Here is a 57,671-nt window from a genome sequence, read left to right on the forward strand (position 1 = left end):
TTCTTTCAATAAGTCTTCCGGTCATATCATAAACCACGATACCTACTTTCGCCTCACTTGCAGTTGTTAAACTCAAATTGAAGGTTTCACTGTATGGATTCGGATACGCAACTACATTAAATGAAGCCGTAATTCCTGCATCTGAAGTTGCTGCTTTAGCTGAACAATCTTTATACCATAGCGTTACTGCTATACCATTTGCCACAGCTCCACAACTATTGGTAAATACTGCTCTGTAGTAGTTTACTCCTACTGAAGCTTCATTTATCGTATAGCTTTGTGAAGTTGCTCCTAAAATATTGGCAAAACCTGTGGTGCTAGTAGTAGTAGATCGTTGCCATTGGATAGCACCGTTATAACCAGCTCCTATAGTCAGTGTTTTAGCAACATTAAAGCTTCTGCATAATGCCAAAACTGAACTCGCTCCTGATGGTGTAGTTGCATTGCTTGTAACTGTTTTTGATAATGGAGCAGCAACAATTGAAACGGTTACCTCATTGCTTGTAACTGTTGAACATGATCCAATAGTTACCGAAGCTCTATACATTGTTGTTACTGTCAGGTTACCTGTAGAAATACTTGGAACATTTGAATTGGCTATGTTTGTCCATGTAGTAGCTATAGGGGTTTTCTTTTGCCATGTAATAACCCCTACAGTAGTACCTGCCAAACTTAGTGTAGTACCTGTTGCTGTACATATTGGCCCCGTAGCTGCAGCGGATGCTGTACCAACAAAGGCGGATGTGCCAATAGTAAATTGAACCGGACTTGCATAAAGGGCTGAACATGCGCCACTCATTACTCGTGCTCTGAAATATACATTCTGAGTAATATTGGTAACTACATAACTTGCTCCTGTAGTACTGGTTGAAGTCGTACTAAATGGATTATCAAGTGGAACTGATGCTGCTTTTGGAGCATTTACATAAGTAACACCATCAAATGAATACTCCCATTGTAAAGTACCAACATTACCTACAAGTTTTACAGTACCCGAACCTGAAGAACAAACTGTTCCTCCTCCTGTAATACTTCCTGCAACTGTTGTTGGACTAACTGTAATAGTTTTTATAGCAGTAGTAGCGGTAGTAGTCGTTCCACAATTACTGGTAACTACGGCGCGGTAAGATTTATTCATCCCTGCTGTAGCTCCCGTAAGAGTCAATACATCACTTGTAGCTCCGGCAATATTAGTAAATGTTGATGTACTGTTTAAAGCTGATTGCCACTGAAGTGACGTTCCTGCATAGCCACTTAAAGTAAAGGTAATACTACCTCCTAAACATACTGAAGTTGGAGAGGTAATTGTACCTGCTTTTACGCTTAAGATAACGGTAAGTGCTACTGCGTTTGAAGTTAAAACTCCGCATGCTCCTGTTACTAAAACTCTATACTGAGTACCTGCAACAAATGCACTGGCTCCTCTGGTAATTCCCAAAGTGGCAGTGTCTACTCCTGAATAGATCGTATTATTAACCACATTACCCCAAACAGGGTTTAGAGCAGCTGTAGTAACTACTCTCATTTGCCATTGATAACCACTAACAGCTGCATTGGTAGAAACACTTACACTGGTAGTTGAACCTACTGTATTACAAATAAATGGCGGCAATGGTTGCGAAGTTATTGACTCATTAACAATGGTCAAATTCAAGGTCTCTGTGTGTGTACAACCCGAAGCGTTAGTAGAAGTATTGGTAATACCAGTTTGACTTGTTGCATAGGTATTTCCATTTCCTAATGGTGCCGACCACGTATAACTGCCACAAGCTGACACTGTGGTAGTATGTGAGCTACTGTTGTTAATTGTTAACACCAAATACTCTGTGTTACATCCTGTAGTTACTGAAAAATTACCGGAAGCTGTGTAGGTCTGACCATTTGCACTCCAGGTATAACTATCACACGCCGTGGCTGTTGTAGTGTTGTTAACTATTGGGTTAATTGTCAATACCAAGGTTTTGGTATCTGGACAACCAGCAGCATTGGTACTTGTTGAAGTATAAGTACCACTTGTTGTATAAGTAGTTGCGTTTACTGACCATGTATAAGTATCACAAGCGGTAACTGATTGTGAGCTTGATGTACTGTTGTTGATAGTCAATACTAATGTTTGGGTATGACTACAACCTGAGGCATTGGTACTTCCGTGAGTGTATGTTCCACTTGTTGTATAAGTAGTGCCGTTTACTGACCAGGTATAACTATCACAAGCCGTAACTGATTCCGAGCTTGAAGTACTGTTGTTGATTGTTAAGTTCAACGTTTTAGTATCCGTACAACCTGCAGCATTGGTACCTGTTGCCGTATACGTTCCACTTGTTGTATACGTTTGTCCGGTTACTGACCAGGTATAACTATTACAAGCGGTGGCTGATTGTGAACTTGAAGTACTGTTGTTGATAGTTAATACCAAAGTTTTTGTATCTGTACAACCTGCAGCATTAGTGCTTGTTGCCGTATACGTTCCACTTGCTGTATAAGTAGTCCCGTTTACTGACCAGGTGTAACTATCACAAGCGATGGCTGATTGTGAACTTGAAGTACTGTTGTTGATTGTTAAGTTCAACGTTTTAGTATCCGTACAACCTGCAGCATTGGTACCTGTTGCCGTATACATTCCACTTGTTGTATACGTTTGTCCGGTTACTGACCAGGTATATGTATCACAAGCCGTAGCTGATTGTGAACTTGAAGTACTGTTATTGATTGTTAAGTTCAAAGTTTTAGTATCCGTACAACCTGCAGCATTGGTACCTGTTACCGTATACGTTCCACTTGTTGTATAAGTAGTCCCGTTTACTGACCATGTATAAGTATCACAAGCTGTTACTGATTGTGAACTTGAAGTACTGTTGTTGATAGTCAATAATAGCGTTTCTGTAACACATCCATTAGTTGCTGAATACTCATCAGAATCAGTATAAGTTAGACCTGTAACTGACCAAGTATAACTATCACAAGCCGTTACTTCGACTGTATGTGTTGAACTAGGTGTAACAGTTAAATGCAATACATCAGTATGACATCCACTTACAAGGGAATAATCACCACTTGTAGTATAAGTTTGCCCGTTTATTGACCATGTATATGTATCACAAGCTGATTGTGTGTATTCTGTTGTAGTACTTGGCGTAATAGTCAGGTTTAATTTTTCAGTTACACAATTTGTTGTAGTTCCTGTGTATAATCCTGATGTTGTATAAGTAGCACCATTAACTGACCAGGTATAAGTATCACAAACCGAAACTGTAGTGGTATGTATTGAACTTGGTGTAATTGTTAAATGCAATATATCTGTATGGCATCCGGTTACAAAGTTATAATTACCACTAGCTGAATATGTTTGTCCGTTTAATGACCATGTATATGAATCACAAGCTGATTGTGTGTATTCTGTTGTAGAACTTGGCGTAATAGTCAAGTCTAATTTTTCAGTTACACAATTAGCTGTAGGACCTGTATATATTCCTGATTCTGTATAGGTAACACTATTCCAAGTATAACTGTCACAAGCTGTATGTGTAGTAGTATGAATTGAGCTTGGTGTAATTGTTAACACTAGAGTTTTAGTATCTGTACATCCTGCTGCGTTAGTACCGGTTACAGTATGAGTTCCACTTTCTGTATAAGTAGTTCCATTAACTGACCAGGTATAGGTGTCACAAGCCGAAATGGTAGTTGTGTTTGTAGTGCTTGAATTAATTGTTAAATCCAATACTTCTGTATGACATCCTGTTACTACCGAACGTATTCCAGTTGTTGTATACGCTTGTCCGTTGACAGACCAAGTATAAGTATCACATGCTGTTGCAGTAGTGGTATTTGATGTTGCAGCATTATAAACCACAGTTACATCTGCAGTATTAGTCGTAGCACAACCATTAGTGATTGACCAACGGTAAACATAAGTTCCGACTACAGTGGCTGTTACTGTAGAAGTACCGCTATTTACTGCACTATAAGTAGACGTTCCAGGACCTGATACTTGCGACCAAGTACCTGTTCCTACTCCTGGAGTATTTCCGCCCAATGCATTACTTGTTAAGCCACAAACACTTTGATTACCCCCAACTGTCGAAGCAGAAGGAGCATTTGAAGTTGATATTGATAACGCTAAATCATCAATTCTCCAGTTAACAGTATTTAAACCAGCCGTTGTGGTTCCACCATATCCATAAATACGGAATGTAACAGGATTAGCATTTCCATTTCCTGTAACTGATACCGTATTAGTTTTTAAAGCATAAACCGAATTATTTACCAAAGTACCTGTAGCAATATCAGTAGCATAATTATCTAAACTACTTCTTACAGCGTAAGCTTGCGGAGCTGAACTAGTACTTCTTGAACCAAAACTAATTCCGGTCAAAGTAAAATTATATCCGGATGCCGGTGTTACGGTAAAAGCGAAATAAGCAGAGGCAGTAAGAGAAAATGCTCCATTAACCGCAGCAATTCCAGCATTACCTGTACCGGAAGCACCTGTATATCCCGTGGATGGAGAAGTAGCCGACAAGAGCGTGGATGCGCCATTACTATTCCCTTGTGTTACCGCACTGGCAGTAACGTTTGATTGAGTAGACGTTGGTGATGCAGTAAATGGTGTTGAAGCGCCAAAGTTATATGAAGTAGTACCTGCAACAGATGCGCAAGCAGGTAGTGTTACCGTTAATATTTGTTGCACTTGTGCTGCATTATAATTTGAATTACCTGCTTGATCAGCTGTAATTGTAGTTTGTCCTACACCAACAATAGTTACAGTAGAACCACTAATAGTAGCCACAGCAGTATTTGAACTAGTATAAACAATTGTTCCTCCAGGAGCAGTGGCAGTTAAATTATACGGTGCAATACCTGTTGTTTTACTATCCGTTGTTGCTAATCCTGTAATGGTTTGCTCTGCTTTACCTATTGTAAAGTTAAAATCTGCTGAGCTAGCTGATGCATAGTTTGCATCGCTGACTACAGTAGCATTTACTTTATAACTTCCAGCATTTGTTGGTCTGGTAGTGCTAGGTCCATAAACCGTTGGTGAAACACCATTATAGCTATAACTTATTGCTCCTGTAGAACCAGTAACACTTGAGGTATTTGGTCCTTGAGCCGTTCCGTTATAAATAAATGAAGAAGAACCCGTAACTGAGATTGAAGAAGCTGCTTTAGTAATATTAGCTGTAATACCAGTTGGCTGTGCCACGGTATAATTACCAGCTGCTGTACCATTTAATGAGAAACCTAAAGCCGTAATTGGTTTATTAGTTCCAGTTGTAGCAGTAGCAAAATTATAAGTAACTGTACTACTATTTACAGTAACATCATCAGTACCTACAATACCGTTTAAAGTAGCCGTTCCGCTTACTGTAGCCGTTGTAGTTGTATCATACGTTTTATCCACTCCGGTAAGACCGGAAATTGTTAATCCTTTTGGAGCAACTATACTACTTGCGGTAGCTATAGTAACTTCGGTAGCACCAGTACTGTTTAAAGTAATATTCCCTGAATACGTTCCGGCTCCTGTAGTAGCGGCTAAACGAACATATATAGGAGTACTTGATACATTACCGGCACCTCCTAAAGTAATACTTGTAGCATAACCACTTCCACTTGATAAAGAAACCTCAAATCCTGAAGGAGCTGCAACTGTAATGACATCAGTTAAAGATTGAGCACTTACATTGAAAGAAGTTGGTGTAGTACTTGCCGAGCCATAAGTAGTGTTTACTGCTGCTAAAGTTCCACTGGTAAATAGTGTTGGCGTATTGGCAATAATATCTGCACTTAGGGTTGGTTGTGTTAAAGTATAATTCCCAGCGGATGTACCATTAAGGGAATATCCTGTTACAGTTACAGCTATACCCGTTCCTACTGCCGAAGAAGCAAAAGTACCTACTGCTGTTCCCAATAAAGAAACATCATCACTACCGACAACTCCAACTAAGGAAGGGATTCCGGTTACTGTAGCATCCGTATTACCATCATAGTTTTTACTGCTTGCCGATAGTCCGGAGATAGTTAATCCTTTTGCCGAAACTGTTAATGTCTGAGTGGCTGAAGTAGCTGCATTATAATTAGCATCGCCAGCCTGAGCCGCGGTTACAACTGCTATACCTACTCCAACGATATGGATGTTTCCTGAAACAATAGTAGCTACTGTAGTTCCGTTGGTAGAATAAGTTAAGGCATTTGTACCCGATGTTGCTGATGTAGCTCCGGGAGCATAATCTGCTGCACCGTAAACTTTTGAATCGGTTCCAGCAAATGTAATCGACTGATTCGCTTTGTTTACTGTAATATCACCACTTATATAAGAAGGTGCATTATAATTGTTTGAGTTATAAGTAGCCCCTGAACCTGCTGTTAAGGAAGAAGGAACCGCAGTACCTGAATAAACCGCAGGAGAAACTGTACTTAAGGTAGCCGAATCAGTAGCTGCACCACCTGTTCCGTAAGTCACAGTAACGGTTGGACTAGTACCTAAACTATCGGTATATTGTAAACCGGAAACACCAAAAGCAGTAGAAGAACCATTGCTTAAAGTAGCACCATACGTTTTAGAAACACCGTTAGCCGTAATGGTTAAACCTGTAGCCTTATTTACCGTTAGCGTAGCTGTTATGCTTCCCGAAGTAAATGTTGAAGTTGCAGTTTGGTTAGCCGTAATTACAGTAGAACCAAAACCTTTAATGGTTACATTTCCACTATTGTCAATAGTAGCAACAGTTGTAGTCCCGCTAGTATAAGTAATAGCACCACTACTATCAGAAGAAGCAATCATTGTGAAACCTACATCTCCATATGTTTTTGTTGCATTTGCCAATGTTATTGTTGGCGTTGCTAATTGATTAACAAAACCACTGATTGCCAAACCATTTGTTCCTGATGCTGTTGATGTGAATCCCCATCCACCTGTAGTAGTTTGTCCTGATGCATAATAACGTAATGTAATTGTTGTTCCTGCAGCTACATTTTGCAATGCAGAAATGCCGGAAACATCAATTGATAAGGAAGCTGGCGTTCCTATTGTAACAGTTGGTGAACCAATTAAAGTAAATGTTGTTCCATCAGTACTATAAGCAAATTGAGAGCTAACTCCTGGAGAAACTGTATAAGTTGCAGTACCGGAAAAATTAGCATTAATTGCAGACAAACTAATAGATTTACTAGTAGTAGCCGTTAAAGTAGTTTGGAAATAATCTGTATTTGTAGTGGCAATTCCATTGTTTTGGAATCCTGCAGTTCTAAAAGAATTATTAGCTCCACTATAAGCAGCTGTTGCTCCGCGGGTAATATTATTGGCACCGCTAGTTGACACTAAACCTGCATTGAAAGTTGTAGCTGTATAAGTAGTAAGTGTAGTTCCACTTAATACACCAAATAAATCCCAACCTGCTAAAACAATAGGTGCTTGTATAACTGTCAACGTTTGTGTAGCTGTTGTAGCTGCATTAAAATTCCCATCACCCGCTTGTGTAGCGGTAATCGTTGTTGTACCAGCACCAACAATAGTTACGGTATTACCACTGATAGTAACAACGCCACTATTTGAACTAGTATAAGTTATTGCTAAACCAGCACTTGAATTAAGTGTTAATGTATATGTTGTTGTAGCTGTAGTTCTGGAATCTGTTGAAGCTAGAGTAATCGTTTGGTTTGCTTTTGCAATAGTAAAACTAAAATTAGCCGAAGTGGCTGTTTCATAGTTCGTATCTGCGGCCACAGTAGACGCTGCAGTATAACTTCCTGCATTAGTTGGTCTGGTAGCACTAGGTCCATAAACCGTTGGTGAAACACCGTTATAGCTATAACTTATTGCTCCTGTAGAACCAGTAACACTTGAGGTATTTGGTCCTTGAGCTGCTGCGTTATAGGTAAATGAAGAAGAACCTGTAACTGAAATAGTTGAAGCTGCTTTGCCGATTGTTGCGATTAAACCTGTTGGTTGTGAAACCGAATAATTACCGGCAGCCGTACCGTTTAAAGTATATCCTAAAACAGTTATTGGTTTATTTACACCTGCATCAGCATTAGCAAAAGCAAAAGAAGGTGTTCCTGATAAGGAAACATTATCTGAACCTACAACTCCCACTAAAGAAGCTGTTCCTGTAACTGAAGCCACAGCGGAACCATCGTATGTCTTACCAACACCGGTAAGTCCCGTGATTGTTAATGGTTTTTGCGAAACGGCACTACTAACAGTAGCAACGGTTAAACTTGTAGCACCAGAACTTGCCAAAGTCACATTCCCTGAATAGGTTCCAACAGCAGTTGCTGCCGCTAAACGAACATAAATTGGTGTACTTGCTAAGTTTCCGGTTGTTCCAACCGTTACTGCAGTAGCAAAAGTACTATTATCTGATGACACTTCAAATCCGGCAGGAGGTGTGATTAGCACTCCTTCAGTAAGTGACTGAGCACTTACATTAAAAGTAGTTGCTGAACTGGCAGTTCCATAAGTTGTATTAACTGCTGACAAAGTACCACTGGTAAAAATAGTTGGCGTTGTAGCAATAATATCCGCAGCTAATGTTGGTTGAGTCAAAGTATAGTATGAAGAAGCTGTTCCATTTAAGGAATAGCCAATTACATTTACTTGGATACCTGTCCCAACAGCTGAACTAACAAAAGTAGCTGTAGACGTACCTAATAATGAAACATTCGCTTCATCTCCTGAAACAACTCCTACTAAAGAAGCTGTGCCGATTACTGTAGCATCAGTATTACCATCATATACTTTATTATTTGCCGTAAGTCCGGTAATCGTTAAATTTTTAGGATTTACTGTAAGAGCTTGTGTAACATTGGTAGCTGCAGTATAATTTGTATCCCCTCCTTGTGCGGCTGATAAGGTAGCCGTACCTGGTAGGTGTATAGTTACTGTTCCTTCCGATGCAACAGATGCAACAGTAGAATTTGAACTTGAATAGGTTACCACAAGTCCTGAAGAAGCTGTAGTAGCTATACTGTATGTAGCACCTCCGTATGTTTTTGTAACAGGTGTGGTTAATGCAGTTATAGTCTGGCTTGCTTGTGTTATAGTTAATACACCATCAACATAACTAATAGTATAATTACTTGCTGTAAAAGTACCTCCGGTAGCAGCAGTTGCAGTTATAGGATAAGTACCTACAGGTGTTGTAGCTGTCGAAGCAGCTCCACTGGCGCTTAATGTAACAGCACCTACTGTTTCACTGTTTGCCAAACCATTTGTACTAAATGCTAAAGTTCCTAAGACTAATGAAGTATTGTATGCTTTAGTTCTGTTATCAGCTGTAATGGTTAACGCTTTCGCTGTAACTGTATTACCTGAAGCCGCTGTCGTAATATTTACTGAAGTGGCCCCGGTAGAACTTAAAACTATATTTAATGAATTATAAGAACCTGTTACGGCTGCAGTAGCTTTCAAACGAATGCTTAATGTACCACTTGCACTTCCAGTGGTTTGTGTGAAAGTAGCTGTTGCACCATAAGTGATTCCGTCCGAAGAAACCTCAAAACCGGTTGGCGCTGTTGCCACAAGATTTGCTGTCAGACCAGAGCCGGAAACCGAAAATGATTGCGAAGCCGAAGCCGTTCCATAAGTTGTTGTAAATGCTGCCGCTGTAGCAGTGCCTGTGATAGATGCCGCAGCCGGACCTGTAATACCTATAGTAAATGCATCTCCGTTAGCCGAACCAAAATCAATGGCTCGAATATAATAAGTAGTACCAAATGTAAATGTATTGGATACCGTTTCTGTTGTACCTGTTCCATGTGCTGTAAAGTTTGCCACACCAGTAGTTGGACAGCTTGCACTAGTAAATACATCAAAATCAATATCTCTATTGGTTGCTGCCGTAAACGTAAGTGTAATGACATGGCTACCCGTGTTAAGCGGAGTAAACTTATACCAAACATCATTGGATGTCGAAGAATAAGTTAAGGAGTTTGCTGTATTTGTAGAAAGCACCATAGTTCCTGCACTAGTTACTGCATTAACAGTAAGAGTAGTAGCATTGGCGCACAAATCATTTGCCGGTGGTGTAGTAGTTGTAAAAGTAGTTACCGCACCATAAGTATAAGTAGTACCATTATAAACATAAGATTTAAAACTATAACCGGTGCCCTGAGTTAATCCTGTTAAGGCAAGTGTAAAGGCTCCTGTTGATAAACCAGAAACTGCAGTTTTGGTAACCCCTGTTCCTGCTACTAACGGATCGCTATTTGCACTCGTAAGAGAATAAACAAACCCTTTTTCAGTAGTTGAAGGACAAACACCCAAAGCAGTTACGTTTCCATTAATGGATGCTGTAGTTCCTGCCACTAAAGTTGCCGCCGTAGATGTTACTGTTTGTGTTACCGCTGTAGTACCTGTACCAGTTAAAGAACTCGTTGGAGAATTACTGCCTGAGGTTGTACTGGCAACGGTTATGGTAGCTGTTTTTGCACCAGCACTGGTAGGCGTAAAAGTAACAACATAAGTTGCTGTACCTCCTGAACCCGCAATACTAGTGGAAGATAAACCACTAACCACAAACTGAGCATCGCTTGAAGTAACGGTAACACCTGATGCGGCAGTACCCGAATTGGTTATTGTATAAGTAATAGGAGTAGCTGATGTACTAGGACAAACCGATCCATGACCTGTGGTACCAGTAATAGCTAAAGATGGTGTAGTTGGTGCGGTTCCTATCGTAGCCGGCACCGCATTATACACAGTCACATCATCTAAAAATATATTTGCAACATTAGATGTACTGCTAACTCCTGTTAAAGTTGTTGCATTGATTGAGGTATTTGCTGCCAAAGTTCCTTTAGTTAAATCATTTCCAACTAAAGTTCCATTAATATACAAATCAAATTTTTGAACAGCCACTGTTTGTGCTCCCCCATTATAGGTATAACTAATTGTTCCACTAGTTTTATTATTACCCACAATTTCAATTGTATAAACCGTACCCTGTGTAAAAGCCGAAGTAGTTAAACTTGTAGAATTATAGGTTCCGTTATTATTGTAAGTTAAGCTTAATGCACCTGAAGCACCATATGTAAATCTTAATCCTGTAAACACTTGTGTGGTCCCTGCATCACTATTATCAGAATAATTAACACCTGCACCTTGATAAAAAGTCCAAACACCACTTGTTGCAGTAGTACCTGCAGAAACATCCCCAAACAATACTTTCATTGAAGTATAGAACTCTAAACCAGTTGTATAACTAACAATAGGTGAAACTTTAGTAACAGATGCTGTTGAAGAAGCTACTGCTCTAACAAAGGAACCAGTTGTTCCTAACGGATTAGAAGTGTTAGCAAGATTTACCGGCGCATTTGGAGCTGTTGCTCCAGCCCTTGCATAGGTTGTCCCTGATGTTGGATTAGGAAGCAAAGCGGTTGAGCCCGTTTGACTGGTATTAGACCCCGTGCCTGTTCCAAAATTTTGAACAGATGTCTGCCCAAAACTACGCTGCTGCCCTCCTATTAAAAACAAAAAAGCTATGACAAAAAATGCCAAAGCCGGTTTTTTAAAATAGGTGTTTTCAGGTTTAGCAAAAAAAGAAACTAAATCCCTTTTTTTGTTTGATACCTTCTTTTGTCCAAGGTTTTTACCCGAGATAAAAGAAACTAACAAATTTAAACTGCAAAACAAAAGCGAAAATGATTTTCTGGTAAGTAAAAATTTTTTCATAAATTATACGATTAATTAGGAGGTAAAAATAAAAATAAAAATCTTTTTTACAAGAAAAAGATATTAACTAATTGTTATACAATCGTTAATAAACATTTAGTCGGATTTATCAACACTTAAACGTTATAGTTGGCTTTATAAAAAAATAATATTAAGGTAATTACTTACAAAATAAGAAAAACTATCACAAATCTATGAAAAAGCAGTTGCATAGTAAGTTTAGGTTTAAGAATTATATTTGTATAGCTATAGCAGGATTTATTTATTAACCTGTATAGTTATTTTAGGACGAGTCAACTCCATAGATAAAGCATAGATAATGCATGGTAGAGCGTTAGTCAGCACAAGCTAGCTCAGATTGACATTTATGTTCTAATTGAGTTTAATTTTAGCTTGAAAAATTAATTTTTTTACACAATTTATTAATTGCACCCAACAGGTATTAATATATTATTTTACTTACTTTAGCAAAATTAAACAAATGTTATGGCTGAGTATATAATCCAAACAGAAGGACTGAATTTTCAATATTCCAAGAATAAAAAAGTATTAAACAACATTTCCATCCATGTTCCCAAAGGTTCTATTTATGGCTTTTTAGGTCCAAATGGCGCGGGGAAATCCACCACAATGCGTTTACTTACCGGAATTATCACTGAACAAGGCGACGCAATAAAACTCTTTGGAAATCCGTTGCAAGAGCAACTCCCGTTAGTTTTTAATAGAATTGGTTCCTTAGTAGAATCGCCTGCTCTGTATTTGCATTTAAGTGGTGTCGACAATTTGAAATACATTGCCAAACTCCGCAACATTCCCGAAGAAAAAATACATGAAACACTGGAGTTAGTTGATTTGTCTCGTGACGGCAAGCGAACAGCCAAACAATATTCACTGGGAATGAAACAACGTCTTGCTATAGCCATGGCGCTATTGAGTGATCCCGAATTGTTATTACTTGATGAACCCGTTAATGGCTTGGATCCTAACGGAATTATTGATATTCGAAAGCTGCTGATCAAACTCAACCAGGAAAAAGGAGTGACGATTTTTGTCTCCAGCCATTTGCTTAGCGAAATTGAAAAAATGTGTACGCATGTGGGTATCATCAGCAAAGGAAAATTGCGCTTTGAAGGTACCATGCAGGAATTGTCAAAAGCTGCCGGGCTTTGTAAAATTCAGGTTACTTTGGATGACGCTTCTAAATGGCAACACGAATTGGAAAACCACTATGAGAATGTCAATTTGGTGGCACAAAACCAACTCACTTTAGACATTGGCAACAAAGACAGCATTCCTGATTTTATCAAAAAACTGATTGCCAAAAACGCTGCTGTCTATGAGGTGAAAATCCTTGACGGCCTTGAAGAATGGTTCATGACAATAACTAATGAAAATCGTACCGATGAAAAATAATATCACCAATTTTATCACCTCACTAAAAGCCGAAAATATCAAAAAAAGAGGCACCGGTTTTTATTGGACCAGTGCCATATTGGGAACCATTTCACCAATCTTGTTTTTTATTGTTTTAATAGTGACGAGTACCGATGAAATTAAAACAGAAATTCCAGCCAACTATTTTCAAACCTTTATCAATCAAACGGTCAATCCGTTTGCTTATTTCTTCTTTCCGTTGTTGATTATCATAATCGTAAGTCGCATTACACAATTAGATCATAAAAACGGAGGCTGGCAATTGATGGAAACCCAACCATCAAATAAATTCTCTATCTATTTCTCCAAATTCTGCACCGTTCTTATTGCCAATTTGATTTCGATTGTTTCTTTCATAGTGGTGTCCTTGTTTTTAGCCTGGATATTATCTTTTATCATTTCCATTCCTAAAACGGCCATTATGACACTGCCTTTGGGCTTTATTTTTCATCTGATACTCAGATTGTTCTTAGCATCCATATTGATAACCACGCTTCAATATATCATTTCTGTTTTGATTCCGAGTTTTATTTGGTCTATTGTGATTGGCTTTTTCGGTTTATTGCTAACCGTTTTCCTTGAACCTTTTAATTTGACGCCAGTTTGGTACCCTTATAAAATCTTGTCCAAAATTGCAGCAAATCCTGATGGCAGTGATGTGGGACATTGGTTTACCTTTACCGAATATGTTGGCATTACATTAAGCATCATTTTATTGTACATTGGTTTCAATTGGTACCGAAATAAAACCCTGAAGCTGACTTTCAATACCACCTCAAAGCTCATAAGTTTATTGGTCGTACTGGTTGTTTTCGGAGGATTGACCTACTGGTTATTGCGTCCAAATCAAATGCCAGATTATGGTAAAACTGTTTTTTGCGGAAAGATAGATAGTAAGGATAAGTTCAAAACACTTTATATTAAAGACAATACCGTTCAGGACACTATAGCCATAATCCCTATCAAAGACAATGAATTTCATTTTTCTTTTGACAAAAAAGTAATTCCTGATAACTACACTTTTGTAATTGATGGAAAATATGTGGGGAATTTCTTTTTTGGTGAACATGACAGCATTTATTTAGACGGCCAAATCTTTAACCAAAAATCTAAATTCAAAATAAAAGGTACTCGCTTGGCAGAGAATCAAATAAATACTGTATCCAACGAAGAATGGAGCACGGTATCCTTCTACTTAGAAGAAAATAAAAATCTGGAAAAACCTGATATAATAATCAATGCCTTATACAAAGAATGGAAAGAAGCTATGGAAGCTTCCGTCAAGTTTAAAACGGTGGACAATTATATTCCTAAAAATGATTTTACAGAGCGCAATCGTAAATTGATTACCACCAAATACCTAAATATGTGGAATGACTTAGTAAAAAAACGAGCAGCTTTGTATCCGAATCAAAAAACCAAAGGCGGAACTCAAATTGCTGAAATTCAAAAAAACTTATCGCTTACTGATGAAAGTTTGTTAAGTAGCAAGGAATATTTTGCTTTTCTGACCAACGAATTAATCGCCAAAAATCATAACGATATTGATGATGATGCCAAATCCATTTTAGCCATATCCCAAATGAAAAGCGGTTCGTTTAAAGACAAGATGCTGTATTGGCAAATAAGTAAAAGTATTGAAGAAGCTTCTACCGCTAAAGAAAGAAACGACTTTGTTGCCAAATACATTACCGAGTTCAGTAACCCAAATTACCAACGAAAAATAACTTACGTTAATAAATTGGCTGAAAGTTTAGGCAAAGGCAATCCAGCTCCTGCTATGGAGGCAGTTACCATCGCAGGGAAACCAACAACTTTGTCTACTTTAAAAGGTAAATTTATAGTGCTTGATGTTTGGGCCACTTGGTGTGGTCCCTGCAAACAAGAATCTCCTTATTTTGAAAAATTTGCTATCAAATACAAAAAACAAAAAGTTCAGTTTGCTGCAGTTAGCACTGATGAGAACATTCAAAAATGGTATATCGCAGCCAAAACCAAATCAAAATCTGTATTGCAGTTGCATGCTTTTGATTTAACAAAATTTAGCAAAGATTACGATGTGGTTTCCATACCAAGATTTATTCTGATTGATCCCAACGGGAATTTTGTAAATGCTAAAATGCCAAGTCCAAGCGACCCGGCGTTTGAAATGATCTTGCGAAAAGCCATGCAGTTACCCGATGAAGAATAGCTGCATCCTTTTATAGATTTAGTATCTTTGCCAACAAATGCTGAAAAAATGATTTCGCAAGAAACTATTGTTGCCTTAGCGTCGCCTTCTGGTGCCGGTGCCATTGCTGTTATCCGACTTTCGGGTAAGGAAGCATTGACTATCGCGGAACAAGTTTTCCAATCGGTTTCAGGGAAATCTTTATCTAAACAAAAAACACACACCATTCATCTTGGACATATTGTAGATGAGGGGAAAGTCTTTGACCAGGTATTGGTTTCCATATTCAAAAATCCACATTCCTATACCGGCGAAGATGTCATTGAAATTTCCTGTCACGGCTCGACCTATATTCAGCAGCAAATTATTCAATTGCTATTGCGAAAAGGATGCCGAATGGCACAAGCAGGTGAATTTACTTTAAGGGCTTTTTTAAACGGAAAACTAGACTTATCTCAAGCTGAAGCGGTTGCCGATTTGATTTCCTCTGACAATGAAGCGAGTCATCAGATTGCGATGCAGCAGATGCGTGGCGGCTTCTCTAACGAAATAGCAAAATTAAGGGAAGAACTGCTGAATTTCGCCTCACTTATCGAACTCGAGCTCGACTTTGCGGAAGAAGATGTGGAGTTTGCAGACAGAACACAGTTTAATGAGTTACTGACAAGAATTGAATTTGTCTTAAAACGATTAATCGATTCATTTGCTGTTGGCAATGTTATTAAAAATGGAATTCCCGTAGCGATTGTGGGCGAACCTAATGTGGGGAAATCAACACTTTTGAATGCTTTATTAAATGAAGAACGCGCCATTGTTTCTGAAATTGCGGGAACTACGCGTGATACGATTGAAGACGAATTGGTTATTGATGGTATCGGATTCCGATTTATTGATACGGCAGGAATTAGGGAAACAAAGGATGTCGTTGAAAGCATTGGTATCAAAAAAACATTTGAAAAAATAGAGCAGGCTCAGGTTGTCATTTTTTTGGTTGACAGTTATCGGTTGTCAGTTGTCGGTTTAGAGCAATTAAAAATTGAAATCGAAAAAATCAAAAATCAGTTTCCACAAAAACCACTAATTATCGTTTTAAATAAAATTGATACTCTGTCAAAGGACGAATTAAATTCGATTATAAAACAACTGAAAACCGAAAACAGAGAACAAACACCCGATAACCGACAACTGATAACCATTTCCGCCAAAAATAAAGAAGGTATCGAAGACCTGAAGAATCAATTAATGTCGTTTGTAAATACCGGAGCGTTACGCAATAATGAAACCATTGTGACTAATACACGCCATTATGATTCGCTTTTAAAAGCGTTGGAAGAAATCCAAAAAGTGACCTTTGGCCTGCAATCGAATTTGCCTTCTGATTTAATGGCAATTGACATCAAACAAGCATTGTATTATTTTGGTGAAATTACCGGCGAAGTCACGAATGATGAACTTTTAGGAAATATTTTTGCTAACTTCTGTATCGGAAAGTAACTGCGTATTTCAAACATCCATACTTCTACATTCCAAGCGCCATAAACAAAGGGATTGAAACAGTTCAATGCTTACTTTTGTTTACCCTTATTTACTATATTTTTGTTGTTAATTTTGTTACTCCGTTGCTTCATCGGACTCTTTTTTGTGAATTTTAGGTTACTCTTATGAGTTTTTAACTGCTATTTAATGGTAAATACTGCTAAATACAGCCAAATACAGGGAGAGATTATTAGTAGTAACAAAAAAAGTAATTAAAAATGAGCAGTAACATTAGGATTCAGAGAGTTTGTCAGTTTTGTAAACAAACTTTTGTTGCAAAAACTTTTAGCACAAAATATTGTTCCCACAATTGTAATTCAAAGGATTATAAACGAAAATTAAAAGAGGAAAGAATTAGTGCAGTTAATAAAGAAGTAAAAATCGAAAAGACTATTAAAAAATCTTCAAAAGCAGAATTCAGTGTTGAATTGTTAAACCAAAAACCTTATCTAAATATTGCGGAAGTCTGCATCTTACTGAATATTTCTGATTCCACTATTAGAAAATATTTAAAAAATGGACTAATCCCAAGTTTACGAATTGGTAAAAAGCATATAGTTAAAAAGGTAGATTTAGAAAGTATTTTAAAGCTAACAATTTAGATTGGTCCCAATATATCAGATTTGTAATCATCAACACTCTTTGATTTTTTGGAATTGCTAATAACATCATTATCAAAAACATTGTCTAATTCATCAACAGGCTTTTCTCTTTTAAATTTAATAGTTCGTACAAATTTTTGTTTTCCGTAGTATTCCGATTTTACTTCGTATTCTTCCAAAAATCCGTATGTAAATAATTGTTTTGTCCAATTGGTAATACTCCCAATACTTATATTCATTTTTTCTGAAGTAGTTGTTCTTTTTTTAAAATATCCCTTTTGGGAATTACTCATTGTATTGTATTCTCCCCATAGTAATTTAGAACCTGTTGTTAAATTAGTATGGTTATAGATTTCAAAGGGAATAATGCATAAGCTAATAACTGCTTCTTCATCAATTTTTGGGATTTCAAATTTTTTTAATTTATCTGTTAAATAATATATTCGTTTATCCTTATTATCTTTAATTAAATATCCTTTTGCAATTAAACTTTTTCTGCAAAGCCCCACAATATTGGGGTGTAATGAGAATAACTCTCCAACATCTATATGAGTCATTACATTAAATTTTTTTTTCGAATTAAAAGTATAATCTAACGACAAAATTAATTTTTCGTTTTCAGACAACTCTTTATTGGATAATATTTCAAACGGAACTTTTATGTTAAATCCTTTATTTAACTTTTTTTGTTCTTTCATAAACTATTTTTAATACTTATTGAGCAAATTTATAACAACATAACCAATTTTGTACTTTAACATCACTAATTTTAATTTTCAATAACACCAATTTTAAACTTCAATACCACCAATTTTAATTTTCTATATCACTAAATTTGGATTTGTATATATAATAATTCATTCAAAGAGCTTAGATAATCATTCTATAATAATAGATAAATAGCAAACAACTAACGTTGTTGCGCCTTTCTTTTAGAATTACTCTTGGTTCTATGAATGATTATCTAAGCTCTTTGAATGAATTACTATGTTGTACATTAGAAAAATATATTTTGGTATAAAGTATCAAACGGTAAATTAAAATTGTTGTAACTTATTAAAAAGCATATTGTGGATTGAATTAGAAATAAATTTAAAACGAATTTTAAAATCGTAAACTAAAGCAATAAAAATTTGTGGTTGTAATTATAGAATAAAAACACTTAAAAAGTCGGTTACTTTCGTAGAGAGAAAGTAACTAAACCTATTGAAAAATATAAATTAGGTAGATTTTACACGCTTTCTGTTGTCTCCTATATAATTTTAGGCTGAATGTCGCATAAAATTAGTAACACTAAAGCGACAAACTATGAAGATTTACCTAATGGTTCGTGAAGGACAACTTTCTAAAAAATCTATTGAAAAAGGAAAAACAAAAATGAATAGTCTTTACTTAATGTATCATGATTCAGATACACAAAAGAGGAACTATGACTTTTTAAAATTGTATTTGTATGATAAACCCAAAAACTTCCTTGAAAAGGAGCATAATAAAGAAACTAAACTACTTGCTGAATCGATTAAAGCACAGAAGACTTTGGATTTACAAAGTAGAAAACATGGTTTTGTTAGTAGTGTAAGTGGAAAAATTGGTTTTTTAGAATACTTTAAGCAAATGACCGATAAAAAGTATGAAGTTAATGGTACTTATGGAACTTGGTCGAGTACATTAAAACATTTAACTGCCTTTTGTAAAGGTAAAGATATTCCAATAGCGAAAGTCGATGATTTCTTCATTGAAAACTTTAAAGCATATTTACTGACTGCTAAAATATCTACAAATGGTAGTCGCCTTTCTCAGAACTCAGCCCTCTCCTATTTTAATAAAATTAGGACTGCATTAAAAGAGGCGTTCCAAACAAAAATGATAGTTGAAAATCCAATGATGAGAGTAAAAGGAATTAAGGAAAAAGAAACTAACAGACAGTATTTGACTTTAGAGGAACTCCAACTATTAGCAAAAACAGATTGCGAATATCCAACAATGAAAGATGCCTTTATTTTTAGCGCTTTAACAGGATTGAGATTTTCAGATATAAAAGCATTAAAATGGAAAAACTTATTTTATAGCAACCAAAATGGTTGGATGATAAAGTTTACCCAACAAAAAACTAAAGGAGCTGAACATCTTCCTATAAGCGATCACTCTATTAAAATTATTGGAAATAGAAAAGAAGACGACAATTTAGTTTTTGATAATTTAATTTATAGCGCATATCATAATTTAAAACTAAGAAAATGGATTGAGGATGCGGGGATTGATAAACATATAACATTCCATTGCGCTCGACATAGCTTTGCTACTTTACAACTAACAATGAATACTGATATTTATACAGTAAGTAAGCTATTAGGACATCGTCATTTGAAAACAACTGAAATCTATGCAAAAGTCATAGATAAAAAGAAAATAGATGCTGTTTCTAATATGCCTGATTTGTATCGATAAACCAAAATTAAAAACAATTGCCATATAATTCCAATTAAAAATGCATTAGCAGAACTATTGAATTATAAGATTAATCGAAGAATAGAAATTGAATTGATTAAAATTAAAAATTTGATAGTTATGACTGCAAATAGTATTTCATTGACTGATATGATTCATATCATTAAGGCACGAGGTTTTGCAAACACGGAAGAAGCCGCAAAATATTTAGGACTAAGTATTCATTACATTAGGAGATTATCCAGAAATAACATTCTGAACTCATATAAACCAAGTGGTAAGTGTATTTACTTTAAAGTAGAAGATTTAGACAATTACTTATTGAATAATCAACGATTAGGAAAAGATATATTATCCTTAAAATCTGCTAAATATTTATTTAATAAAAAATGATTGATTAAGTATAATTCCGCTCTGTTCTAATAAAAATTCGAAAAAAGTAATTGAATAGTGCTTTACGGTGCTTTTTTAAATATAGAAGTTCTCCTTCCTATTCATCGGCTAATGAACTATTGGGAAGGAAATCTTTGGGAGAGCATCCAAAGTATTCAGCTAATTTATTGATATGTGAAAGATTATATTTTGCTCTTAACTTGGAACTTTCAACACTACCAATAAAACCTATTGAAAGATTTAGAGAATAAGCTAATTCCTTTTGTGAAATTTTCTTCTCTATTCTCATTCTTCTAACAGTATCTATAACATACTGCTCTATTGGATCTATAGTTGAATTGTCCATAAACTTACGTTTGGACAAAGTGAGTTAATGCTTAAAAAATATTCACTTATACAGGTATAAGTATTTGATAATTTATGATATTTGTTTAAAAAAAATTATGATAAAATTGAAAACAAATTTTTTGGGATTAATAACGATAATGATATTAAACTCATGCAGTAGTAGTAATGATAATCCTATTAACATTGAACAACCAACAATAATAAATAAATGGAAATTGAGTGATTGGAAACTAAACAATGTTGAACAAACACTTACCACTTGTGATAGGGAAAGTTATATACAATTTAATAGTAATGGAACATTTGATAGAATTGATTACTCATTACAAACTGGAAACTGTATTGAAGAAGGACATGATAATGGAAACTACAACTATAATACATCAACAAATAAAATTACTTTAAACTTTACTGATGTTGTAAGTGGAACACAAATTGAAGTTTTAAATAATGTTCAGTTAACTTCAACAAAAATAGTATACACTTGGGATGAAGATGGTGATGGAAATGATGAACACAAATTAGAATATCTAAAAAATTAAAAATTATGAAGATTAAAGTATTTAATATTTTCTGTATTGTTATTTTATTTTCAACAATTTGTTATGGACAGGAATTTAGTAATTTTAGTAATGTTGAGGATTTCTTCAATTTACAAAAAAATAAAGTAGAAGAAATATTAATTAAAGAAAACGGTTATAAATTAAAATCAAAAGATTTAAAATCTGGAATTCTAACTTATACTAAACAAAACTCGGTTTATACATTTGTTGTTAATCTTAAATTTAAAGGAGATCAACTTAGAATGATTGGTTGGAATGATATGATTAATAGAAGTCTATTTATCGTAAATGATATTGGTAATGATGTCAGTTATAGAATTGATGAAACAAAAACTAATGATTATTTGGGAGTTTTTACCTCTAAATCTATTGAAAAAGGATTTGTAGTATCTATTTTTAAAACACAACCGAATTTACAAAAAGGAATGATTTCATTTACTTTGAGTAATGTAGGGAGTAGTAAGACAAAAAGTGTAACTACTAAAGGACTGTCAATAACGAAAGAAACCAAAGAAAATGAACCAGCTTTGATAAAGGATATTTTTAGAAAAAATGGAAAAATCTATATTTCTTTGGATATTGTACAAATTGAATATACCAAAATAAACGATTATAAAGTAATTAACCAAAATTCTAAAATTAGAACTTTTGAAGTTTCGGAGAATGTAAAAATTAAGGATAATAATTGTAGAACAATAGTAGAGAACGATTATCTTATAAAAAATAGAGAAATACACATCTCAAAAAAGAACAATGAAATTTGTATGTTCTCCTCCGTAGATGGAATTATAACAGAAATTAATTTTGGGTGTTGGAATTAGTGAAATATTTACATTTTAAAATAGAGATTTTTACTAAATGGGGTACGGCTTCGTAAATTCTCCGTTATTTTAGTGTAAAGTTATTTATTGTATCGGAAAGTAACTATTGAATTATTACTTTCCTAGTCACAACTTTAGAATCAGAAGTTATTTTTGCCAAATAAATTCCCGAAACTAAATCGGTGTGTAACGTAATTTCTCCATTAAAATTTTGCTCAAAAACTTTTTGCCCTAGCGCAGAAAACACTTCAATTTTTGCATCAGTTGTGATTCCAAAAATGCTAATGTTATCTTTTGCCGGATTTGGATATAGAACAACTTTCGCAGCATCAAAATGAGTAGTTGATAAAGATGCAAACCAGGTCTGCCCAAAGTTCGCGCCAAAAACATAATCCGCTAAGTCAGGATAATCAATAAACGGATTTCTATTCATTTGCCACGTATAGATATAGTTGTTTCTGTTCAATTCAAAATCATCTTTTGGGTCAGAATGATTCCATGCTAACAACGTCATTAAATCCCCTATTTGCCCAATAATATTTTCATTCGGATTTCCATTTACAACGTTCAATCCGTTGTATCGAACTGCCATATAAAAACAGGCACGAGCTACATCACCCTTCCAACTGCTGGTTGGTGTAGCTGTTGGCCCATTATAATCAACACCATAATTTCTGTTATTTCGGGAAGAATTTTCCTGGCCGTCAACAGCTCTTAAATGATGCGCATCAGATAGTCCTGCACCAATATCATCGGGCCCGGTCGAAGACCAAACATTGATTCCGTCAGGAGGCGCATTATATAAATCGCCATAATTCCCTCTTGACTGACAATAGATGTGTTCCCTATTCCATTTCCCAATAATACTGCTGCCGGTTTGATAATCAATTTTAGAACGAGGCTGTTCTGTATAAATTAACCAAACTTGATTACTATTCAAAGGATTCTGATCTGCTGTTTTTAATATGTTTATAATGTCGCCATAAGTATGCGCACGAACTACAGCCGGATTGGCAATAATATCCTGAAGAGCCTGCTTTAAAGCATTACCTGATTTTCCTTCTAAAGAGGCATAGTAACCCGCAGGTGCAGTACTTGAAATATTTCCGTAGGTAGGATTTGCCGGAGTACCAAAAGGTAATGTGAAAAAGTTGACATCATTAACCCTGATTATACTATTATTATTGAGCACAATGTAATTAGATGGTACAGTTCCGATGCTCACTTTCATTTCTTCATCACCATCATTTGTGCCATCATTCAAAATTTGAATTACCGTTGAAGCTGTTGCTGCTCCGGATGGAATAGTAATGTTTAGATTTCCTGTAAAATCAGATGAATTAAACGAACCATTGCTTAGTGTTATCGAGAAATTTAAATTAGAAGTTACAGCAACATCGGTCGTAAAGGTAAGCGTTATACTTTGCCCTTCTGAAATAGGGCTAATAGGGTTAGAAGTCGTTGTGATGCCGTTGTAAATAATTCCGGAACCATCATTGTTGGCTCTTGGAGTTGGTGCTTTTACTTCATAGGTTCCATCCGTTTTTCTTTGAATGGATTGTGTGGATGCTAATCCGTTGGCATTTTCATTATAACTAGTAGTTTCGCCCAAGGCAGTCATTAAAGCCGTTGCCGAAGTTGTCCCACTATTGCTGTACACTAAAGCATCAATCAAATTTGAAGAAGTTCCGGCCGTATTGGTTGGAAAATCAGCCGCATCTCCCAAATAAATTGCTACGCCATCAGGACCATTTTGAATAGTAGCCTGCGGTATAGCATAGGATGCTGCCGGATTCACTAATGGATTTCCTAAAAGAATATTTCCATTACCATCAGTAACTAAACCATCTAAATCAACAGCATAATAACTAAGATTTGTCAATCCCGAAGCGCTTCCATTAAAGAAAACCAATACGTAACCATCTAATGCAAAAAAGGGTGATGCCGATTTTAATTCTATAAATTCTTTGGTATCCGTAGATGGCGTATCAGGATCGATTTCATTAATAACAATTTGGGCATTACTTACTGAAAAAACAGCAAGCGCCATAAGGAGCAGTAATTTTTTAAACATCATTCTTAAATTGTGGTTCGCAAATATATCTATTAGAAAAAGCAAAACATAATTCCACCTTTTAATTAACAATAAAAAGGCGCCAAACCTGTTTACTAAGAAAAAATCTTTAAATATTTGTAGCTATAAACTTGGTGTAAAAATTAAACCGTGCATTTTCAATTCAATTACACTATTTTTACAAAATCAATCTTTAGTAGTGTTAGAACTTTTAGGTTATATCGGGGCTTTATTTATTGGAATAGTATTAGGAATTACCGGCGGTGGCGGTTCGATACTAACGGTTCCCATATTGGTTTTTATTCTAAATTATAATCCGATAATCGCTACTGCTTATTCATTATTTATCGTTGGAACAACGTCTGGATTTGGTACCATCCAGAATTTAAAAAAAGGACTTGTCGTTCCAAAAACGGCGATACAATTTGCTATTCCTTCGGTGATTGGCGTTTACTTAACCCGTAAATTTATTGTGCCAAGAATACCGGAAACAATATTTTATTTTGGTTCTATCCAATTATCAAAAGCCACTTTTCTGATGTTGATTTTTGCCATCGTTATGTTTATGGCTGCCTATTCGATGCTGAAAACAAAACAAGAAAGTGACGTTGTCGATTTTAAAACCAAATCTTTGTCAGTTGTTATTATCCAGCTGTTCTTTGTGGGGATTTTAATTGGATTGATTGGTGCCGGCGGTGGTTTTTTAATTATTCCTGCTTTGTTGAAATTTGCCAAATTACCAATGAAAAAAGCCATTGGCACTTCGTTGTTGATTATTACTATTAACTCGCTGATTGGCTTTACAGGTGATGTTCAAAATATGGAAATCGATTGGGCATTCCTCATTTCGTTTACCACTTTTTCTGTGATTGGAATTTTTATTGGTCTTTATATTCAACATTATATTAATGACAAACACTTGAAAAAAATATTTGGCTTTTTTGTTTTAATAATGTCATTCTTGATTCTTTTCAAGGAGCTTCTATCATAAATATGCTAAATTCATCACTTATCTTTGTAGTTATTATTTAATTTTGCAACCCGAGACCTTTGGGTCGAAGTGTACGAAAAAAATTTTTGGTTATGAAAATCGAACAAATATATACCGGATGCATTGCTCAAGCCGCTTATTATCTTGAAAGCAATGGCGAAGCAGCAATCTTTGATCCACTGCGTGAAGTGCAACCTTATCTTGACAGAGCCAAAAAGGATAATGCCAAAATTAAATACATCTTTGAAACTCATTTTCATGCCGATTTTGTCTCCGGACATCTAGACTTGGCAGATAAAAGCGGTGGAGAAATTGTGTACGGTCCAACGGCTAATCCGGAATTTAAAGCCATAATCGCTACCGATAACCAAGAGTTTAAAGTTGGCAATTATACTGTTAAAGCATTGCACACACCGGGACATACTCTAGAAAGTACTTGTTATTTACTAATTGATGAAAACGGAAAGCAACACGGAATCATTTCTGGCGACACCTTGTTTATTGGTGACGTTGGCCGACCTGATTTGGCTCAGGCCATGACAGATGATTTAACTCAGGAAAAGTTGGCAGGCTATCTTTTTGATTCATTACGAAATAAAATCATGCCTTTATCTGATGATTTGATGGTTTATCCCAGTCATGGTGCAGGAAGCGCCTGCGGAAAAAACATGAGCAAAGAAACCACGGATACTTTGGGCAACCAGAAAAGAACAAATTATGCATTGCGGACTGATATGACCAAAGAAGAATTTACCAAAGAATTACTTGATGGTTTGGGGCTTCCGCCAGCGTACTTCCCTCAAAACGTTATGATGAATATCAAAGGATATGACAGTTTGGACAGTATTATTCTTAAGAGCAATATTGGACTTTCGCCAAGAGAATTTGAAGCGGTTGCCAATCAGGGCGATGTTATAGTTTTGGATGTAAGACATGAAGATGACTTTGTAAAAGCGCATATTCCGAATTCGATATTTATTGGTATTCAGGGAAATTTTGCGCCATGGGTTGGTTCAATGTTGCGTGATATTAACCAAAAACTATTGTTAGTTATTCCTCAAGGAAGAGAAGAAGAAACGATTACAAGATTATCGCGTGTTGGTTTTGACCATGTCCTGGGATTTCTGAAAGATGGCATCGATGCATGGAAAAAAGCCGATTTTGAAACGGATAGCATTCATTCTATTTCACCCGAAAAATTTGCCATCGAATTAAATTCAAAAAGTATAGTAGTTGACGCCAGAAAACCAAGCGAATATGAAGCCGAACATGTGGAGAAAGCCTTGAATATTCCTTTAGATACAATCAATGAAAACTTTCAAAGTGTTCCGAAGGGAAATGATTTCTTTTTGCATTGTGCAGGCGGCTACCGTTCTGTTGTTATGGCATCTATCCTAAAATCGAGAGGAATCCATAATCTTATCAATATTGAAAAAGGAATGAGTGGTATTAAACAAACAAGCGTGAGTTGTACAAAATTTGATTGCCCATCAACAAAAAAATAAATCAAAAAAAAGTTAATTAACTAATTATTCAAAAGGCAAATTAGATACATTTGCATTCGTTAAAAATTTAAAACAAAAAAATGAAAAAAATACTTCTTTTAGTAGCTGTTGCCGTAGTTCTGTTTTCATGCAAGAAATTAGGTGAAGGCGAATATGAAATTACTGGAACTGTGAAAGGAATGAAAACCGGATTAGTTTTCTTAGAAAAACAAGGTCAAATGGGTATGGGTCCACAAGCCATCGATACGGTAAAAATCGTTGATGGAAAATTTGAAATCAAAGGAAAAACGGCAGAACCGGAAATTCATTTTCTTCAAATTGATAAAGTAAACGGTAAAATTCCTTTTATTCTTGAAGGGGGTGAGATTGCAATTACCGTTGATAAAGACAGTGTATTCAAATCGAAATTAGCAGGTACTTACAGTAATGAAGAGTTTACGAAATTCAATGATGAATCTACTAAAATTCAAAAAAATCTGCAAAAAAGTGTGATGGCTTTTCAGATGAAAAACATGGCTGTGATGAATGAGGCGCAGAAAAACAATGATACGGTGACAATGAACAACCTGAGAAACGAATATGATTTAGTTCAAAAGCCAATAACAGATTACACTTTTGGTTATCCAAAAACGCATCCAAAATCATTTATCAGTGTTTTGATTATTCAAATGATGTCTAACAATCCTAAGTATACAAAAGATATCGATGGGCTTTATAATTCAATTGATGAATCATTGAAAAAGACAAAACCTGGAAAAGCAATTAAGCTAAACATAGACAGTTTAAAAAAAAAGCCAGCGGTAAAGTAATTAGTGTTGGTCAACCAGCACCTGACTTCAAAGCACCTACTCCGGAAGGAAAATTAGGTTCTTTAAAAGAAAGCTTGGGGAAAGCAACTTTAATTGATTTTTGGGCATCATGGTGTGCCCCTTGCAGACAAGAAAATCCAAATGTTGTAGCGCTTTACAATGATTTTCACGGTAAAGGATTGAATATTATTAGTGTTTCTCTGGATGAAGATGCTGCAAAATGGAAAGACGCTATTGCTAAAGACAAGCTAATCTGGACACAGGTTTCTAATTTGAAAGAGATGCAGGATCCCATTGCTTTGCAATATGGAGTCACTCAAATCCCTACAACTTTTTTGTTGGATGCCTCCGGAAAAGTTGTTGCTGTAGATTTAAGAGGTGATAATTTGAAAGTAAAAATAAAAGAACTCTTAAGGTAAAATAATACTGAAACAGTACCATATAGAAAAAATCTCCCGAAGGAGATTTTTTTATTTTACTTATAACCAAAACGTTGGGAAAAGCCAGTTAAATTCGCTGTTTTTTATTTGCGAAGCTGAAAAGTGTTTTTATATTTGCAACCGAAACAAGCAAATGGGGAGATACTCAAGCGGCCAACGAGGGCAGACTGTAAATCTGCTGTGAGAACTTCGCAGGTTCGAATCCTGCTCTCCCCACGAATAAATAGAACAAGAAAGGAAAACGCCAAGCTAACTTGAGCGTTTTTTTGTTTGAATAAAACCGTCTTGAGTCGTAACTGCTTGGTATGACTAGTTCGGTCGACGTCATATTAGCTTCGGTCAATGTCAAATTGGTTTCGGTCGATGTCATATTAGCTTCGGTCGATGTCATACTACCTTCGGTCGACGTCATATTAGCTTCGGTCGATGTCAAATTGGTTTCGGTCGACGTCAAATTAACTTCGGTCGACGTCAAATTAGCTTCGGTTGACGTGATATTGGTTTCGGTTGATTACTTTTTTTCTAATGTTTAATTCACTGGGTAATGTTAATTAACTGTATAAAGTCTCCCTCGCGGAAGGCAAAAGAAAATTGTTTTGAGTTTTAGCCGGAAAATATCGAACAAAAAAACTCTTCAAGAAAATTGAAGAGTTTTTTTGTTTAGTAGCATGCCGAACTTTTTATTCCAACGCAAAAGTTACGCTTACATTCGTATTTATTTCTAATTCGCCAACAGCTAACGTTTCTCTTGGCGCTCCGGCGTCTTCAGCCATCGCCATCATATTTCCTTTATACATTGGTTGTGGAGTATAACTTTGCGAGTTGTCAGTAATTAGCAATGCTTTTCCAACTTTCTGACCCAAAACGGAAACATAATCCTGTGCTTTTTGTTTGGCATTCAAAATGGCTTTTTTTCGGGCGTCTCTTTCGTACTCATCCATTTTAGACGATTTGAATTCAACTCCACTGATAGAGTTTACTCCTGCATCATTCAAGCCCATCATTACATGATCATATTTTGATAAATCCTTAAGTGTGATACTTAATGTCTGACTGGCCTGAAAATTATATTTCTTTTTTTCGTAATCATAGCTTTTATACAAGCTAACATTGTTTGTTTTATAATCGGTAGCAGGAATACCGCTTTTCTTTAAAAACTTAATCACTTTATCCACTACTTCATCATTCAGTGTTTTTACTTCCTTGGCGTCCTTACCCGAATTTTGAAAACCAACTGTTACCACTGCTTGATCCGGCACTATTTTTACTTTTCCTTCTCCGGTAACCGAAATTTGTGGCACTTGGTTTCTTTGTTCTTGTGCTTGTAATGCTATAGCGAAAAAGGTTGCTATAATTAAAAATGATTTCTTCATAATACTTATTTTTATTGGTTGTTGTTCCTGCTTTTCAAAAGTTGTGCCAATTATAATTTTCCCATTTTGGCCATTATAAAAAGGATGATAATTGGGATTGCTAAAAGAATAACCATGAAAGTGCTTTGTTCAAAAAGCATCGGGTCTTTTAACAAGGTGATAGCATAACCGCCAATGGCTCCACCAAAATGCGCTGTGTGTCCAATATTATCTCTTTTTGATTTCATTCCATAAATAGAATACAATAAATACCCAATTCCGAATATATATGCAGGCATTGGTATAACTCCAAAAATGCCAATCGTCATGTCGGGATATAATAAAATTGCGGAATATATAATTCCGGTCACCGCACCCGAAGCACCCACCGCCCGATAATTATATTCATTACCATGAAAAACCATTGTGAGCAAACTACCAAAAATCAAACTTCCCGCATAGATTAACAGAAAACTGAGATTCCCTAGGGTTTCCGTTACTACTGGGGCAAACGAATACAAAGCAATCATATTGAACAACAAGTGCACAGCATCCGCATGCAGAAAAGCAGAAGAAACCATTCTTATTTGTTCACCGGCACGAATGCTTCCCACATGAAATTGATACTTTCTAAAAAAAGATTCATCGTTGAATCCTTTCATGCTTATGAGCACATTAGTCGCTATTATGGATAATAAAAAAATGTTGACCATTTGAAATATTTTCAGTAAAAATAATACTTCTTTAGCAATTGATAAATAGAACACGTTAAAATCACTTTAAACTTTATATTTGCATAAAATTAGAGTGCATGCAATTACTTCTTTTCATTATTGTTTACCCAATTATTTGGCTGATTTCTATTCTTCCATTCCGATTGCTTTATATTTTTTCTGATTGTGTTTGCTTTTTGGTGTATACTATTTTTGGTTACCGAAAAAAAGTGGTTCGGGAAAACATTGCTATGGCTTTGCCTAATTTATCTCAAAAAGAACGGTTAAACATCGAGAAAAAATTTTATCATCACTTGTGTGATATGTTTCTCGAAATGATAAAAACAATGTCTATTTCCCAAAAGGAAATGGAAAAAAGATTTGTTTTCACCAATTTAGATCTCTATTTGGATTTAGAGAAAAAAGGGAAAAGCATTGCTTTGCTCTGCGCCCATTATGCTTCATACGAATGGGCAGTTTCAATGAATTACCATATAACGTTTACAGGTTATGGGGTGTATAAAAAAATAAGCAATAAGTATTTTGACAGATTGATAAAAAAGATTCGCGGCAGGTTTAAAGCACCTTTGATTACTACAAGAGAGACAATTCCAACAATAGACCGAAACAACAGGACAAATAATTTGGCTGTTTATGGTTTAGCAAGTGATCAATCGCCACAGGCAAGTAAGGCTTTTCATTGGGCACCTTTCATGGGAATAGAAACGCCCGTTCATACGGGAGCCGAAATGCTTGCCAAACGTTTTGACATGAACGTCATTTTTTTAAGAAACAAGAAAATAAAGCGTGGTTACTATGAAGCTACCTTCGAACTTATGGCTGATAATCCTAAAGAAGTTCCAAATTATGAAATCTCAGAAGATTTTTTGAGAAGAGTGGAAAAGCAAATTCATGAAGCTCCTGAATTTTATTTATGGACACACAAACGGTGGAAACACAAAAAACCGGCTAAAACTTAAACCATCCTTTTACCATTTCTTCTTCCTGATGCTTGGCATTTTTATGTGCAAATTCGTTTGTTTTGAAATTGTATTCGTAATCCGCAGCCCATTCCTTATGGTTTTCTGACAACGCTTTAATACTTTCACAAACCATTTGAATTTCCTCTGTAGTTGTTGTTGGATGAATAGACATTCGGATCCACCCTGGTTTTTTAATTAGATCTCCGGAAGCAATTTGGCAAACCAAATCATGCGACGTTTCCTGATCAACATGCAACAAATAATGCCCATAAGTTCCCGCACAACTGCATCCGCCCCGAGTTTGGATTCCGAATTTATCGTTCAATAATTTAACTCCAAGATTAAAATGCAAGTCATCGATATAGAAAGAAATTACGCCTAACCTTTCCTGATGCTGATTGGCCAAAATATGAATATTGTCAATGTTATTCAATTCCGAAAAAACATATCCAACGATTTCATGTTCTCTATCAAGGATATTTTTCACACCCATTTGCTCTTTTAATTGAATGGCCAAAGCCGTTTTTATTACCTGAAGAAATCCTGGAGTTCCGCCATCTTCCCTATCCTCAATATTGTCAATATATTTGTGATCGCCCCAAGGATTTGTCCAACTCACAGTGCCGCCACCGGGACAATCGGGTACATTATTATGATATAAATTTTTATTGAAAATCAAAACTCCCGAAGTACCTGGCCCGCCTAGAAACTTATGTGGTGAAAAGAAAATAGCATCTAAATAACTTTCGTCATCCGGATGCATATCAATGTCCACATAGGGTCCGGAACAGGCAAAATCTACAAAGCAAACGCCATTATTTTGATGCATAATTTTGGCTACTTCATGATACGGCGTTCTGATTCCGGTAACATTGGAACAAGAAGTAATTGAGGCAATTTTAAAACTCCGGTCTTTGTATTTTTGAAGTGATTCCTTAAATTCTTCAAGACAAAATAATCCTTCTTCGTTTGCTGGCAGAATAACTACATCGGCAATTGTTTCTAACCACGAAGTTTGATTAGAATGATGCTCCATGTGGGAAATAAACACAACCGGTTTTAATTCGTTTGGAATAGCTATAAATTCTTTAAGATTTTCTGGTATTTTTAGTCCAAGGATACGTTGAAATTTATTTACAACTCCCGTCATTCCTGTTCCCGTATTAATTAAAACATCATTCTCATTAGCGTTCACATGACGTTTTATGATGTGCTTTGCTTGGTGATATGCCAACGTCATGGTTGTTCCGGAAACGGTTGTTTCAGTATGTGTATTGGCCACAAAAGGGCCAAAATCATTCATTAGTTTTTCCTCAATCGGACGGTATAATCTTCCGCTGGCAGTCCAATCTGTATAAACAATTTTCTTTTTTCCGAAAGGTGTTTCAAACTCCTGATCAATTCCAATAATATTCTGGCGAAATTGCTGAAAATAGTGTTCTAATTTTGTGCTGTTTTCCGTGGTAATCATCTCTAACAATTTGATTTCAAAGATACATTATTTTTAATTTGGTGATAGTTATTGATCTTTATTACTAAATTCACAACTGTGTTACATTATTAGAAAATTACATCCAAAATTAAAATTGCATAAAAAATTACGAAAATCCCCTCTAGTGGGGATTTTTTTTATAAATTAAATTCCGAATTTTGATTGAACTAACCTTAAATAAAACATTATGAAAATCTATGATTCATTTGGAACGTTTGATTCCACAAAACTGGAGTTCGATTTAGCAGTTCAACTCACAAATATCGATACTGATATTTATGAAATAAAAGCATATTATGATATTTGTAATACGAGCCGTTATGCTCTTCTTGCAATTCTTCAAACAAAAGACGGAAATGATAAGGATTTAAGCAGTTCTCTGGCAAATTGTGCCTGCATGGTAACTGAAATGAAATTCTTAGATTTAAACCGAAGCTATGTAAATGAAAATGATAAAGACATTTTTAAAGTGAGCAAAGAGGATGTAATTAATGTTGTTGTCCATCACGGAATTGGGTTTAACCCTACCACAAATCCTGACGATGATTTGTACATCAAAAACTACAAGGCACAAACATATGTCTATTATCCGGATGGAGCTAAGCCAGGGAGAGGCGGAAGAGGTATACTAAGATAAGAAAATCAATGGAGAAATTTTTGAAGTTAAATACCATAATCAAGACAGTGATACTACTTTTTATCACTGTCTTTGCTTTGGCTCAGGATAAAAATTTAAAAAGCTTTGAAGCTAATTTCGAAAGTTTAGACTTTAAAGAAAGAATAACTCATTTACAAAAAATAAAACACAATCAATTGTCAAATAATGATAAAGCATTATTCTATTATTTATATGGTCAGACCTATTATGCAAACAGTAATGGCGCTCTAGGATTATCCTATTTTATGAAAGCCAATGACATTTATAAAGCGCAAAAAAATTACGACAAAGTCATCGATATAAATCTAATAATAGTCGAAATAAAGAGACTAATCAATTATAAGTATAATGATTATAAATATCTGATTGATGAAGCTGTTGACTATGCAATTAAAAGAAATAACATTCCTCTATTGTGTAAAACCTACAAAGAAATTGGTAATAATTTATTTGAATCAAATCCATCAAAAGCAATAGACTATTATCAAAAAGCAATCCTTGAAAATAAAAAAGTAAAGGATTCCTTCTTTGAGGCTGATGTTAGATCGAACATTGGTTTAGTATATATCGAAAAATTTCATAATTATAAATTAGCCCGAAAATATAATTCTTTAGCTTTGGATTATTATCAAAAGCATAAATTGAATTTCAGTATTGCCTGTACTTACGTAAATCAGGCGGATGTATTTTTAAATGAGAAGAAATATGATTCCGCTATGGCCTTGTATCAAAAAGCGGATGCTTTAAATATAAAAGATAACAATACGAATACCCGAATCATTTTATATGGTCTTATGGCTGACTTATATAAAGAGATGAAGAATTACAAAAAAGCCTTAGAATATACTGATAAACTAAAAGTGTATCAGAGCATAGTTGATGAAAATCAACAAGTAAAAGCGATAAGGGATATTGATGCTAAATACCAAAGCAAAGAACACAAAGACGAAATAGCCTGGCAAAAAAGTCTTATGAAAAAAGGCGGAGCCGTAATTGTTTTTTTGGTAGTACTTATAATTCTAATTTTTTTAGGTTACAAAAACCTCAACAAAAAGAAAAAAATTGTAGAGCAGGAAAAATTAATCGAAATCCAAAAACTTGAAAATGTTCTTCAGGAACACGAGCTTCACGAAATAGACAAATTACTCGAAGGTCAAGAAAAAGAGCGAATTAAAATTGCAAACGATTTGCATGATAATCTGGGAAGTATGTTAGCCACGCTCAAATTAAATTTTCAGAACCTGAAAAAACAAGAACTATACCTAGATGATCCTGATAATTTATTTAACAAAACAGACGAATTAATTGATGAAGCCTATCAAAAAGTACGCACCATTGCCCATACAAAAAACGCCGGCGTAATTGCTAATCAAGGGCTGCTGCCAGCCGTTAATAACATTGCGAAAAAAATGAGTATACCGGGGAAACTCATTGTTGATGTTATTCCGTTTGGACTTGATGAACGTTTAGAAAATACGCTCGAAGTAACTATTTTCAGAATGATTCAAGAAATACTTACCAATGCTATAAAACACGCAAACGCTACTGAAATTTCCATACATCTTACCCAACATGATGATAGCTTAAACATTATAGTAGAAGACAATGGCACTGGATTTAACCCGAAAAATATCGATAAAAAAGAAGGTATGGGATTAACTAATATTGAAAAGAAAACGGAACAAATGGGAGGCATTTTTACTATTGATAGTACTGAAAAAAGAGGCACTTCTATTTTAATTGACATACCCTTATGATAACACTAGCAATTGCCGAAGACCATCAGGCATTGATTGATGGGATGAAGTTATTTTTTAAAAACGAAGCTGACATCATGGTTGTAGGCGAATCCAATGATGGTGAAGAGCTGATTGAATTGGTAAAAAATAAAAGACCAAGTGTAGTCATTACTGATATACGGATGCCAAAATGCGACGGTATCATGGCCACCCGAATCATCAAAAGTCAATACCCAGAAACAAAAGTTATCGCTTTTAGTATGTTTGACCAAGATGAAGCGATGGAGCAGATGAAAGCGGCAGGAGCATCGGGTTATATTATGAAAAATTCCTCATTGCAAACCGTGCTTGAAGCAATTAGAACAGTTGCCCGAAACGAAACCTTTTTTGATGATGCAATTACGGCCAAAGATGGTCATACCAAAAAAACCATTATCTTAAGTTCACGGGAAAAAGAAATTCTCCGATTGGTTGGGGAAGGTAAATCTTCCCAAGATATAGCTGACACATTAAGCATAGGAAAATCAACTGTTGACACGCATCGTAAAAACATAATAAAGAAGTTTAACATTACAGGGAAAAACGACTTTTTGCGATTTGCCGTAGAAAGAAAATATGATTTTTAGTTAGAAAAAACTTACCTAAAATAATGAAAAAATCCCCTCTAGTGGGGATTTTTTTGTGCTTTCCATTTACGAACTTTGAACTGTTATTATATCATAATTATAATAAAGTGGGTTAAGTTAGAAAATCCTGCCCGAAATAATTTCATAGTGGTATTTGATATTTAAATAGGGCAGGTTTTTTAAATTATTAAGTTAAAAGAATGGTAAATTATTAGTATAAAACTTCCAAAAATAAACCTCACCATTGATGAACAAAACGTGATAATCAGATCGCGAAAAACAGCATTAATTATTATTAAAGTTCTTTTAGTATGGTGTGTAATTATTATTGGATGGGAACTTTATATACTGATAAAATTATAAAACACAAGACCATTTAAGTAATTACAAGAAGGCTTGCAGAAAAAACAATAAGCAGACACTAAAACCACAATAATCATGAAATGGAACAAAGTAGAAAACAACTGTAAAGCTTTATATGAATACCAACTCATTAATGGAAGCAAACCAACGGAACGAAAAATTCTGATAAAGGTAATAGCCGACGAGTTTCCCGAATTACCACGTATGCGAATAGCATATGCAGTTGACAGATGCATCAACTCTGTAGCTGCTCCCATGAGCCCGACTACCTTTTTGACTTTTGTGCAAAGTTATTTGAAATAGATTTTTGATATGTTAGCGATTAAACTCGCGCCTCTATAACTTACAACTATTTGGAACACAAAAACACAATGATCTACTCGCATTTTCTAATTCGTAATTAATTATATTTGCTAAAAATATAATCAAATGCAACATATTATCGACCGCTTTGTAAGCTATGTAACTATCGATACCGAATCAGATCCAAATTCTGATACAACACCAAGCACAAAAAAACAATTTGACCTGGCCAACAAACTGGCAAAAGAATTAAAAACCATTGGTCTGAAAGAAGTTACTATTGACAAACATGGCTATATCATGGCAACCCTGCCTTCAAATGTTGACCATGAAGTTCCAACGGTTGGATTCATTTCTCACTTCGATACTTCTCCTGATTTTTCAGGAAAAGATATAAAACCACAGGTTATTCCCAACTATGATGGTGGAGATATTGTGTTGAATAAAGAGCAAAATATAATTTTGTCTCCTAATTATTTTAAAGATTTAATGCTATACAAAGGACAAACCTTAATCACCACCAACGGTTTAACGCTTCTTGGTGCCGATGACAAAGCAGGCATCACCGAGATTATAACCGCAATGGAATATTTGGTAAACAATCCACAAATTAAGCACGGGAAAATCCGCGTGGGTTTCACACCCGATGAAGAAATTGGTCGTGGTGCCGATTTATTTGACGTGAAAAAGTTTGGGGCTGATTGGGCTTACACTATGGATGGCAGCCAGATTGGCGAATTAGAATATGAAAACTTCAATGCAGCCGGGGTAAAAATTATCTTTAAAGGAAAAAGCGTTCATCCAGGCTATGCCAAAGGAAAAATGATTAACTCCATGCTTATTGCCAATGAATTTATTAATGAATTGCCAAAGCATGAAACACCACAGGAAACCAAAGGTTACGAAGGTTTCTTCCACGTAACGCAATTATCAGGTAGTATTGAAGAAACCAAACTGGAGCTGATCATTCGGGACCATGACATGAAAAAATTCACAAAACGTAAAGAATTGGTTCATGACATCACTAAAAAATTCAACAAGAAATTCGCAAAACAATTTGGTGAAGATATTGTAATCACTTCCATCAAAGATCAATATTACAATATGAAGGAAAAAGTTGAACCGGTAATGTTTATTGTTGATTTAGCAGAAAAAGCCATGAAATCATTAGACATCAAACCGCTAATAAAACCTATTCGTGGCGGAACTGATGGTTGCCGATTGTCTTATATGGGTTTGCCGTGTCCGAATATCTTTGCGGGTGGACACAACTTCCACGGGAAATATGAATATGTTCCGGTAGAAAGCATGCAGAAAGCGATTGATGTAATTGTAAAAATAGCCGAGCTTACTGCTACCACTGATTTTTCTAAAAAGACACAAGGCAAAGCTGAACAAAGCGGAGCTAAAGAGAAAAAAGGAAAAAAGAAGAAATAGTGATTAGTAATTAGTCATGGAAGAAAAAAAAGCTTGGGATAAAGTCAATCAATGGGGCGAAGAACTTGCCCTCTTGCGAGAAATTATACAGAAAACCGAGTTGGTCGAAACCAATAAATGGGGAGGAGAAATATATACCATCAATAACAAAAATGTCTTGGGAATTGGTGGTTTTAAAAACTATTTTACCATTTGGTTTTGGAACGGCGTTTTTCTGAAAGATGAAGCCAAAGTTCTTGTCAATGCCAATGAAGGTGTGACAAAAGGTTTGCGCCAATGGAGATTTATTTCTGCGGCTGATGTCAATGAGAAATTGGTTATACATTATATAAACGAAGCAATTACAAACGAAAAAGCAGGCCTTTCGATAAAGCCAGAAAAGAAAGAAGCAATGCAATGTGATTTCTTTGAAAGCGAGTTGAAAAAAGACAGCAAACTGAATGTTGCATTTGAACAGTTTAGTGCTTATAAGCAAAAGGAATTCTGGGAATATATGGCAACAGCCAAACAAGAAAAAACCAAAATCAGCCGATTAGAGAAAATACGTCCAATGATAATCGATGGCATAGGACTAAACGACAAGTATCGAAAGTAATTCGTAATTCGTAATTCTAATAAAAAAATCCTCTCGTTTGAGAGGATTTTTTTTGTTTAAGCTTTCTTATTCAACGCTGCTGTCAATTCTAACGAAATAGCAGAACGCTCAATTTTAAGTTTTCCCGACATGGTTTCAATTACTGCTGAAGCATCTGTGAGCTCGGCAATTTTTCCGTGGAAACCACTTTTGGTAATAATTTTATCGCCCACTTTTAAAGCTGACTCGAATTCTTTTTCCTGCTTTATTTTCTTTTGTTGTGGTCTGATCATAAAGAAATAGATAACCACAAACATTAGTAAAAACGGCAAAAACTGACTTATTTGTCCCATAATAATAAATTTAATTTTGAATTAATCCTCTTCCTGTTTTTTGAATTTTATTTTCGTTTTGAAATTCTTTGACCAAATTGTCTAAAATTCCATTGATAAAAATACTGCTTTTTGGTGTTGAGTATTCTTTGGCAATTTCCAAATATTCGTTAATAGTAACCTTTACAGGAATTGAAGGGAATTTCAAAAATTCACAGATAGCCATTTTTAAAATGATGGTATCAATTTCTGCAATTCTATCTGCATCCCAATTTGGCGTTTTGTCGATGTATTCTTTGGCCAGTTCGATTTCATTAAGCACCGTTTTTCTGAACAACGAGCTCACAAATTCTTGGTCTTCCTGGTCTTTATACAATTTTGGAACTCTAAAATCGTCTGCCTCTGAAATTTGCTTTAATTGCTTTAGAATTTGAGTATTCACAAGCGGAATATCATCAACCCAAGTTAGCTTATTATCTTCGAGATATTCGTATAACTTTTCATTTGGAGCAATCAATTCTGTAAACATATCAACCACAAACTCTTTATCTTCTTCGAAAGAACTTTTTTTCGTGCTCATGTAATTCTGATACAACGAACTTTGTTTGATTTCGTTAAGTAAAATCAAAATATAATCGTCGTTCATCGACCAATTGGTAATTTTTCTTTTTTCTAAAGCAATGCTCAACGAGTTGTTTTCTTCCAATAGTAGAAGAATCGCATTATTGACAAATTTTTTGTTGGGATTTTTTTCTTCTGGTGTAACTAAATGTTTTTTGCTTGAAGCGTCTAAAAAAACAACTTCCTTTTTTCTGATTTCAATAAGTGAAGACATCATAATTAGATACAAATCCTGAATACTATCAATACTGTGAAGCAAAAACTTCTCTTCCTTTTCAATATCATCAGAACTTTTTTGATGCAATGCATAAATGGATTGCATTACTTTTACACGGATATGTCTTCTGTTTAACACCTGATAAGAACTTTAAAAATTAACAAAGCGAAAGAAAATCTTTCGCTTTGCAAAAATAGTAATATTTTATTCTGAAACGGCTTTATTTAGTAGCGTTTTCTTTTTTTCTTTGGTCAATTCGATTTTCAGCAATTTGCATCGCAGCTTGTTGTGTTGTTAAATTATTTTTATCGGCAAAACTGAAGATTTCAAGCGTAGTATTATAAATATTTTCCGTTTTTCTGATTGCTTCACCATCTGTATACTTATACAATTCACCGTAAACATTTATTATTCCACCAGCATTTATCAAGAAATCCGGCGCATAAGTAATACCTCTTTCTCTTAAAATGGGTCCGTGAATTGCTTCCACCGCTAATTGGTTGTTGGCCGCACCGGCAATTACTTTAGCTTTAATTTTATAAACTGTATCATCATTGATTGTTGCACCTAAAGCACAAGGGGAATAAATATCAACATCCGCGCTGTACACATCGGCTCCCGTGAAAATTTTGGCTCCATATTTTGCTGCCATATTTTCCATTTTGTCCTGATGAATATCCGATACATAAACGATAGCTCCTTCATTTGTCAAATGGCTGATTAATGTTTCCCCAACATGACCATTTCCTTGTACTAAAACTTTTTTTCCGGCTAAACTATCTGAACCATACTGATGCTTGGCTGCCGCTTTCATTCCCATATAAACGCCATAAGCTGTTACTGGAGAAGGGTTACCTGAACCTCCTTTTTCTATAGAAATTCCGGTAACAAACTTAGTTACATCATGAATTCTATCCATATCTTCGGTGGTAGTTCCAACATCTTCAGCCGTGATGTATTTTCCGCTGAGCGAATTTACAAACTGACCAAAACGAGTGATTAATTCCGGAGTTTTATCTGTTTTTGAATCGCCAATAATTACGGCTTTTCCACCACCCAGATTCAAACCTGTTATTGCAGATTTATAAGTCATTCCACGTGAAAGACGTAAAACATCATTCAAAGCTTCCCATTCGTTCGCGTATTTCCACATTCTGGTACCGCCAAGTGCCGGTCCCATTACAGTATTGTGTATTCCAATAATTGCTTTTAATCCTGTATCTTTGTCATTACAAAAAACAATTTGTTCATGATTATCAAAGGATAACTGACCAAAAACTGGATCCGTTTTTTTGAGTTCTGCCGGTGTAGTAGTTTCTGATGTCATTTGTGAATTTATTAGGCTTTTTTAAAAAGTCAGTACAAAATTAAAATTTTATTCAATTAATTTCACTTCAATTAAATATAATTGTTGATTTATTAATAAAATCCCTTAAAATCAAGAATATAATAATTGAATTATCGTTTACAATTTAACAATAAACGCCTAATTAATCCATTTCCATTAATTTTAAATGAAAGAACTTCAGTATTTAAACAAATATTTTGTCAAATATAAATTTCGGTTTTTATTAGGAATTGCTATTACGATTGTTGCGCAAATTTTTATGCTCTTTACGCCTAAACTAATCAGCAAATCTTTTAAAGCCATAGAAGATTTTCATAAAAACAATTTGAGTAATGAAGTAGTTAAAACTGAATTAATCCACAATGTTTATTGGATTATTGGCACCACTTTGATTGCCGGTGTATTAACGTTCCTAATGCGGCAAACTCTTATCGTAATGTCGCGTCATGTCGAATTTGATCTGAAGAATGAAGTCTTCCAACATTATGAAGTTCTTGACCAGAATTTTTATAAACGCAACCGAACAGGCGATTTGATGAACCGCATAAGTGAAGACGTCGGAAAAGTCAGAATGTATGTTGGACCGGCCGTGATGTACACCATCAATACCTTTATAAGGTTTACAGTAGTCATTATATATATGTATAATGTTTCACCGCGTCTGACATTATATACTATTCTGCCGTTGCCAATTCTTGCTTTTATAATTTTTAAATTGAGTCAGGAAATCAATAAGCGTAGTACAATTTTCCAGCAATATTTATCAAAGGTATCTAGTTTTACCCAGGAAATATTTTCTGGAATTCGGGTGGTAAAAGCCTATGCTTTAGAAAATCAATACCAAAATAATTTAGATGATTTAGCCAAAGAAAGCAAATCCAAAAGCATGAGTTTGGCTGGTGTACAATCACTTTTTGGACCTTTAATGTTAGCTTTGATTGGTGTAAGTAACCTAACGGTGATTTATTTTGGCGGAATGATGTACATTGATGGAACCATAAAAAGCATTGGAACCATTGCCGAATTTATTTTGTATGTCAATATGCTGACTTGGCCGGTAGCTTCTATTGGCTGGGTTTCTTCGATGATTCAGGAAGCTGAAGCTTCACAAAAAAGGATTAATGAGTTCCTTAAAATTGAACCAGAAATCAAAAACAAAATCCCTGAAAAAACAAACATACAAGGTAGTATCGAATTCCAAAATGTAAGTTTCATCTATGAAGATACTGAAATCAAAGCACTGCAAAACATCTCTTTTACCGTGAAAAAAGGAGAAACCCTGGCGATTTTAGGGAAAACAGGTTCAGGAAAATCGAGCATTTTATCATTGATTACCCGAATGTATGATATCAAAGAAGGAACAATTACCATCGATGGCAAAAAGATTGACGAAGTTAATTTATATGATTTGCGAAACAGCATTGGCATTGTGCCGCAGGATGCATTTCTTTTCTCGGATACTATAAAAAACAACATCAAATTTGGAAAAGAAAATGCCACAGATGACGAAGTAATAAATGCCTCCAAAAAAGCAGTAGTTCATGACAATATCGTGAATTTCGGCAAGCAATACGAAACCATTTTAGGAGAAAGAGGCATCACACTTTCAGGCGGTCAAAAGCAGCGGGTTTCTATTGCACGGGCAATTATCAAGAACCCTGGAATTTTATTGTTTGACGATTGTCTTTCAGCAGTTGATACCGAAACGGAAGAACAGATCTTGAATAATTTACTTGAAATTTCAAAAGACAAAACCACAATCATTGTCAGTCACAGGGTGTCTTCTGCTAAAAATGCAGATAAAATAATCATTCTCGACGAGGGGCAAATCATTCAAGAAGGCACTCATAATCAATTAGTAAACCAAGGCGGTTATTATGCCGAATTGTACGCTAAACAACTTTCGGAAAAAGAATTAAATTAATTGTTGTTTTGTAACAAAAAAATTACCATTTTTGAACTGTTTACAAACACTATTAATTGACTGAAAGAATATGAGAGAAAACGACATGTTAGAAAAAGATGAGATTTTTTCTAAAGTTTTAAGAGCCGGAAGAAGAACTTATTTCTTCGATGTGAGAGCAACAAAGGCTGACGATTACTACATAACCATTACCGAAAGTAAAAAATTCACTGAAGAAGATGGTTCTTTTCACTTCAAAAAACACAAAATTTATTTATACAAGGAAGATTTCGCTGCCTTTTCTGAAATTTTAGAAGAAATGACTGCTTATGTTTTGAACAATAAAGGCGAAGAAGTAATCTCTGAAAGACACCAAAAAGATTTTAAAAGAGAATACCAACAAGAAACGGAAACCTCAGAAGAGAAACCAGCTTCGGAAAAAAGTTTCACCGATATTGATTTTGACGATATCTAAAAAAAGTAACCAGTAATAAGTGATAAGTCCAAAGCTATTTAGTTTTGGACTTTTTTCTTTTATCCAATCCGCAAACCATTCTTTACTTTTAAATCTGAACTAAGCAAAACAATATCATCTTCGTTTACTGATCCTAAGACTAAGCATTCACTCATGAAATTTCCAATTTGTTTCTTTGGAAAATTGACAACTGCAACAATTTGCTTTCCAACTAAAGCTTCTTTGCCATAACGTTTTGTGATTTGTGCCGATGATTTTTTAATCCCAATCTCGGTTCCAAAATCAATCGTCAATTGATAGGCTGATTTCCTGGCTTCGGGAAAATCATTGACTTCGATAATTGTTCCGATTCGCATTTCTACTTTTTCAAATTCGCTCCATTGCAGCAATTGATTCGTATTGTTTTCCATAGTTTTAAATGGTTTCTTTACTAAAACATAATCCAAAAGTTGAATATATTTTATACTTTTAAGAATTGTATGCAATGTATAAAAATCCTCTAAAAGTAACGTTATGAAAATTGCCTTGTTTACCAATGAATTTCCTCCGAATATTTATGGTGGTGCGGGTGTGCATATTGATTTTCTAAGTCAGGAATTAGCTAAATTGGGGCAAGTAGAAGTACGTTGTTTTGGAACCCAACAAGAACACGATGCATCGATGAATGTTTTGGAAATTCAATCTTCGCTTACTAAACCTGAAGATGACAAAAACCCACACATCAGGATGTTTCATAATCTGAGCCGCAATGTGGAAATGTCGCAACATACTTTAGATGCTGATGTTATTCATTGCCACACTTGGTACACGCATTTAGCCGGAATATTTTCGAGGGAATTGTTGCAATCGCCATTGATATTAACGACACATAGTTTAGAAACCCACCGTCCATGGAAAGTGGAACAATTGGGCAACGGTTATTTTCTTTCGCGTTGGATTGAAAACCATGCCTATAATACTGCTGACGGAATAATAGCTGTAAGCCAACAAATGAAAACAGATGTTATAGAAGCCTACGGAGTTTCACCCGAAAAAGTAACCGTAATCCATAACGGTATTGATCCCGATTTTTACCAACCTACTTTTGACAATGATTTGCTTTCAGCATATAATATAAATCCTGATATTCCTTTTGTACTTTTTGTGGGGCGCATTACGCGTCAAAAAGGAATCTCACAATTGATTTCTGCGGCCAAATATTTCAATCCAGATTGCCAGATTGTGCTTTGTGCAGGTGCACCGGATACGCCTGAAATTGCACAAGAAACTGAAGAACTTATTGCCAATTTAAAAGCGAATCGGGATGGTGTGATTCTGATTTCGGAGATGCTGCCTCGTGAAAAAATAAAAGTGCTTTATAGTCATGCCAGGGTTTTTGCCTGCCCTTCCTTGTATGAGCCATTCGGAATAATCAATCTCGAAGCCATGTCGTGCGAAACTCCGGTCGTTGGAAGCGCAGTTGGTGGCATTCCGGAAATTATAGCTGAAGGCGAAACAGGCTATTTAATTCCACTTGAAAGTATTTCAAGAACCGATTTCAATCCGAAACATCCGGAAGCTTTTCAAAAGAATTTTGCTGCCAAAATCAATCAATTATTGGATGATGAAAATTTGGCCAACCAAATGGGAAAAGCAGGAAGGAAAAGTGTTCTGGAAAAATTCAGCTGGGAATCGATCGCCAAAACAACCTTTAACTATTATGAACAGGTAATCGCAACATTCGAAAAAGAAAAAGCCTAAAGTAACAATGAGGATGAGATTGCTTCGTTCCTCGCAATGACATAAGAAATGATAAATAAAAGTACATTAGCCATAATTTTAGGCGGCGGGCAAGGTTCCAGATTAGCACCACTAACCCAAACGCGTTCCAAACCCGCCGTTCCGATTGCAGGGAAATACCGTTTGGTAGATATTCCTATTTCCAATTGTATCAATTCTGATATCAAAAGGATGTTTGTACTGACGCAATTCAATTCGGCTTCACTAAATCAACATATTAAAAACACCTACCATTTTAGTCATTTCAGTACTGCTTTTGTAGATATCCTTGCGGCCGAACAAACGCCTGATAATATTACCTGGTTTCAGGGAACAGCTGATGCAGTGCGCCAATGTATGCATCATTTTATGAACCATGATTTTGATTATGCGTTAATATTATCGGGCGATCAATTGTATCAGATGGATTTTAACGCGATGATAAAAGCGCATCATGATGCAGGGGCGAATATCACAATCGCAACCTTACCGGTAACCGCCAAAGAAGCACCGGAATTTGGCATCCTAAAAACAGATTCTGAGAATTATATCACTTCATTTATCGAAAAACCAAATGCGGGTTTACTACCGGAATGGACATCTGAAGTCAGCGAAGAATCTGCATCTGAAGGAAAACATTATTTGGCCTCCATGGGGATTTACATTTTCAATAAGAACTTGTTGGTAGACTTGATGAGAAATCCTGACACTAAGGATTTTGGTAAAGAAATTATTCCGCAAGCCATTGGAAATCAGAAAATATTAAGCTATCAATATGAAGGGTATTGGACAGACATCGGAAATATTGATTCCTTTTTTGAAGCGAATTTGGGTTTAACCGATGATATTCCGAAATTTAATCTTTTTGATAATTCGAGTAAAATTTATACCCGCGCCCGGGTTTTGCCACCGTCAAAAATTTCGGGTGCTTCCACGATTGACAAATCCGTTATAGCTGAAGGTTGCATTCTAAACGGAGCCACGATTGAACATTCGGTTATTGGTATCAGAAGCCGTATCGGATATGGCTCAACGGTTATTAATTCGTATCTTATGGGAAATGATTATTATCAAAATCTGGAAGAAATCAGAACCAATTCTTTACATGGCATCATCAATATTGGGATTGGCGAAAGATGTTTTATAAACAACACTATTGTAGATAAAGATTGCCGGATAGGAAATGATGTTCGACTCAATGGCGGAAAACATTTAGAGGATAAGGAAACAGATTTATATACCATAAAAGACGGAATTATTGTAGTCAGGAAAGGTGCCATTCTTCCAGATGGATTTACAGTATAAATAAAAAACACTCTAAATGAGTGTTTTTTATTTATTAATTCATAGTTAGATAATTGTATATTTTTTGCCCCTGCATATCATCCAGATGCGCTTTCTTCTGCATACGTGCCACGATGGGCTTCCACTCTTCAGTAGAGAAGTCCTTTGAATCATATAATTTATGGCATTTGGCACAATTGTTTTCGTATAAATTCTGTCCTTCGGCTAATTCGGGAGTCATTACTGTTGCTATTTTAACTGCTGTTGTTGTCGCAGCTGGTTCGCTTTTTTTAACTTCTGTAGTGGGGACACTTGATTTAGAAGCGCACGAATAAATTATTACAGCAAAAACGGCTAAGGCGATTACATTATATTTCATGGTTTTTGTTTTGGGTAAATATAAAAAAATCCCAATAGATTTTTATTGGGATTTCAATATTTAATCAAATTTTGAATGTTTTACTTAACATCCATCAATTCAACATCAAACACTAAAGTAGCATCAGGTGGAATTACACCGCCCGCACCACTTGGTCCATATCCCAAATAAGATGGAATAACAAAACGAGCTTTGTCTCCAACTTTTAAAAGAGCAATTCCTTCATCCCATCCTTCAATAACCTGACCTTGACCCAATCTGAATTCAATTGGTTTTTTTCTTGGATAAGAGGAATCAAATACTTTTCCGTTTTCTAAAGAACCTTCGTAATGAACAGAAACGGTTTTACCACTTTCAGCTTGTTTTCCAGAACCTGTTTGAATCATTTTATAACGCAGACCGCTTTCTGTTTTATCAAAACCGGCAGCTAATTTTTCCATTGACGCTTCAGCAATTTTTTTGGCTTCTTCGATTTTTTTCTGACGGGAACCTTCAAAAGTACGGAAGGCTTCGATAGCATTCCATTTTTGCGCCTCTTCTCCAACTCTGATGATTTCTATACTTTCTATCAAATCGCCTTGAGCCACAGCATCAACAACATCCTGTCCTTCAACAACGTTTCCAAAAACCGTGTGCTTTCCATCTAACCAATTTGTTGGAACATGCGTAATAAAAAATTGAGAACCATTACTTCCCGGACCCGAATTTGCCATAGACAAAACCCCTGGTTTATCGTGTTTTAAGGTTGGATGAAACTCATCGTCAAAGTTATAACCAGGACCACCGGTTCCAATTCCTTGTGGGCACCCACCCTGAACCATGAAATCCGGAATTACCCGGTGAAATTTTAACCCATCGTAATATGGTTTTCCCATTGGCTTTGCTGAATTTTCCAATTGTCCTTCGGCTAATCCAACAAAATTCCCTACTGTTCCTGGTGTCAAATCGTGTGTTAGTTTTACTAAAATCGAACCTTTAGTTGTGTTGAATTTAGCGTATATTCCATTTTCCATAGTTTATATTTTTAAAAATGCTGTGCAAAGGTACTATATAAAATTGTAATTTTGGATACCAAATAAAACGAAAACATGAGTTCCATTTACAACAAAACCGACAACGAAATTATTATTTCAAGAATCAATAAGCTTTCTCCCGACAGCCCAGCACAATGGGGTAAAATGACTGTAGACCAGATGCTTTCTCATTGCCAGGCACCCATAGATTTTGCTATGGGAAATACTCCGATGAAAGCCAATTTTCTAATGCGTCTTATTGGGAAAATGATAAAAAATAAGGTTTTAGGCGGCACCGAATTCAAGAAAAACAGCCCAACAGCTCCAAGCTTTATCAGAACCGAAGTATATGACTTTGAGCAAACCAAAAATGAACTTATCCAAAAAATTTCTATTTTTTCGGATAAGGGAAAAGATGCTATCAAAACTACTAATCATCCGTTCTTTGGCGAACTGACTTATGACGAATGGAGCAAAATGCATACTATGCATCTTAATCATCATTTGAAGCAGTTTGGAGTGTAGCCCGGATTGGAACGGCATCCTTTTGTCTCGTTCTTTAACGAGACAAAAGATATAGTGGAAAGCTGGAAACAGCTCCTAAAAATTATTTTATATTTGTGCCATGCGAATAGACATTATCACCATTTTACCGGAATTATTAAGGAGTCCTTTTGAAGCATCAATAATGAAGCGTGCTATAGAAAAAGGGTTGGTTGAAGTCCATTTCCATAACTTGAGGGATTACACAACAAATAAACAAAAAAGCGTGGATGATTATCCTTTTGGCGGTGGCGCCGGAATGGTAATGATGGTCCAGCCGATTGATGCTTGTATCACATATCTGAAAAGCGAGCGAGAGTACGATGAAGTAATTTATATGTCACCTGATGGAGAAACCCTGAATCAAAAAATGGCAAACACGGCATCAATGTATGAAAACATTATCATCCTTTGTGGTCATTATAAAGGCGTTGACCAACGCGTTCGTGATCATTTTATTACGAAAGAAATTTCTATTGGAGATTATGTTTTGAGTGGTGGCGAAATTGGCGCTATTGTTTTTTGTGATGCAATAATCCGCTTGATTCCCGGAGTTTTATCAGACGAAACCTCTGCACTCACAGATAGCTTTCAGGATAACTTATTGTCGGGTCCAATTTATACACGTCCTGCAGATTATAAAGGTTGGAAAGTTCCCGAAGTGTTAACCAGTGGTCATTTTGCCAAAATTGACAAATGGCGGGAAGATATGGCATTTGAGCATACTAAAAATCGTCGTCCTGATTTGCTTGAGGAATAGAAAAAAGAGCAAAGAAGAAAGAAGAAAGATATTTTTTGTAAAAATCACACACTTAACTAACTGATTTCTTATCTCTTGCCTCTTGCTTCTTTTTTCCAAAATAGGTTTGCAACTTTAGATATTTTACTTATATTTGCCCCCACATTTGACCAACCTCTGGCGAAAACCGTGAATGTTGCTTAGATTCTAAAACCATAATATAAACAAGATGGCAAATTTAGTAGATTTCGTTAATAACGAATTATCAACAAAAAAAGATTTCCCTGCATTCGGAGCTGGTGATACAATCACCGTTTACTACGAAATTAAAGAGGGTGAAAAAACTAGAACTCAGTTTTTCAAAGGAGTTGTAATCCAAAGAAAAGGTGCAGGAATGACTGAAACTTTTACAATCCGTAAAATGTCTGGAGCAGTTGGTGTAGAGCGTATCTTTCCAGTGAACATGCCGGCTTTACAAAAAGTAGAAGTTAACCAAAGAGGTAAAGTTAGAAGAGCGCGTATCTACTACTTTAGAGAACTTACCGGTAAAAAAGCGAAAATCAAAGAAAGAAGAAGATAATTCTAAACTTTCTATCCATAAAAAAAGTCTCGATTTTATCGGGGCTTTTTTTATTCGGTCAATTTAAATCTGTTATTTTATCAAATCAGTATTTTTTTTAATTTAAAATGACAATTTCATAATTCAATCGATTTCACCTTTGTTAGCAACCGAATTTCTAGCATATTAATTATATTTGCTATCGCATTTGATATTAAGAGGAGAATGTCCAGTGGACATTCGGTATTTGATTCAATCATAACAAAAAACCTAATCACAATATGGCAAAAATTAAAGTAGCCAATCCAGTAGTAGAATTGGATGGCGATGAAATGACACGAATTATTTGGAGCTTTATTAAAGAACAGCTCATCCTCCCTTATTTAGATTTAGATATAAAATACTACGATTTGGGCATTGAAAGTAGAGAAGCTACGAAAGACCAAATCACAATCGACTCGGCCGAAGCCATTAAAAAATATAACGTAGGTATCAAATGCGCCACGATTACGCCAGACGAAGAAAGGGTAAAGGAATTCAACCTTTCTGAAATGTGGAAATCACCCAATGGAACCATCCGTAACATCGTTGGCGGAACCGTTTTCCGTGAGCCGATTATCATGAAAAATGTTCCTCGTTATGTTCAGGGCTGGACAAAACCAATTGTTATTGGCCGTCATGCTTTTGGTGACCAATATAAAGCTACCGATAAAGTTATCAAAGGAAAAGGAACATTAACTATGTCTTTTACCAACGAAGCCGGAGAAACTACCAGTTGGAATGTTTACGACTTTAAAGGTGATGGTGTGGCTTTGTCAATGTATAACACAGACGAAAGCATTTATGGATTTGCTCATTCTTCTTTTCAAATGGCGTTGACAAAAAAATGGCCATTATACCTTTCTACAAAAAACACTATCCTAAAAGCATACGACGGAAGATTTAAAGATATTTTCGAAGAAGTATTTCAACAACATTACAAAGCACAGTTTGACGCAATCGGAATCACATACGAACACCGTTTAATTGACGACATGGTTGCTTCGGCAATGAAATGGAGCGGCGGATTTGTTTGGGCATGCAAAAACTATGATGGCGATGTTCAGTCAGATACTGTAGCACAAGGATTTGGTTCTTTAGGATTGATGACCTCAGTTTTGGTTACTCCGGATGGTAAAACTGTCGAAGCCGAAGCCGCACACGGAACGGTAACACGTCATTACAGAATGCACCAACAAGGAAAAGCAACTTCTACCAATCCAATTGCATCAATTTTTGCCTGGACACGTGGTTTGGAGCACAGAGGAAAATTAGACGGAAATCAGGCTTTGATTGACTTCTGTTTGAAACTGGAGCAAGTTTGTGTGGAAACTGTAGAAAGCGGAAAAATGACTAAAGATTTAGCTATGCTGGTAAAACCGGAAGGTTTAACTGAAGCAGATTATTTGACTACAGAAGGTTTCCTTGCCGCAATTAAAGAAAACTTAGATATCAAATTGGGATAAATCAACTGAAATAAGTTGAAAGACGACTACCAAAAAAAGCTGGACGGTTAGAAATCTTTACAGATTTTTAACCGTCCAACTTTTGCAGTACAAATAGGCTTCCTATTTCTCTTTGATTTTCAACTTGCCTGTTTTGGTTTTTTTTACCTTATACGTTTTTTGTGGTTCCCCTTTGTAGTCTTTAGCATATTTGACTCTAAGGTTGTCATAATCAGCAAACGGTTCATTCTCGTCAGTAAGTACAACTTTATAGCCACTATAAAGATCATAATCTTTATAAGTTGCTGGTAATGTAGTGGTTCTCATCCATTTACCATCCTGTTGATAGACATACTCACCTTTTCTGACGTCGTAATAGGTTTCGGTAGCCGGAAGGTAATAATAGGTTGCATTATCTTGGCCAGCTACTCCCCAATCCGGAGGTGTTATCTTTCCTGTTGTAGGGTTAACCTGCGCCTGCGCCTGGTTGAAAGCAATGAATGTTACTGCAGTCAACAAAAATTTTACTAGTCTCATAGTGTTGTGTTTAAATTAATTTTGTGTTTATTCGTGGTACCAATTTAGAGGTATATTTAACTACACTGTTACACGATTTATATTTCCGGATTATACAATTCGCATGTTTTAAAAACGGGTTCAAAAACAAACCCCTTCAGCATTGAAAGGGTTATTTTGAAAGTGAATTCGATTTCTTATCTGTATATGTCTTGTCCTCTGTTCGTTTTCCAGTTCTCAGCAAGATAATTCGCGTCTTCATCATTTTTAGGATGAACACCCATGACAACATGCCCGTTTTTTACTCCGGATTCATACACTTTAGCTCGGTCTTCAGGGATTCCTGAGCCAACAAGCGCTCCGATAAGCCCTCCGGTTATACCACCAGCACCAGCTCCTGCCAACCCTGCAGCAATTGGACCTGCTATAACTAAACCTAAGCCGGGGATAACTAAACTTGTTCCAATGGCTGCAATCACCCCGGCAATGGCGCCAACGGTTCCGCCAATCGCCGAACCTGTACCTGCAGATTCTGCCGCTTTAGTGCCTAAATCAGAATGATCATCCTCATCAGAGTAATGCTTTTTTCTAGTTTCATCCGACATTACCAAATTGACATCGTCTTTTGTGTACCCACGCTCGTGAAACGCATCATATGCTCTCTCCGTACTTTCTCGGTCGGCAAACATCCCTGTTAACATAGGACGTTTCCCAGAATTTTGATTATTTTCCATGATTTATAAGATTTTGATGTGAAATTAATTTTTCACGAACGTAAAGTTGACAATTTGAAAAGTCAATATTGTACGTAATTAAGCAGGAAGGTTACATAATTTACAGGTAAGAGTTTTAGCTGTACCTGAAACAAAATGCTCCCTGTAAAAGATACACAAGTACAATTTCGAGAATATTGATGTTAAATCTTATTGCCACCAAAGGATATTCCATATATTTGGGTATGAAAAAAGAAATTATAGAAATTAAAAGACTAGAAAATTTACATAAATATGAGATTCTTGATACTCCACCAGACGGCTATTTTGATGATATCACATCATTGGCAACCAAAATATTTAAAGTCCCAATTGCACTAATTACTCTTGTTGATACTGATAGGATTTGGTTTAAGTCTTCTTTTGGACTTGATGCAGAAGAAATACCAAGAAGTCCTGGTTTGTGCAGTTCTGCAATTATGTCTGAAGACATTTACATTATCGAAGACGCAAGAAAAGATCCGCGTGCACTTTCTAATCCATTAGTTGCCGGTGTAATGGGACTACAATTTTACGCTGCTGCTCCATTAAAATCTTCTGAAGGCTATAATTTGGGCACGTTATGTTTAATTGATAAGGAACCCAGACATTTAGATCCTCGCGAATCATCAATGCTTATGCAGCTCTCAAGAATTGTAATGAGCCAATTTGAGTTAAAACTTCAAGCAAGGCTGACGGTAAAAGAGGTACTAAAGAATACTTCTAATAATTAAGAACTGATGCTAATAATAAATTAATTATCATTGACTATTTTTCGAATCGGAAGTTGGCAAGTCTGCGTAGGAATTATTAAGGGAATTGCAACTTATTTTAACGAAACTCACGCAATTCGAATTATTCCTATGACAAATCCTGATAAGGAAAGAGTTCAGATAAGGATTGAATTTGATTAATGACGGATAATAACTTTTCGAATGGCGAAGTTTAATGACTATGTTTTTCCGTAGTAAATGAGAAACCCTTTCAGTAACGAGAGGTTTTTTTATGCTTATTTTCACTCAAAGTAAAAATTATTGGTTTCTCGATTTCGAAAAGTACTTAAAAAAGTCATCTGAGTAAAAAAGCGCGGTTTTTTTAGTGTTGCGCCTTCCAGTATCGTTTCGCACCTTGCTTTTTTTTACTGAATTTGGACTATTTTTTTCTATATTAGCCCACTAAAATTAATTAATCCGGAGCGATGTTCTGTTTTATAATGGATTCAAACTAGTTAGCAGAAATGACTATTAAATGGCAACAACAAATAGATTAAGAGAAATAGATTTTTTAAGAGGAATAGCTATAATTCTGGTCTTACTAAGGCACAAATATCTTTTTCAGTTTACAACTACTATGGGATGGATAGGAGTGGATTTGTTTTTTACATTAAGTGGCTTTTTAGTTTCCGGACTCTTATTCAAGGAATTTTTAAAATTTGGAGATATACAACCAAAAAGATTTTTGATACGGCGAGGGTTTAAAATATATCCTATTTATTACCTGTTTTATATTCTATATCTGATTCCAATCTTATTGTATAGTAAATTCAAAATTGTCCCTTTTTTGTCAGATATGGTATTTATGCAGAATTATGTTTGTGGCTGGGGGTATGCCTATGGTGCGAGCTGGTCGTTAGCTATTGAAGAACATTTTTACTTTGGGTTAGCAATCTTTCTATGGCTTGGGATTAAATACAATTTTATCATATTGAAAGCAGACACCAAAGCCGGTAAGAAAGCCATTTCTTTTCAAAAACTGATAATTTCCATTTTGATTCTTTGTTTATTACTACGCCTAATTAGTAATACAATATTTCCTGCACAACTTACAAGAAATTTCACAATGACACACTTAAGGATCGATTCGTTGATTGCGGGTGTTTACGTTTCCTACCTTTTCTACTTTAAAAGACAACAACTAACCGAAATTTTTGCCAGATATAAATACGTATTTATTTCAATTGCTTTTTTAGGGTTAGTATGGACACCATTTATAGAACCTCTTCCTTCCTTTTTTGTAAAAACAATAGGTTTTACTTTCCTTTACATTTCATTCGGAATAACATTGATTTATTTTATACTTAATACTGGCATAAACAAACGTTTGGACAGTTTATTTAGCGCACCTATTGTGAATGTTGTCAGCAAGATTGGTTATTGTTCTTACTCAATTTACATAATACATTCTTTAATTAATGACTACACTAAGAAAATGTATGTTGCTTACAACCTTCCCTACAACAACTATTTTGATTTCTTTGCAACATCAGCAATATCCATATCTTTAGGAATGTTAATGACCTACATAATAGAGGACTATTTCTTAAGAATTAGAAATAACTATGTTCCCACCAGAATCTAAAGAAATAAAGACAATAACAAAATAAAACTGTCAGGTGGAAATTAAAGCTTAAAAATAAAACTCTCACTCGGTTTCACGCTCAACTGTATCGTCCCTTTACCATCAGTTACTTTTAATTGTGCCGTGCTTCCGTAGAGTTGGTCTTTTACATTATACAATCCGTCCTTTATATTCCATGTTTTAATGACATCTTCCGGTACTTTCAACTCAAAATCGCTCGTCGTTACCCAGGAAAAATTCACTACGATAATCAACTTTTCTTTAGCTGTCCAGCGCACATAAGAATACATTCCGGGACCATAACGTTTCGTTTCATTCCGATTAATCGTTTGTATCTCCTTGAATTTGCCCATTAATCCATCGCTTTTTATCGTGAAGTTGAGTAAACGTTTGTAAAAATCGCGTAAGTCTGCCTCGCTTTTTGATAATTTTCCTCCGTCAAATTTGCCCCCGTTCATCCAGCGTTGGTGGTGAGGAACTCCAACATAATCAAAAATCGAAGTGCGTGAATGTGTTCCAAAACCGGCATTTTCTTTTCCGTCCTCACCTACTTCCTGTCCGAAATAAATCATCGTTGGCGAAGAGCTAATCGTAGCCGAAACCACCATCATTGGCATTCCTTTTTCCGGAGTTCCTGCAAATTCAGGGCTTGCCAATCGCTGCTCATCATGGTTGTCTAAAAAGTGCAACATGTGATGTTCAATATCGGACATTCCCTCCTGAATCTCCGAAAGCCGTTCCGGCGTCGCATTGCCCTGAATAATGGCTTTTAAATGATCATAGCTTTCCACTTTGTCATACAGATAATCCATTTTTCCAAGGTTAATATAGTTTCTATATTCCTTAGGATTATAAACCTCAGCCAATAAAAAAGCTTTTGGATTCTTCATCTTAATCGCGGAATTCATATAGCTCCAAAACTCATAAGGCACCATTTCGGCCATATCATAACGAAAACCGTCCACGCCTTTTGCTGTCCAGTACAAAGCAATATCTCGAAATTTCTTCCAGGAACTCGGCACGTCTTTATCCTTCCAAAATTCATAATGTGCTTTGCAGTCTTTTTTGTCAAAGCCTTCAGGAAGCTCAGGGAAATCCTTTGAACCATCAGGTTTGATGCCATAATTTACTTTTACCGTCTCGTACCAATCGTTAATATCGGGTTTTGACTGGCGCGAACCGTTGCCTGTCCATTTTGCGGGAAACTCATTAAATTTACCATCAATCAGCGTATTACTTTCTCCGTTTAAAGGTTTGTATTTATCGGAAGTTGGCACTTCAAATGCTTTGCCCGGAATGTAATAAAAATTATTGTTTCGGTCATACTCCACTGAAGTATTATCATCGGCACCAAAATCGCGCACGCCTTTGGGGTTGCTCACGCTATGATAATTACGTGCGATGTGATTCGGTACAATATCTATGATTACTTTCAGTTTATTTTTGTGCGTTCGGGCAATCAGTGCTTCAAACTCTTCTAGTCTCTTTGCAGGATTAACAGCAAGATCCGGATTTACATTATAATAATCCTTTACAGCATATGGAGAACCCGCGCGGCCTTTTACTACATCGGGATCATCATTGGAAATACCGTATTTGGTGTAATCCCTAATCACATCATGATGCGGAACACCAGTATACCAAATATAGGTTACGCCCAGTTTCTTGATTTCCTGCAATGCTTTATCGGTAAAATCATTGAACTTTCCGACGCCATTTTCTTCAATCGTTCCCCAAGGCTTGTTCGTAGTATTTTTGTTTCCGAATAAGCGGGTAAAAACCTGATACACTACATCTTTTTTTGGCGTGGTAATAACTTTGGGTTTGGCACTCATGGTGGTTTTCTTTTGAGCAATCATTGTATTAGCGATAACACAACTAATCACTACAGCAAATGTTAAACTTGTTTTCATACTATAGTTCAGACTTATAATCTGGTTCAATAAGTCATAGTCACAAATATAAGTAAATAGCGTAATTATATTGGTGGAAACATGCCGCTTTTTTAGAATAATAAGTTAAAGCATTGGAATAATAATCAAAACATTGGGAATAAAAAATGATTGATTTTATAGTCAAAACTTAGGTTATATTTGTTTTGAAATTTAATTATCACCATCTTGAAAACCATTCTGAAAATAGCTGTCTTCTTGTTTTGTATAGTGCATTCCACAAAAACTTATTCCCAAAATAAGGCTACAGACAGCTTAAAGAGAGTAATTCGCGTTACCAAAATTGACACGGCGAAAGTAAATATTTATAATCATCTGGCCTTTGAATTCAAGGAAAGCGCCATTGATTCCTCTTTTTATTATGCAAAAAAAGCGGAAGGTTTAGCGCAAAAAATTCAATACAAAGATGGCCTTGCCGCTGCCGCTATAAATCAGGGAAATGTCAATATTATTTTAGGGAATTATTCACCCGCAAAAAAAGCATTTACTAAAGCCCAACTTATTTATCAAAAACTAATTGATGAAGGTTCAGGAAATAAAAGTTATAAAAACGGATTGGCAAGGAGTTATGCTAGTTTAGGTGTAATTTTTTCACAGGAAAGCAATTATTACGCAGCTTTGGAGAATTATGAGAAAGCCTTAAAAATCTATCAGGAAATTGATCAAAAAAACAGCGTTTCAAAAGTTTGCAATAATATCGGGGTTGTTTATAAATCGCAAGGGAATAAGGATAAAGCTTTGGAATATTTTAAAAAAGCCTTAAAAATCCAAGCGCAGACAGGAGAGCAAACCGTTCCTGTCACACTGACCAATATCGGTGTGATTTATTTTGAACAAAACAAATCGGCGGCGGCTTTCCAATACTACAAAAAGGCAGAAGCACATTTTAAAACTGTACATAATGTTCGTGGTTATGCCTTACTCAACAACTACTTGGGTGATTATTACAAAAAGCAAAAGGACAGCAGTAAGGCGGCAAACTATTACAATCATGCATTGGAAATGTATGAATCGTTGCAGAATAAGTTTGGTGCTTCACTGGCGTTATATAATTTGGGGCAGCTGTATGCCGAACAAAAGAAGTATGATCAAGCGATGGCGTATGCTTCCAAATCACTGGCGTATGCCAAAGAAATTGGGGTGCTGGACCAAACCTTCCATTCTGAAAAGCTAATAAGCGATTTGTACAGTGAACTCAACCAGGCTGTGCAGTCATTGGAACATTACAAAAATTACATCGTTGCCCGCGACAGCATTACCAATGAGGAAAACAATAAAAAGTTTGTTCAGGTTGAAATGGATTATCAATACAAAAAGAGGGAAGCGCTTTTGGTGGAACAGGCAAAACGACAAACACAATTTACCATCTTTACTGTATTGGGTGCTATATTATTGA

The 57,671-nt window shown here is 35.6% G+C and carries 48 protein-coding genes and 1 tRNA gene (1 of these 49 running past the window's edge); 33 read left to right on the forward strand and 16 right to left on the reverse strand.

Annotated elements, in window-relative coordinates; genetic code table 11:
• On the reverse strand, window positions 1-11,668 hold an 11,668-nt coding region (locus Q0Q99_RS02320; RefSeq protein ID WP_293890837.1), incomplete at its 3' end, for a YDG domain-containing protein.
• A gap of 486 nt (window positions 11,669-12,154) precedes the next feature.
• Between Q0Q99_RS02320 and Q0Q99_RS02325 the strand changes: the two genes are divergently transcribed.
• From Q0Q99_RS02325 to Q0Q99_RS02340, 4 genes are all read left to right on the forward strand, one after another.
• Window positions 12,155-13,081, forward strand: a complete 927-nt coding sequence (locus tag Q0Q99_RS02325) for an ATP-binding cassette domain-containing protein (RefSeq protein WP_293890840.1) — start codon at window positions 12,155-12,157, stop codon at window positions 13,079-13,081.
• A complete protein-coding gene (locus Q0Q99_RS02330) occupies window positions 13,071-15,293 on the forward strand; it encodes a redoxin family protein (protein WP_293890843.1) in 2,223 nt (740 codons plus the stop codon). Before Q0Q99_RS02325 ends, Q0Q99_RS02330 begins: the two co-directional genes overlap by 11 nt.
• A 48-nt stretch (window positions 15,294-15,341) precedes the next feature.
• Complete coding sequence (gene mnmE / locus Q0Q99_RS02335) at window positions 15,342-16,766, forward strand: tRNA uridine-5-carboxymethylaminomethyl(34) synthesis GTPase MnmE (protein ID WP_293890846.1); 1,425 nt, start codon at window positions 15,342-15,344, stop codon at window positions 16,764-16,766.
• Between the two features lie 260 nt (window positions 16,767-17,026).
• Window positions 17,027-17,410 carry a helix-turn-helix domain-containing protein gene (locus Q0Q99_RS02340; RefSeq protein WP_293890849.1) on the forward strand — a complete coding sequence of 128 codons (384 nt, stop codon included), beginning with the start codon at window positions 17,027-17,029 and terminating at the stop codon, window positions 17,408-17,410.
• Here Q0Q99_RS02340 and Q0Q99_RS02345 read toward each other — a convergent pair.
• Window positions 17,407-18,108: a hypothetical protein gene (locus Q0Q99_RS02345; protein WP_293890852.1), complete on the reverse strand. Its 702-nt coding sequence runs from the start codon at window positions 18,106-18,108 to the stop codon at window positions 17,407-17,409. The two genes, Q0Q99_RS02340 and Q0Q99_RS02345, sit on opposite strands and share 4 nt — an antisense overlap.
• Before the next feature lie 610 nt (window positions 18,109-18,718).
• Here Q0Q99_RS02345 and Q0Q99_RS02350 point away from each other — a divergent pair.
• The gene (locus Q0Q99_RS02350) at window positions 18,719-19,858 is read left to right on the forward strand and encodes a site-specific integrase (protein ID WP_293890855.1); all 1,140 of its coding nucleotides are present in this window, start codon (window positions 18,719-18,721) and stop codon (window positions 19,856-19,858) included.
• A gap of 150 nt (window positions 19,859-20,008) precedes the next feature.
• Window positions 20,009-20,251 (forward strand): helix-turn-helix domain-containing protein, encoded by a 243-nt coding sequence (locus Q0Q99_RS12870; protein ID WP_367174962.1) that lies wholly within the window; start codon window positions 20,009-20,011, stop codon window positions 20,249-20,251.
• 97 nt (window positions 20,252-20,348) lie between these two features.
• Here the strand turns inward: Q0Q99_RS12870 and Q0Q99_RS02355 are convergent, their stop codons facing one another.
• Window positions 20,349-20,597, reverse strand: coding sequence for a helix-turn-helix transcriptional regulator (locus tag Q0Q99_RS02355; protein ID WP_293890858.1), 249 nt, complete (start codon window positions 20,595-20,597; stop codon window positions 20,349-20,351).
• 97 nt (window positions 20,598-20,694) lie between these two features.
• On the opposite strand from Q0Q99_RS02355, the gene Q0Q99_RS02360 reads away from it, so the two are divergent.
• Both Q0Q99_RS02360 and Q0Q99_RS02365 read left to right on the forward strand, forming a co-directional pair.
• Window positions 20,695-21,141 (forward strand): lipocalin family protein, encoded by a 447-nt coding sequence (locus Q0Q99_RS02360; RefSeq protein WP_293890861.1) that lies wholly within the window; start codon window positions 20,695-20,697, stop codon window positions 21,139-21,141.
• A 5-nt stretch (window positions 21,142-21,146) separates the two neighbouring features.
• Window positions 21,147-21,983 (forward strand): hypothetical protein, encoded by an 837-nt coding sequence (locus Q0Q99_RS02365; RefSeq protein WP_293890864.1) that lies wholly within the window; start codon window positions 21,147-21,149, stop codon window positions 21,981-21,983.
• A 103-nt stretch (window positions 21,984-22,086) separates the two neighbouring features.
• On the opposite strand, the gene Q0Q99_RS02370 is transcribed toward Q0Q99_RS02365, so the two are convergent.
• A complete protein-coding gene (locus tag Q0Q99_RS02370; RefSeq protein ID WP_293890867.1) occupies window positions 22,087-24,060 on the reverse strand; it encodes an endonuclease in 1,974 nt (657 codons plus the stop codon).
• 196 nt (window positions 24,061-24,256) lie between these two features.
• On the opposite strand from Q0Q99_RS02370, the gene Q0Q99_RS02375 reads away from it, so the two are divergent.
• From Q0Q99_RS02375 to Q0Q99_RS02400, 6 genes are all read left to right on the forward strand, one after another.
• Complete coding sequence (locus Q0Q99_RS02375) at window positions 24,257-25,048, forward strand: sulfite exporter TauE/SafE family protein (RefSeq protein WP_293890870.1); 792 nt, start codon at window positions 24,257-24,259, stop codon at window positions 25,046-25,048.
• A gap of 92 nt (window positions 25,049-25,140) precedes the next feature.
• Entirely contained in the window at window positions 25,141-26,553 is a 1,413-nt protein-coding gene (locus Q0Q99_RS02380) for an MBL fold metallo-hydrolase (RefSeq protein WP_293890873.1), read from the forward strand.
• Between the two features lie 80 nt (window positions 26,554-26,633).
• Window positions 26,634-27,362 carry a DUF4369 domain-containing protein gene (locus Q0Q99_RS02385; protein ID WP_293890876.1) on the forward strand — a complete coding sequence of 243 codons (729 nt, stop codon included), beginning with the start codon at window positions 26,634-26,636 and terminating at the stop codon, window positions 27,360-27,362.
• Complete coding sequence (locus Q0Q99_RS02390) at window positions 27,362-27,781, forward strand: TlpA disulfide reductase family protein (RefSeq protein WP_293891052.1); 420 nt, start codon at window positions 27,362-27,364, stop codon at window positions 27,779-27,781. Before Q0Q99_RS02385 ends, Q0Q99_RS02390 begins: the two co-directional genes overlap by 1 nt.
• Before the next feature lie 156 nt (window positions 27,782-27,937).
• Window positions 27,938-28,018 (forward strand) — tRNA-Tyr (locus Q0Q99_RS02395).
• An 89-nt stretch (window positions 28,019-28,107) separates the two neighbouring features.
• Entirely contained in the window at window positions 28,108-28,335 is a 228-nt protein-coding gene (locus Q0Q99_RS02400) for a hypothetical protein (RefSeq protein ID WP_293890879.1), read from the forward strand.
• A gap of 147 nt (window positions 28,336-28,482) precedes the next feature.
• Here the strand turns inward: Q0Q99_RS02400 and Q0Q99_RS02405 are convergent, their stop codons facing one another.
• Both Q0Q99_RS02405 and Q0Q99_RS02410 read right to left on the reverse strand, forming a co-directional pair.
• Window positions 28,483-29,175 carry an SIMPL domain-containing protein gene (locus tag Q0Q99_RS02405; protein WP_293890882.1) on the reverse strand — a complete coding sequence of 231 codons (693 nt, stop codon included), beginning with the start codon at window positions 29,173-29,175 and terminating at the stop codon, window positions 28,483-28,485.
• A 50-nt stretch (window positions 29,176-29,225) separates the two neighbouring features.
• On the reverse strand, window positions 29,226-29,867 hold the full coding sequence (locus tag Q0Q99_RS02410; protein ID WP_293890885.1) for a rhomboid family intramembrane serine protease: 642 nt from the start codon (window positions 29,865-29,867) through the stop codon (window positions 29,226-29,228).
• 98 nt (window positions 29,868-29,965) lie between these two features.
• Here Q0Q99_RS02410 and Q0Q99_RS02415 point away from each other — a divergent pair, with 98 nt between their 5' ends.
• The gene (locus Q0Q99_RS02415; RefSeq protein ID WP_293890887.1) at window positions 29,966-30,847 is read left to right on the forward strand and encodes a lysophospholipid acyltransferase family protein; all 882 of its coding nucleotides are present in this window, start codon (window positions 29,966-29,968) and stop codon (window positions 30,845-30,847) included.
• On the opposite strand, the gene Q0Q99_RS02420 is transcribed toward Q0Q99_RS02415, so the two are convergent.
• Window positions 30,837-32,321, reverse strand: coding sequence for an aminotransferase class V-fold PLP-dependent enzyme (locus Q0Q99_RS02420; protein ID WP_293890889.1), 1,485 nt, complete (start codon window positions 32,319-32,321; stop codon window positions 30,837-30,839). The genes Q0Q99_RS02415 and Q0Q99_RS02420 overlap by 11 nt on opposite strands.
• Before the next feature lie 208 nt (window positions 32,322-32,529).
• On the opposite strand from Q0Q99_RS02420, the gene Q0Q99_RS02425 reads away from it, so the two are divergent.
• From Q0Q99_RS02425 to Q0Q99_RS02450, 6 genes are all read left to right on the forward strand, one after another.
• Window positions 32,530-32,979, forward strand: coding sequence for a hypothetical protein (locus Q0Q99_RS02425; RefSeq protein ID WP_293890892.1), 450 nt, complete (start codon window positions 32,530-32,532; stop codon window positions 32,977-32,979).
• An 8-nt stretch (window positions 32,980-32,987) separates the two neighbouring features.
• Complete coding sequence (locus Q0Q99_RS02430; protein WP_293890894.1) at window positions 32,988-34,757, forward strand: sensor histidine kinase; 1,770 nt, start codon at window positions 32,988-32,990, stop codon at window positions 34,755-34,757.
• The gene (locus Q0Q99_RS02435) at window positions 34,754-35,365 is read left to right on the forward strand and encodes a response regulator transcription factor (RefSeq protein ID WP_293890897.1); all 612 of its coding nucleotides are present in this window, start codon (window positions 34,754-34,756) and stop codon (window positions 35,363-35,365) included. The genes Q0Q99_RS02430 and Q0Q99_RS02435 overlap by 4 nt, the downstream gene beginning before the upstream one ends.
• A gap of 438 nt (window positions 35,366-35,803) precedes the next feature.
• On the forward strand, window positions 35,804-36,031 hold the full coding sequence (locus tag Q0Q99_RS02440) for a hypothetical protein (RefSeq protein WP_293890900.1): 228 nt from the start codon (window positions 35,804-35,806) through the stop codon (window positions 36,029-36,031).
• Between the two features lie 126 nt (window positions 36,032-36,157).
• Entirely contained in the window at window positions 36,158-37,468 is a 1,311-nt protein-coding gene (gene pepT, locus Q0Q99_RS02445) for a peptidase T (protein ID WP_293890903.1), read from the forward strand.
• A gap of 16 nt (window positions 37,469-37,484) precedes the next feature.
• A complete protein-coding gene (locus tag Q0Q99_RS02450; RefSeq protein WP_293890905.1) occupies window positions 37,485-38,063 on the forward strand; it encodes a DUF1801 domain-containing protein in 579 nt (192 codons plus the stop codon).
• A 56-nt stretch (window positions 38,064-38,119) separates the two neighbouring features.
• Here the strand turns inward: Q0Q99_RS02450 and yajC are convergent, their stop codons facing one another.
• The 3 genes from yajC to Q0Q99_RS02465 all read right to left on the reverse strand — a co-directional run bounded on the left by yajC (window position 38,120) and on the right by Q0Q99_RS02465 (window position 40,539).
• Window positions 38,120-38,395, reverse strand: a complete 276-nt coding sequence (gene yajC / locus Q0Q99_RS02455; protein ID WP_293890908.1) for a preprotein translocase subunit YajC — start codon at window positions 38,393-38,395, stop codon at window positions 38,120-38,122.
• A gap of 10 nt (window positions 38,396-38,405) precedes the next feature.
• Entirely contained in the window at window positions 38,406-39,317 is a 912-nt protein-coding gene (nusB, locus tag Q0Q99_RS02460; protein ID WP_293891055.1) for a transcription antitermination factor NusB, read from the reverse strand.
• A gap of 115 nt (window positions 39,318-39,432) precedes the next feature.
• Window positions 39,433-40,539 (reverse strand): Glu/Leu/Phe/Val dehydrogenase, encoded by a 1,107-nt coding sequence (locus Q0Q99_RS02465; protein ID WP_293890911.1) that lies wholly within the window; start codon window positions 40,537-40,539, stop codon window positions 39,433-39,435.
• A 187-nt stretch (window positions 40,540-40,726) separates the two neighbouring features.
• Between Q0Q99_RS02465 and Q0Q99_RS02470 the strand changes: the two genes are divergently transcribed.
• A complete protein-coding gene (locus tag Q0Q99_RS02470; RefSeq protein WP_293890914.1) occupies window positions 40,727-42,484 on the forward strand; it encodes an ABC transporter ATP-binding protein in 1,758 nt (585 codons plus the stop codon).
• Between the two features lie 70 nt (window positions 42,485-42,554).
• Window positions 42,555-42,938 carry a PUR family DNA/RNA-binding protein gene (locus Q0Q99_RS02475; RefSeq protein ID WP_293890917.1) on the forward strand — a complete coding sequence of 128 codons (384 nt, stop codon included), beginning with the start codon at window positions 42,555-42,557 and terminating at the stop codon, window positions 42,936-42,938.
• A gap of 59 nt (window positions 42,939-42,997) precedes the next feature.
• Here Q0Q99_RS02475 and Q0Q99_RS02480 read toward each other — a convergent pair whose 3' ends face one another.
• Window positions 42,998-43,348 (reverse strand): tRNA-binding protein, encoded by a 351-nt coding sequence (locus tag Q0Q99_RS02480; protein ID WP_293890920.1) that lies wholly within the window; start codon window positions 43,346-43,348, stop codon window positions 42,998-43,000.
• A 103-nt stretch (window positions 43,349-43,451) separates the two neighbouring features.
• Between Q0Q99_RS02480 and glgA the strand changes: the two genes are divergently transcribed.
• Window positions 43,452-44,678 carry a glycogen synthase gene (glgA, locus tag Q0Q99_RS02485; RefSeq protein ID WP_293890923.1) on the forward strand — a complete coding sequence of 409 codons (1,227 nt, stop codon included), beginning with the start codon at window positions 43,452-43,454 and terminating at the stop codon, window positions 44,676-44,678.
• A 48-nt stretch (window positions 44,679-44,726) separates the two neighbouring features.
• Complete coding sequence (locus Q0Q99_RS02490; protein ID WP_293890926.1) at window positions 44,727-46,001, forward strand: glucose-1-phosphate adenylyltransferase; 1,275 nt, start codon at window positions 44,727-44,729, stop codon at window positions 45,999-46,001.
• A 34-nt stretch (window positions 46,002-46,035) separates the two neighbouring features.
• Here the strand turns inward: Q0Q99_RS02490 and Q0Q99_RS02495 are convergent, their stop codons facing one another.
• The gene (locus tag Q0Q99_RS02495; RefSeq protein ID WP_293890929.1) at window positions 46,036-46,359 is read right to left on the reverse strand and encodes a cytochrome c; all 324 of its coding nucleotides are present in this window, start codon (window positions 46,357-46,359) and stop codon (window positions 46,036-46,038) included.
• Window positions 46,360-46,439: 80 nt separating this feature from the next.
• Window positions 46,440-47,372 (reverse strand): peptidylprolyl isomerase, encoded by a 933-nt coding sequence (locus Q0Q99_RS02500; protein WP_293890932.1) that lies wholly within the window; start codon window positions 47,370-47,372, stop codon window positions 46,440-46,442.
• 75 nt (window positions 47,373-47,447) lie between these two features.
• Here Q0Q99_RS02500 and Q0Q99_RS02505 point away from each other — a divergent pair, with 75 nt between their 5' ends.
• The 4 genes from Q0Q99_RS02505 (at window position 47,448) to Q0Q99_RS02520 (ending at window position 50,718) form a co-directional block, all read left to right on the forward strand.
• Window positions 47,448-47,897, forward strand: coding sequence for a DUF1569 domain-containing protein (locus Q0Q99_RS02505; protein WP_293890935.1), 450 nt, complete (start codon window positions 47,448-47,450; stop codon window positions 47,895-47,897).
• Between the two features lie 100 nt (window positions 47,898-47,997).
• Window positions 47,998-48,675, forward strand: a complete 678-nt coding sequence (gene trmD, locus Q0Q99_RS02510; protein WP_293890938.1) for a tRNA (guanosine(37)-N1)-methyltransferase TrmD — start codon at window positions 47,998-48,000, stop codon at window positions 48,673-48,675.
• A gap of 208 nt (window positions 48,676-48,883) precedes the next feature.
• A complete protein-coding gene (rplS, locus tag Q0Q99_RS02515; RefSeq protein ID WP_293890941.1) occupies window positions 48,884-49,234 on the forward strand; it encodes a 50S ribosomal protein L19 in 351 nt (116 codons plus the stop codon).
• Between the two features lie 260 nt (window positions 49,235-49,494).
• A complete protein-coding gene (locus Q0Q99_RS02520) occupies window positions 49,495-50,718 on the forward strand; it encodes an NADP-dependent isocitrate dehydrogenase (RefSeq protein ID WP_293890944.1) in 1,224 nt (407 codons plus the stop codon).
• A gap of 102 nt (window positions 50,719-50,820) precedes the next feature.
• Here Q0Q99_RS02520 and Q0Q99_RS02525 read toward each other — a convergent pair whose 3' ends face one another.
• Both Q0Q99_RS02525 and Q0Q99_RS02530 read right to left on the reverse strand, forming a co-directional pair.
• Window positions 50,821-51,234: a hypothetical protein gene (locus Q0Q99_RS02525; protein WP_293890947.1), complete on the reverse strand. Its 414-nt coding sequence runs from the start codon at window positions 51,232-51,234 to the stop codon at window positions 50,821-50,823.
• A gap of 176 nt (window positions 51,235-51,410) precedes the next feature.
• Entirely contained in the window at window positions 51,411-51,947 is a 537-nt protein-coding gene (locus Q0Q99_RS02530) for a hypothetical protein (RefSeq protein ID WP_293890950.1), read from the reverse strand.
• Window positions 51,948-52,171: 224 nt separating this feature from the next.
• Here Q0Q99_RS02530 and Q0Q99_RS02535 point away from each other — a divergent pair, with 224 nt between their 5' ends.
• The 3 genes from Q0Q99_RS02535 to Q0Q99_RS02545 all read left to right on the forward strand — a co-directional run bounded on the left by Q0Q99_RS02535 (window position 52,172) and on the right by Q0Q99_RS02545 (window position 54,323).
• The gene (locus tag Q0Q99_RS02535) at window positions 52,172-52,699 is read left to right on the forward strand and encodes a GAF domain-containing protein (protein WP_293890953.1); all 528 of its coding nucleotides are present in this window, start codon (window positions 52,172-52,174) and stop codon (window positions 52,697-52,699) included.
• Window positions 52,700-52,729: 30 nt separating this feature from the next.
• Window positions 52,730-52,879: a hypothetical protein gene (locus Q0Q99_RS02540; protein ID WP_293890956.1), complete on the forward strand. Its 150-nt coding sequence runs from the start codon at window positions 52,730-52,732 to the stop codon at window positions 52,877-52,879.
• 334 nt (window positions 52,880-53,213) lie between these two features.
• The gene (locus tag Q0Q99_RS02545) at window positions 53,214-54,323 is read left to right on the forward strand and encodes an acyltransferase (RefSeq protein WP_293890959.1); all 1,110 of its coding nucleotides are present in this window, start codon (window positions 53,214-53,216) and stop codon (window positions 54,321-54,323) included.
• 41 nt (window positions 54,324-54,364) lie between these two features.
• Here Q0Q99_RS02545 and Q0Q99_RS02550 read toward each other — a convergent pair whose 3' ends face one another.
• Window positions 54,365-56,158: an alpha-amylase family protein gene (locus Q0Q99_RS02550; RefSeq protein ID WP_293891058.1), complete on the reverse strand. Its 1,794-nt coding sequence runs from the start codon at window positions 56,156-56,158 to the stop codon at window positions 54,365-54,367.
• 285 nt (window positions 56,159-56,443) lie between these two features.
• Between Q0Q99_RS02550 and Q0Q99_RS02555 the strand changes: the two genes are divergently transcribed.
• On the forward strand, window positions 56,444-57,671 hold the 5' portion of the coding sequence (locus Q0Q99_RS02555) for a DUF2225 domain-containing protein (RefSeq protein WP_293890962.1). Its footprint extends 707 nt past the window's final position; 1,228 of the gene's 1,935 nt are visible here — the first part of the coding sequence; the start codon lies at window positions 56,444-56,446; the stop codon falls past the right edge of the window.

This window comes from Flavobacterium sp., assembly GCF_025352425.1.
Lineage (GTDB): Bacteria > Bacteroidota > Bacteroidia > Flavobacteriales > Flavobacteriaceae > Flavobacterium.

Excerpts from the sequence above, each read along its gene's own strand:
- Q0Q99_RS02325 (WP_293890840.1), top strand. The coding sequence starts at position 12,155 with ATGGCTGAGTATATAATCCAAACAGAAGGACTGAATTTTCAATATTCC.
- Q0Q99_RS02330 (WP_293890843.1), top strand. The coding sequence starts at position 13,071 with ATGAAAAATAATATCACCAATTTTATCACCTCACTAAAAGCCGAAAAT.
- mnmE (WP_293890846.1), top strand. The coding sequence starts at position 15,342 with ATGATTTCGCAAGAAACTATTGTTGCCTTAGCGTCGCCTTCTGGTGCC.
- Q0Q99_RS02340 (WP_293890849.1), top strand. The coding sequence starts at position 17,027 with ATGAGCAGTAACATTAGGATTCAGAGAGTTTGTCAGTTTTGTAAACAA.
- Q0Q99_RS02345 (WP_293890852.1), bottom strand. The coding sequence starts at position 18,108 with ATGAAAGAACAAAAAAAGTTAAATAAAGGATTTAACATAAAAGTTCCG.
- Q0Q99_RS02350 (WP_293890855.1), top strand. The coding sequence starts at position 18,719 with ATGAAGATTTACCTAATGGTTCGTGAAGGACAACTTTCTAAAAAATCT.
- Q0Q99_RS12870 (WP_367174962.1), top strand. The coding sequence starts at position 20,009 with ATGATTCATATCATTAAGGCACGAGGTTTTGCAAACACGGAAGAAGCC.
- Q0Q99_RS02355 (WP_293890858.1), bottom strand. The coding sequence starts at position 20,597 with ATGGACAATTCAACTATAGATCCAATAGAGCAGTATGTTATAGATACT.
- Q0Q99_RS02360 (WP_293890861.1), top strand. The coding sequence starts at position 20,695 with ATGATAAAATTGAAAACAAATTTTTTGGGATTAATAACGATAATGATA.
- Q0Q99_RS02365 (WP_293890864.1), top strand. The coding sequence starts at position 21,147 with ATGAAGATTAAAGTATTTAATATTTTCTGTATTGTTATTTTATTTTCA.
- Q0Q99_RS02370 (WP_293890867.1), bottom strand. The coding sequence starts at position 24,060 with ATGATGTTTAAAAAATTACTGCTCCTTATGGCGCTTGCTGTTTTTTCA.
- Q0Q99_RS02380 (WP_293890873.1), top strand. The coding sequence starts at position 25,141 with ATGAAAATCGAACAAATATATACCGGATGCATTGCTCAAGCCGCTTAT.
- Q0Q99_RS02385 (WP_293890876.1), top strand. The coding sequence starts at position 26,634 with ATGAAAAAAATACTTCTTTTAGTAGCTGTTGCCGTAGTTCTGTTTTCA.
- Q0Q99_RS02400 (WP_293890879.1), top strand. The coding sequence starts at position 28,108 with ATGACTAGTTCGGTCGACGTCATATTAGCTTCGGTCAATGTCAAATTG.
- Q0Q99_RS02405 (WP_293890882.1), bottom strand. The coding sequence starts at position 29,175 with ATGAAGAAATCATTTTTAATTATAGCAACCTTTTTCGCTATAGCATTA.
- Q0Q99_RS02410 (WP_293890885.1), bottom strand. The coding sequence starts at position 29,867 with ATGGTCAACATTTTTTTATTATCCATAATAGCGACTAATGTGCTCATA.
- Q0Q99_RS02415 (WP_293890887.1), top strand. The coding sequence starts at position 29,966 with ATGCAATTACTTCTTTTCATTATTGTTTACCCAATTATTTGGCTGATT.
- Q0Q99_RS02420 (WP_293890889.1), bottom strand. The coding sequence starts at position 32,321 with ATGATTACCACGGAAAACAGCACAAAATTAGAACACTATTTTCAGCAA.
- Q0Q99_RS02425 (WP_293890892.1), top strand. The coding sequence starts at position 32,530 with ATGAAAATCTATGATTCATTTGGAACGTTTGATTCCACAAAACTGGAG.
- Q0Q99_RS02430 (WP_293890894.1), top strand. The coding sequence starts at position 32,988 with ATGGAGAAATTTTTGAAGTTAAATACCATAATCAAGACAGTGATACTA.
- Q0Q99_RS02435 (WP_293890897.1), top strand. The coding sequence starts at position 34,754 with ATGATAACACTAGCAATTGCCGAAGACCATCAGGCATTGATTGATGGG.
- Q0Q99_RS02440 (WP_293890900.1), top strand. The coding sequence starts at position 35,804 with ATGAAATGGAACAAAGTAGAAAACAACTGTAAAGCTTTATATGAATAC.
- pepT (WP_293890903.1), top strand. The coding sequence starts at position 36,158 with ATGCAACATATTATCGACCGCTTTGTAAGCTATGTAACTATCGATACC.
- Q0Q99_RS02450 (WP_293890905.1), top strand. The coding sequence starts at position 37,485 with ATGGAAGAAAAAAAAGCTTGGGATAAAGTCAATCAATGGGGCGAAGAA.
- yajC (WP_293890908.1), bottom strand. The coding sequence starts at position 38,395 with ATGGGACAAATAAGTCAGTTTTTGCCGTTTTTACTAATGTTTGTGGTT.
- nusB (WP_293891055.1), bottom strand. The coding sequence starts at position 39,317 with ATGCAATCCATTTATGCATTGCATCAAAAAAGTTCTGATGATATTGAA.
- Q0Q99_RS02465 (WP_293890911.1), bottom strand. The coding sequence starts at position 40,539 with ATGACATCAGAAACTACTACACCGGCAGAACTCAAAAAAACGGATCCA.
- Q0Q99_RS02470 (WP_293890914.1), top strand. The coding sequence starts at position 40,727 with ATGAAAGAACTTCAGTATTTAAACAAATATTTTGTCAAATATAAATTT.
- Q0Q99_RS02475 (WP_293890917.1), top strand. The coding sequence starts at position 42,555 with ATGAGAGAAAACGACATGTTAGAAAAAGATGAGATTTTTTCTAAAGTT.
- Q0Q99_RS02480 (WP_293890920.1), bottom strand. The coding sequence starts at position 43,348 with ATGGAAAACAATACGAATCAATTGCTGCAATGGAGCGAATTTGAAAAA.
- glgA (WP_293890923.1), top strand. The coding sequence starts at position 43,452 with ATGAAAATTGCCTTGTTTACCAATGAATTTCCTCCGAATATTTATGGT.
- Q0Q99_RS02490 (WP_293890926.1), top strand. The coding sequence starts at position 44,727 with ATGATAAATAAAAGTACATTAGCCATAATTTTAGGCGGCGGGCAAGGT.
- Q0Q99_RS02495 (WP_293890929.1), bottom strand. The coding sequence starts at position 46,359 with ATGAAATATAATGTAATCGCCTTAGCCGTTTTTGCTGTAATAATTTAT.
- Q0Q99_RS02500 (WP_293890932.1), bottom strand. The coding sequence starts at position 47,372 with ATGGAAAATGGAATATACGCTAAATTCAACACAACTAAAGGTTCGATT.
- Q0Q99_RS02505 (WP_293890935.1), top strand. The coding sequence starts at position 47,448 with ATGAGTTCCATTTACAACAAAACCGACAACGAAATTATTATTTCAAGA.
- trmD (WP_293890938.1), top strand. The coding sequence starts at position 47,998 with ATGCGAATAGACATTATCACCATTTTACCGGAATTATTAAGGAGTCCT.
- rplS (WP_293890941.1), top strand. The coding sequence starts at position 48,884 with ATGGCAAATTTAGTAGATTTCGTTAATAACGAATTATCAACAAAAAAA.
- Q0Q99_RS02520 (WP_293890944.1), top strand. The coding sequence starts at position 49,495 with ATGGCAAAAATTAAAGTAGCCAATCCAGTAGTAGAATTGGATGGCGAT.
- Q0Q99_RS02525 (WP_293890947.1), bottom strand. The coding sequence starts at position 51,234 with ATGAGACTAGTAAAATTTTTGTTGACTGCAGTAACATTCATTGCTTTC.
- Q0Q99_RS02530 (WP_293890950.1), bottom strand. The coding sequence starts at position 51,947 with ATGGAAAATAATCAAAATTCTGGGAAACGTCCTATGTTAACAGGGATG.
- Q0Q99_RS02535 (WP_293890953.1), top strand. The coding sequence starts at position 52,172 with ATGAAAAAAGAAATTATAGAAATTAAAAGACTAGAAAATTTACATAAA.
- Q0Q99_RS02545 (WP_293890959.1), top strand. The coding sequence starts at position 53,214 with ATGGCAACAACAAATAGATTAAGAGAAATAGATTTTTTAAGAGGAATA.
- Q0Q99_RS02550 (WP_293891058.1), bottom strand. The coding sequence starts at position 56,158 with ATGAGTGCCAAACCCAAAGTTATTACCACGCCAAAAAAAGATGTAGTG.